This is a genomic window from Rhodospirillaceae bacterium, from assembly GCA_018660465.1.
Lineage (GTDB): Bacteria > Pseudomonadota > Alphaproteobacteria > Rhodospirillales > JABJKH01 > JABJKH01.
On record JABJKH010000069.1, the window covers coordinates 1 to 57,671 of the forward strand.

Here is a 57,671-nt window from a genome sequence, read left to right on the forward strand (position 1 = left end):
GCGGGAAAGGATCAAACTGAAAACAATGGAACACCGGCGCTTGCAATACCGCAAATACGCCGCTTAATATCTTGAACCAGATGAGCCAGATCCTCCTTTAGATCAGGCCGGTGATTGTTCCAATTTATATGACGACGGACATGACACAGAATGGCAGGACCGTTTGGAAGATCAGGGTTCAGACCAGGAAGAACTTTTAGGCGCAGAAGAAGAGATGGAACAGCGCCGGGACCTCTTGAAGCATGCGATGACCTCTCTGGACCAGCGCGAGCAAGCAATTCTGACTGAACGCCGACTAAAGGATAAAAGGTCGAAGTTAGAGGAATTGGCTAAAATTCACGGCATTTCTCGCGAACGGGTTCGCCAAATAGAAATGCGCGCCTTCGCTAAAATTCAAAAGTTTGTAAAAAATCAGGTTATCGAACAACGAATAGCAGCCTGATATACCCAAAATTACAATTCGAGTTAAGAAGGACGGGGGGTGCATTTATGCAGCCCCCGTTTTTTTGCGTTTTCAAATAGATAATAGTCGCATTATGATGTAATTGCGTTAGGTAAGTTATTATTAGGGGCTTCATTGTTTTTTGTGAATTAAGCTAAGAAGCGGGTTTAAATGACGGATTATAATCTTGAGCGATTAAATATTCTTATTATTGACGATAACAAGCATATGCGCGCGCTGATCAAGAGTATTTTGAACGCGTTGGGGGTGCGTAATGTTTTGGAGGCCTCCGACGGGGCTGATGCCTTTAAGGAACTCAGGCACTTTCCAGCCGATATAATCATCTGTGATTGGGCTATGGACCCCCTGGACGGGATCGACTTTACCCGCATGGTGCGCACGGCCAGCGACAGTTCTAATCCCTTCATCCCAATCATAATGTTGACCGGTTATACGGAGATGATGCGCGTTGTCGATGCGCGGGATTCAGGAGTGACAGAATTTTTAGCCAAACCGGTATCTGCAACTAAGCTGTATGGACGTGTGAAATCAATTATTGAACACCCACGGCCATTCGTGAAAACCACGGGTATGAATGCATATTTCGGTCCGACGCGGCGGCGTGATAGAAGGACCTCCTATAAGGGTTCGGAAAGGCGATCCAAGGCGGCGACCGTTGTTCCAGGTGATCCTTTTGGTCATTTGCTTAGCAGCGATGATTCGATGTCACCGGATGCCGTCGAAGAGATGTTGCGGTCTTAGCCATCTTTTTCCCTAACCCGAATTCCAGCCCACTCTTCCATTACCTTAATCATCGTTGTAGAAGGCTCGTCGCCCAGTCCCTTAAGCACGCCAATGGTAAAATAGTTTTTAACGACACTGCCCGCTAGCGCAGGCATGCCAAGCGCTTCGGCTTGGTCCATGTAAAGTGATACATCCTTCAGCAGCAACTTGGTCGCCATATTGGCCGACGATCCTTCCTTAATGAGTTTGGGAAACTTAATTTCCGAGGCCCAAGAGCGGGCCGCACCCGCATTCATCACATCAAGCATTTGTGCAGGGTCGAGACCTGTTAGCTTGCCGACGGTCAGTACCTCCGCCAATGCCATGGCGATCGTCGCTGACACGTAGTTATTTGAACATTTCATGGTTTGCCCAAGCCCCTGCGCTTCGCCTAGGAAAAAGTACGACCCTAATACGTCCAGAATTGGCTGCAGCCTATCAGCGGTTTCTTTTTGACCAGAGACCATCAGCGACAACGATCCCTCGTTCGCACCCTTCATGCCGCCGCTGACGGGGCAATCGATGCAGGTTATGTTGTGCGTCTCTAGACCTTCAGCAACTTCGATTGCGACGACCGGGCCGGTGGTCGAAAGATCTACGTAGGTTTTTATTATTTTGCCTTGGTGAAGGCCTTTATCACCAAGCGCGACATCCTTAACGATGGCGGGCATGGGCAGGCTGACCAGTACCGTCTCTACAAGATCAGCAACGTGGGCGGGATTGTCGGCAACCGTTGCACCTCGGTCTTGGAATGGTTTCGTCCGACTAGGGTCAATGTCATAAACCACCAACCCATAGCCCGCATCCATCAACCGCCCCGCCATCGGCGTGCCAATCATCCCAACGCCAATAAAACCGAGAGTTTCTTTCGTCATGAGATTTTTAAACTTTCCCCAAAGCCCGCAACACCATCTCCGGCGTAATCGGTTGATCCGTGACCCTCGCATTTAGAGGGGAGAGGGCATCGTTTACAGCGTTTAGGATTGCCGCCGGGGCACCGCCGGTACCGGCTTCACCGACGCCCTTGGCCCCCAGTTCGGATGTGCCGGTCGGAGATTCCACATGGCCGACGACGATGTCCGGCATTTCAACCGCCATGGGGACCAGATAGTCGGCCATTGTTGCGTTTAACAACTGTCCATCTTCTGAGTACTGACAGTGCTCAAAAAGCACACCACCGATGCCCTGAACCACGCCGCCGCGGACTTGTTCGTCAACCAGTTGTGGGTTGATAACCCGGCCACAATCTTCGACCACGAAATGTTTCAGTAGCTTGATAAATCCAGTGTCGGTATCGACTTCCACATAGGCACCTTGAATGCCATTGGTCAGCACGAACGGAAATTCAGTTACTCGGAAATGGCGGGTGACGACGAATTCGGGATTAACATCATTGGGAATTTCATGGGTGCGAAATTGGACCATGGTGGCCAGTTCTTCAAGCCCCATGCGTTCGGTTTCACTTTCTTTATCAACGACAATACCGTTGATCATATCGAGCGCATCAGCGTCAGATTGCAGGACAGAGGCTGCAACTGTGAGGACATTCTCCTTTAGCGCCTTACCCGCTTGTAGGGCCGCCTCGCCGCCGATGCCAGCCCCGCGAGAAGCCCAGGTGCCGCCCCCATAGGCGGACGTATCGGTATCACCTGTCAGCACGCGCACGTCTTCCATCGGCACACCGACAGCCGTCGCCACCACTTGGGCAATGATTGTTTCGGTGCCTTGGCCTTGTTCTGTGACACCGATGGTGCAGGTGACTTTGCCAGTCGGTTCAATCCGAAGGGTGCAGCCATCCATGGCCGAAACTTTGGCACCGCCGATGCCGTAGAACATAGGACTGGGGTTGGTGACTTCAATAAAGCTGGCGAGGCCGATGCCCCGGTAGACGCCTTCACTCCGAAGCTTTTCTTGCTCGTCGCGCTTGGTGTCGTAGTCCATCATCTTCAGCAGCTTCTCAAGGCACTCCTGATGAGACAATTTTTCCAGCGGCAGCCCTGACGGAATTTTGGTCGGATAGCCGTCATCAGGGAGCAGGTTCAAGCGACGGAACTCAACCGGGGTCAGCCCCGCCTTCTCTGCCGCCAAATCTGCCATTGCTTCGCCAACAGCTGTCGCAATTGGATGGCCGACGGCGCGGTACTGGCACATCATGTTTTTGTTCTGAAAGACCACGTCGCCGACGGCCTTGTAGTTAGGGATTAGATACTGCCCGCCGGTGAGGTTCAGAACTTGGTTGAGTTCGATGGCGCTGGAACGGGGATACATGGAATAAGGCCCGATACCGGTCAGGTCGTCGATTTCAAAGGCAACGATCCGGCCATCGGCATCCAGCCCTACTTTCGCCTTAACCCGATGGTCGCGGGCGTGGATATCGGCTGAAAAACTCTCTAATCGATCGGCGATAAATTTCACGGGTCGGCCGAGAAATTTGCTCAACATCAGGGTCGCGACCTCGTCTCCATAGGTATGGATTTTGATGCCGAATGAACCGCCAACGTCTGGGCTGATGACACGGATAGAAGTTTCCGGAATATCCAGAATATTCGCCCACACGGCCTGGAAGAAATGCGGCCCCTGGCCAGAATGGTGGACCGTCATGCGTTCGTCGATCGGGTCATAATCAGCAAGGATAGCCCTCGGTTCCACCGTTACGCCTGTATGGCGGCCAAATTGAAAGGTTTCTTCCACCACGTGGACGGCATCAGCAAATGCCTTGTCCACGTCGCCCGATATGACTTCCCGGTGCCAAGCGTGGTTATCGCCCAGGTCCGCATGAATGACAGGGGTATCGGCATCTAATGCTGTCTCCATATCGGTGACGGCGGGGAGTTCCTTCCAATCGATCACGACCAAGGCGGCAGCGTCTTCGGCAATGGCCCGGCTGGTGGCAGCGATGGCGACAACCGGCTCGCCCTGCCACCTGGCGCGGCCATGAGCCAACGGCATTTGCGGGGGCGATCTCAGACCTTCAAGATGAACAAGCACGCCAACAACGGGTTTGCAGACACCCTCCAAATCATCGCCGGTAATGATCGAAACGACACCGGGCAAGGCCTTGGCTTCAGAAACATCGATGCTCAGAATTTCGGCATGAGCATAAGGGCTACGAACCATCGCCGCGTGTAGCATCCGGGGCAGCTTGATATCGTCCACAAAGTTCCCGCGACCTGCTAGATGGCGTTTTGCATTAGGCCGGGTGGGGGAGCGTCCAACATAGCTATTGGGTCGGTCAAAGAAGGAGACGGGGGAAGGATCAGCCATTATTTGGATCCCCCGCAATTATCGGCGCGCGCGCGAGCAATTTTTTCGACTGCATCGACAATCGCTTCGTAGCCGGTGCAGCGGCAATAATTTCCAGACAGGAATTCGCGAATTCCTTCGCGGTCAGGGGTACCATCGGTCTTTAAGTATTCAGCAGATGCCAGCAGCATTCCCGGCGTACAAAATCCGCATTGCAGGGCATTCCTCTGCAAAAAGGCGTCTTGCAAGTCGCTGATTTCACCAGAGTCATGGAGGCCCTCGATGGTTACCACATCAGCACCTTCGGCCTGGACCGCCAGCATTAGACAGCCCCGTACGATAACGCCGTCAACGCGGATGGTGCAGGCGCCGCAGACACCATGTTCACAGCCGACGTGACTGCCGGTTAGGTCAAGTTCACCCCGCAGAAAGTCGACCAGATTGGTTCGCGCCGACACACGCGCTGAAACCTGCTCGCCGTTGACCGTTAGAGAGATATCAATCAGTTGATCCATAAGACTATTCCGTTAATTGGTTAAGAGCGCGGCCTAAAATAACCCGCGCTAAATGGCTTTTGAATTCGGCGCTTCCATGCAAGTCCGACGAGGGATCAAGATCGCCATTCAAGGCTTCTTGTGCACGAGTGAGCGTCTCATCTGTGAGACTTTGGCCCTCCAGCGCTTGGGCTGCGTTGGTCGCTAAAATCGCCTTGTCGCCGACACCGAAATAAACGATGCGGAGGGCACCAAGGGTTCCGCCAGTGACAGGGCCATGGATTGCCACGCCAACCAAAGCGTAATCCCCATGTCGGCGGGCTAATTCATTAAATGCAGAACGGGACTCAGATGCGGGGAGCGGAAAATGCACGGCTGTTAAAAGCTCATCCGCCTGACGTTCGGTTTCGAAGAGGCCATGAAAAAAATTGTCGGCAGCGATACGCCGGATGCCGCCGGGGCCTTGAACTTCAAATTCAGCATCTAGTGCAACCGCGCAGGCAGGCATTTCAGCCGCAGGGTCCGCCAAGGAGATGCTGCCGCCCAGGGTTCCCCGATTGCGAATGGCGGCATGACCGACATGGCCAATTGCCATCTTGAGCAAGGGCAGATGCTGGGCGACGATTTCCGAATTTTCTACTTCCGCATGTCGGGTTAACGCACCGATTCGAATGCTGCCGTCTTCTTGGCTAATGCCAGAGAGTTCCTCAATCGAATTGATATCGATCAGGGCTTCGGGGGCCAGAAGACGCAAGTTCATCATTGCCATCAGGCTTTGACCGCCAGCAAGAATCTGGGCGTCGTCGCCGTGTTCTTCCAGTAACGCAAGGGCGTTGCTGACAGAATCCGCGCGGTAGTAATTAAAGGGGGACGGTTTCACTTTTCAATCCTTCTTTCAGCGCGCCTTTCGAGGGCGTTTTTTACGACGGGTCGTTGAATACTTCATGCGCATTAGCATGATATCAGCAGTCGAGACATAACGAAATATCATCTGATCACCGGATGAATAGAGCCGAATTACCCCGGCACCGTCGGCAGGCAGGATCGACCGCAGATCATCTGTTTTACGGACTTCCAGAATAACGTCCCTGCCCATGGCAGGATTGGCAACACGCCATCGAACGGTCGGATTATTTTCCGCAGGGGCACCAATCCGATGCATCAAAATTTTAGGATATTCGGTCGGCGGGCCGTATTTTTTTTCAAAGTAATTAATAAGTTTATCAAATGTATCTGTGGGAAAATTTATATGAATTTGGCTCGCTTTTCCACCGTCATAACGGATCATGGCCATGTCGTCGCCCATAAGGGAGAGGGGACTTTTGAGAGTTTTTCTAATAGGGTCCGGCCATACGACACGTTCCAGGCAAAACAATATATTTTGTTCGGTTTTTTCAACGCATTTATTATCCTCGACTAATTCAATGTTTAATTCTTGGCCTAAATTATTTGCCGTACCTACGACAAGATTAACGTTTTGGGAAATCGAAATGGCTTGAATAGGCGGGGGCGGTTCTGGAAGGGGCAAGTTCGCATAGGAAGCACTATTTTCTGGAGATCCATTCTCCGGAAATTCGTTCACCGAAGTTTGGTTCTCCGAAGGATTTTCTTCAGGAGGTTTTTTCTCGGGAGGTTGAACCTCTGGAGTTTCAACTTTCACCGTTGGATTAACCTTAGCCGTTTCCGTTTTAGGTCGGTCTTTAAGATTCTTATTCCATCTGCGTTTGAAGTAGTGACCAATTTTTGCGAAGACGCTTTGCTTGGTTTCGGACTGCTCAGAGGGGGGCGTTATCGACTCGGCCTCTTCAGATGTTTCTTTCTTAAAATTTTTCTTAGGCTCTTTTGGGGAAGAACCCTCAGGTATTTGTTTTGGCTCGGGAGTGGGCTCTGAAGTCGATTTAGAATCTAGGGGTATCCGGTTTTTTTGCCGAGCAGCAACTTGCCTGCGTTGTTCGACCTTTTGTTTGAATTCAGCCGCCGCTTGTTCTTGCTCAGCTACGGGATCAATTTTTGGTTCCGGCGTTGGTTTGGATTCTGTTTTAGCGGGGGGCGCTAATTCTGCTTCGGCGCGTTGTTTTGCTGCTGCTGCCGCTTTCTCTTGTCGTACCTTTTGTTCTGCATCTTTTTGCTTGCGGGCTTTGGCAAAGGCACGGGCGCGGATTTCTACTTCATCATTTATGTTGTGATCGTTTGTTTTATGCTGGGGTTCATCGGAAGTCGTGCTCCGATTTGTTGCGACTTCTTCCTCAGCAGGAGCTTCCGAAGATCGATCTGATGATAAGGGTAAGCGTGGGTCCTTCGGCAAACCTTTTTTTGTGCCGTCCTTTTTGTCATCTGTGAAGGGGACCCACCCAGTCATGGAATCCCACGCGCTTGAGAAAAATCCTTTTTCTGGCTTTGCAGACGGTTCCTTTACGGCTTTAGGTGTAGTTTCCTTCGCTGTTTTAGCAGGCGCTTCCTTCACCGCCTTAGATACCGGTTCGGGGACCTTTTTTGGCAACGGCGCAGGCGTTACTTGGGTCGGACGGCTCGGTTGTGCTTGTTTCGTTTGGGGATCTTCTGGGGAGGCTTTTGGTGCGTCTTTATCTCCTGTAAACGGCACCCATCCGGTCATAGAATCCCACACATTGGAGATAAAACCACCGCTAGGTTTTGGAACGGCGGGAGCCGTCACAATGCCTTTTGCGGCTTTGGTTGTGGTGGTGACAGGCGAAGTCGGACTGGGAGCCGGCAACGGATCAGGTGTTCGGACAAGTGTGCCGTCATCAGTTGTAAGTGGCGGTGGTTCGGGCGGTGCTTTTATAGCGGTGCTTTCGACGGGAGCCGGTGCGGGCACTTGTGGAATTTTTGGTGGTGCTGGTATGGCCTGGGTCGATGGTGGGCTCAGAGCCGGTGCTGATGGTTTTGGTGCTATGGGTAAGGTAGGGGCCTTGATTGCGGGCGGAGAAAACCTAGGTGCGGCAATGCGAGGCTGGGTTGGTAATTGCGGTGCACTGATGACAGGTGGCCTAATAGCTGGCGCACTGATAACAGGTGGAGCGATCGCTGGCTGCGGCACAGGTTTGAAAACCGGAGCAGAAAATTGTGGGCCCGAAACAATTGGCGGCGCAATTTGGTTTGGCGGAGTTAGAGCCGGCAACGGTGCCACAGGGGGTGTCACGGGGGGCGGCAGGGGTATTTCCTCCTGCTTTGGCGCAGGGGTCTGATGGATGGCCAAAAGAAAATGCGCTACGTCAAAATGTCCCAAATCAACGGCCAGATCGACGGGCCGTACGCCCAGGGAATTTTCAGCACCGACATTGGCACCCTGACTGACCGCAGTACGAGCCGCTTCCAGGTCGTTTTCATTAATAGCTTTAAATAATTGACGCGTTGAACTGGACAGGCCTTCAGTCGTCGGGTCGTTTGCCTGCACATCCTGAGCAGCAACGACGACCAGCAAGGCCAGAACCAATGTGGCAAAACATCGAAAGAAAATTGCCGCCATAAATTCCTCTTACAAATACAAAGATAGTTGAAATGATTTTAACACGCTAAGCAGGATCTAATCCATAACCCTGAAGGGAAGCTCGATTATTTAGCCGTCCAACCCCCATCTACGACAAGGCTGGTGCCCGTCACCATAGCGGACGCAGGGCTCGCTAAATAGACGCACGCGCCCATGATGTCTTCGATATCTGCGATCCGATCAAGCAGGATTTGATCCATGACCGATTGTTTGAAGGCCTCGTTTTTAAAGAATTGTAGGGCCATAGGTGTATTAACAAACGTCGGCGCAATCGTGTTGACGCGAATGTTATAGTCTGCCAAATCACAGGCCATCGCCTTTGTCAGGCCCTCGACGCCGTGTTTGGTCATGCAATAGACCGTACGTATGGGGCCGCCGACATGGCCCATTTGTGACGACATATTGATAATCGAGCCGCCTTCGCCCTGATCCACCATCTTTTGGGCGACGACTTGGGCCGCCATGAACACGGCCTTGGTATTAACAGCGATCACCTTATCGACGTTTTCCTCAGGGATTTCCAGGAACGGCTGCGGAATGTTGGTGCCGGCGTTGTTGACCAGAACATCAATCCGCTCCAGACCGCCAATTTTTTCTCGAATTTGTTCGGTTGAGGTGACATCGCAGATCAGGGTTTCAGCCGATCCGCCAAGTTCTTCAATCTCTGCCTTGGTTTCGTCCAGGTCGCTTTGGGTGCGGCTGACACAGACCGTGTGTGCACCCGCTTGGGCCAGACCCATGGCGCAGCCCTTGCCGATCCCGCGCCCAGAGCCGGTGACAACAGCGACTTTTCCATCCAATCTAAAGGAGGGGGTTCTTAGAAGGTATTTTTTATCGTCGCTCATAATTTGTTTCATCCCGAAAAAAGGTGTGCCTTGAAAAATGTTGTGAACACCCTACTTTTATCCACCCGTCGCTTCAATATCAGGAAACCTTGAATTATGATGCGGCTCTGAATTTTTATGTAATACCGGGGAGGAAACTCACATGCCACAAAAACACGATGAAAATATGTTCGATATGGCCCATCTGCGGGCAACAGCAGAAAAGTGTAAGAACTGGGGGCGCTGGGGCCCTGATGATGAAATGGGAACGTTGAATTTCATCGGACCAGATCAAGTCAAGGCAGCGGCAGGTTTGGTCAAGAAGGGTAAGACGATCTCTCTTGGGCTCAATTTCGATAGGTTTGGTCCTCAGGCGGGGCTTTGGGGCAACCGATTTAACCCAATTCACACCATGCTGGCGACCGGCACGGATGCTGTGGCGGGTAATCAAGACGCAAACGGTATCCGCTATGCCGACGATATGGTGTCATTGCCGTTACAATGTGGCACCCAGTGGGATGCGTTGGGTCACATCTTTTATGACGACTACATGTGGAATGGTTACGATGCACGTTTGGTAGATTCAGACGGCGCGCAGAAGAACGGCATTGAAAAGGTTAAGCATAAAATGTTCGGCCGCGGCGTGTTGCTTGATGTTGCCCGGCATTGTGGCGTGGACTCCTTTGAAGATGGCACCGCGATCATGAATGCGGACCTCGACGCCACGGCTGAAGCACAAGGTGTTGAAATTAAGCAAGGTGATTTCGTTATTGTGCGTACGGGCCAGATGGAGCAACGGCTTCGTGATGAAGACTGGGGTGCCTATGCGGGCGGCAATGCACCGGGACTGGCGTTTGAGACCGCGGAATGGATTTTTGAAAAAGAGATCGCCGCGATCTGCACCGATACCTGGGGCTGTGAGGTTCGTCCAAATCAGACAAATGACGCACAGCAGCCGTGGCATTGGGTGGTGATCCCGATGATTGGCATTACCATGGGTGAGATATTTAATCTCAAGGAACTGGCCGACGATTGTGATGAAGACAAGGTTTACGAATTCTTGTTCACAGCACCACCGTTGCCGGTAACTAAAGCTGTGGGATCGCCAATTAATCCCATGGCCGTAAAGTAGGGTAAGTCCAATGAAATCGAAGGTGGGCTCGCTTGCGCTGCTCGCCTTCTGCGAAGTGGCGGTGATGGCGTTGTGGTTTTCCACAACCGCCGTCGTCCCGTCGCTGGTCGCTGAATTTTCCCTAAGTGATACTCAGGTCTCATTGTTCACCAGTGCCGTACAGGCGGGTTTTGTTGCTGGAACATTGACCAGTGCCATATTCGGCATGGCGGACCGTTTCGAACCGCGACACTTTTTCATGACGTGTGCGTTAGTCGCCGCGGCAGCCAATGCCTTGATCCTGATAACACCTCCCACTTCTTTTAGTGTTGTGCTGCTTCGGTTTGTCACCGGAGCCTGCATGGCAGGCGTTTATCCTGTGGGTATGAAAATGGCGGCAAGCTGGGCCAAAGGAGACCTTGGTTTGCTAACAGCGATTTTGGTGGGGGCAGTTACATTAGGCTCTGCATCACCACACTTGTTTAATGCCTTCGGTGGCGTTGATTGGCGATTTGCTATTCTGGTTTCGTCTGTTGTAGCGCTGAGTGCCGCTTTGTTGATCAATTTTGTTGGGCTCGGGAAACCTCTGGGTAAATCACCTAAATTTGAATCTCACTTTTTATTGAAGGCCTATCGAACGCCATCGCTCAGGCTCGCCAACTTTGGATACTTGGGTCATATGTGGGAACTCTATGCCATGTGGGCGTGGCTGGGGGTGTTTTTGGATGCCAGTTTCAGGATCAATTCAGCAGGATTTGATCCGGCGTTTGGTGCCCGGGCTGCGACATTTTTGACCATGGGTGTTGGTGGCGTGATTGGCTGTATTTTGGGTGGCGTTCTTGCCGACAAATACGGTCGTACGATTGTCACCATGGGGATGATGATGGCGAGCGGCACCTGTGCCCTGGTCGTCGGTTTTCTATTTGGCGCCTCTCCTTACCTACTGGTCGCCTTATGTTTCGTCTGGGGGATCACCATCATTGGGGATTCGGCGCAGTTCTCCGCCAGCATTGCAGAATTGTCCGAGCCGACCCTGGTCGGCACCATGTTGACAATTCAGGCGAGTGCGGGGTTCCTACTGACTCTGATTACGATCCATTTGATGCCAATATTGGTGGAGAATTTGGGATGGACCTATGCCTTTGCCGGGCTTGCCATTGGTCCAATTTTTGGGGTTTTGGCGATGGCACGGCTGCGTCGGCACCCAGATTCGATAAAATTGGCCGAAGGCCGCCGTTGACTGGCCGACAATGCGGCTTATAAAGCTTTGTTCCAAATAAATAAGGATTTTTAGACATGGCAAGATTTTTGAAACAAGGTCAGGGCACCCGTCCGACAGACGAAGCCGAACGCCAAGTGCGCCAGATCGTCGAAGGAATTATTGATGATGTGAAGGCGCGCGGTGATGACGCGGTTCGTGATTTGTCGGAAAAGTTCGACAAGTGGAGCCCGGAAAGTTTCAAGATGTCGGCAGAAGAGATTGACCGTGCGATTGCCGAACTGCCAAGTCAAACAATCGACGACATCAAATTTGCTCAGACACAAATTAGAAATTTTGCTCAAATTCAGCGCGACTCAATGCAAGACGTTGAAGTTGAAACAATGCCGGGCGTCATCCTCGGCCATAAGCACATTCCGGTTAACCGAGTCGGTTGTTACGTGCCGGGCGGGCGCTATCCGATGGTTGCCTCTGCCCACATGAGTGTCCTGACGGCTAAGGTCGCCGGGGTCAAAGAAGTGATCGCTTGTACACCGCCGACTGATGGCGGGGCGCATCCCGCCACCATCGCCGCGATGCACTTTGCCGGGGCCGATGAAATTTACCTTTTAGGAGGCGTTCAAGCTGTCGCAATGATGGCGCTTGGAACGGCCACGGTTGATTCTGTTGATATGGTGGTTGGACCTGGCAATTCTTATGTCGCGGAGGCTAAACGCCAATTGTATGGTGAAGTGGGCATTGATCTTCTTGCGGGACCGACAGAAGTTCTTGTGGTTGCCGATGAAACGGCGGACGCTGAAATGGTCGTCGTTGATATCTTGGGGCAGTCCGAACACGGGCCGACGTCGCCAGGAATTCTGATCACCACATCGGAAAAACTGGCCAACCAAATTCCGGACGAGATTGAGCGTCAGCTTAAGATCTTGCCAACAGCGGAGGTGGCGGGTGCCGCATGGCGCGACTACGGGCAAATTATTCTTGTTGATAGTATCGATGAAGCGGTCGTAGAAGCTGACAAAGTTGCCGCCGAACATATTGAAATTTTAACGGCAAACCCCCGCTATTTCCTTGATAACATGACCAACTATGGGGGCATGTTTATCGGGCCGGAGACCAATGTTGCCTATGGTGACAAGGTCATCGGGACAAATCACACCCTGCCCACGAAGGGAGCCGCCAACTACACTGGCGGGCTTTGGGTTGGTAAATTTTTGAAAACCGTGACTTATCAACAATGCACACCTGAGGGCAGTGCCGTGATCGGCGACTATTGTTCCAGGCTATGCGAGATTGAACGTTTCGATGGCCACAAGGAACAAGCCGATCTACGGCTTCGGCGGTATGCCGGGAAAAATGTGGGTATTGGGGCGAAGTAACGAGCGGCGGTTATAGCCCAGTAGTGGGTTTCTATTAAGCCCCTGTAATTTTACACGCCAAGGCGAGCAGCGTTTCATCGCTACCCGGACCACCCATGATGGAAATTCCGACAGGGCAATTGTCTACCGTGCAAAGCGGCAGGCTTATTTGCGGCAGGCCAGCCAGGCCAGCTGGTGCCGTGAGTGCTAGGGCTCTGCTGCGGAAGCTGTCGACGGTTTCCGGTGTGCTGTTCAGCAAGGGCGCGATGCCTGGGGCCGCCGGCAATACGACCACGTTATCGCCGATGAGATCGATAAGACCACTTGCGAATTCTTTGCGGAAGGCGCGGGCTTCCTCTGCTTGTTCCTCTGTAACATCGCGTGAGAATTCAAAGCGTTCTTTGACACCCGGGCCTAAATTCGGTTTGGTTTCCAAAATCCATTCACCATGGTTGATCCACGCTTCCCGAGATTGAATATAGCGGAACGGCATAACGATTGACGGGAGTCCATCTTTTGTTAGGCGCACGTTCTCAGAGGCCCCGACAATTCCCGCAATTTTTTCAGCTTGCTCCAAAAGCGCTCCCCGCGCGGCATCATCCGCCATTTCAAAGGCGTCGTCGGCAATCAGAACTTTGGACACAGATTTTTCTGCACCATAAGGATCCAATAGAATTTGGCCGACCCGGCGCAACAGGTCTGCATCTCGTGTAAACCAACCAATCGTGTCGTAGGACTGGGCCAGCGGCATGACATTGCCGATTTCAACTCGTCCGTGGCTCGGGCGAATGCCGAAAATGCCGCAATGGCTGGCGGGCACGCGGATTGATCCACCGGTGTCAGAACCTAAGGCAAAGTCCACAGCTTCACCGGCAACAGCAGATGCTGAGCCCGCCGACGAGCCGCCCGGAATGCGCCCGGGCGCATTGACGTTGACCGGCGTGCCGTAATGAATGTTTTCCCCGGCCATGCTGAAGGCCAGCTCGTCGGTAATGGTTTTGCCTTTAAGATAGGCGCCAGCCTCAATCAGTGCATCGAGGATTGGTGCCATTTTCACCGCAGGCTCGTGGGTCCGCGCCCAGTCCGGATTGCCGCAGCCGGTGATCTCGTTTTCTATATCAATGATATCCTTGGCGGCAAACGTCACTTCGTCCAGCGGTCCGTCTGCGGCACCGGGCAGAAACATTTCCATATCCGACATAAAGGCATTTAGGGGCTTGTTCACGGTCTTCGTACTCCAGTCATGTGATTTGGTTCGTACTATTGCGGTAACTTGCCTCAACTTCAATGTTGCAGGGTGTATAAAATTTTTATTAAATTGCTGCAGCGGTAATTCGGAGCGTTTTATGTCAAGCTTGAGCGAAGAACAAATTAACAGCTATCGATCGAACGGATATTCATATCCCTGTGACGCCTTGAGTCCTGAGGAAGTTGCTGCATATCGCCAAGGATTGGCGGAGATGGAAGATCACCTTGGTGGTCCGCTTATGAGCTTGGAGGGAAAATACCGCCACAACATGCACCTATTGTGCGGATGGATGGATGAACTCGTGCGGCATCCGGCAATCTTGGATACGGTTGAAAGCTTGTTGGGCCCGGATCTTGCTCTCTATACCAGTCGGTTCTTCATTAAAGAGGCAAATTCAGAAGGGTTTGCGGCATGGCATCAAGACTCAGCCTATTTCGGACTTCGGCCCCATGATCATGTTACCGCATGGGTCGCACTATCCGATGTGAGCATGGAAAGTGGGCCAATGGAATTCGCTAAGGGCAGTCATATTCGCGGCCAGTTGAATCAGAAAAGCAAAATGGTCGAAGGCAGCGTCAACACCGCAGGCCAAGTTATCGTTGAATGGTTCGATCAGACCCAAACCGAACTTGGTGTTCTAAAGCCCGGACAGTTTTCTTTGCATCATACCTGCTGCGTTCATCAATCGGGTGCGAACCGATCTGATGAACCGCGCATTGGCATTGCCTTGAGCTATATTCCGACCCGAACCCGGAATATTGGTTCGGTTCGCATGCCCGTGTCCTTGGTACGTGGGGAAGACACGTATGGGAATTTTGACCTCCAAACGCGGCCTAAAACAGATTTTGGTGCGGCTGAAACCCAGTGCCACGATTCATCATCTGAGCTTTATCTAAAGAATTTCTATGAACAGCTGGAATTACACGAGTCACAATTGCCAGTTGCTTAAATCTTAATATTAGAACGTTTTCACATTGACCCGTCTGGGGCTGACGTTTAGTTTTTGAACCTCAGTTTCAAACCGTGCAACGACAATAATTATTTGGGAATTTATCCATGGCAAGACCGACGAATAAAGTAACAGCGATCAAGGGCGGACGGCTGATTGACGGAAACGGCGGACGTGTGGTTAAGGACCCTGTCATCGTTATCAAAGGTGACCGTATTCAGGCCATAGGCACGGCCAAGGACGTCAAAATCCCGAAGAACGCTGAAATCGTCGATGCTCGTAAGCATACCCTGATGCCGGGGATGATGGACAATCACCTGCACCTTTGCATGTTCAACTGCCTGACATTTAAGAATTACCGTGTCGCGCAGTGGGAAGTAACACCTGAACTTCAGCAGCTTTATGCATTGTTTCATGGTCAACTCTGCCTCGATATGGGTTTCACAACGTTGCGCGACATGGGTTTCCTGACCTCGCGCGGGTTGGTGACAAACGAAATGTGCGCTGTTCGGGATGCGATTGATGTCGGGATTTTCCGTGGGCCTAGGCTGGTCATCGGCGCGTTTACAGTTGGTACAGGCTCGCACTTGGATTTGATTAACCCCCGTGCCGCACAGCGTATGGGTTTCGTTACCGCTGACGGGCCAGATGAACTTCGCAAATTGGCCCGTACTAACCTGTTGCAAGGCGCAGACGTCATCAAGACCTGTGCGTCTGGTGGTGGCGGAACGGACAAAGAAGAGCCAGGTGTGCGTAATCACACGCCGGAAGAACTGTTTGCGATTGCTGACGAAGCGCACATGAACCACAAAAAATGCGCCGTTCATGCCTTTACGCCAGAAGCTCAGCGTGCCGCCATTGATGCGGGTGCGGACACTCTGGAACACATCGTGTTTCACACAGATGAAATGATTGCTGAAATTGCTGAGAAAAAAATTCCCATCACGCCGACCCTGGCGCACCGCACAGACCACGCCATCGACATCCGGCGCGACATGGGCACGCCTCGGTTCATCTTGAATAAGATGAAGGAAATTCAGCCATTCTGTTATGAATCCTTCCAGAAATATTACGAAGCCGGCGCGTTGATCGCGATGGGCACCGACATGGGGTATGAGCCGGAAATGGGCCAGATGGCGTTTGAATTGGAAGTCTATGTCGATCTCGGTATGAAACCCATGCACGCCATTCAGACAGCGACCAAGAACGCCGCGATTGGTCTCGGCCTTGAAGACGATCTTGGGACTCTTGAAAAAGGGAAGATCGCCGACATCGTCGTTGTCGATGGTGACCCGAGCCGGAACATCAAAGTTCTTCAGGACAAAAAGAAAATCGCCATGGTGTTTAAGGATGGTGAGAAAATGGTCGACCGCCGCCCCGGCCAAAATCTGAACGTTGTTCAGATGGAAATGGGCTCCTGGGTTAAACTGGATGATCAGTAGACCTTGAAAAAAGTCCTCGTCCTCGGAAAAATTGTCGATGCCGGCCTGGAAATTCTCCGGGCCGCATCTGATGTTGAATATATCGAATTGCCGCAGCACGCGCCGGATTTGATGGAGCATGTGCCAGACGCAGACGCGATCATTGTTCGCATGACGGCGATCACAGAGGACGTGGTAGCCGCCGCCCCCAACCTGAAAATCGTCGCCCGCCATGGCGTCGGCTATGAAAGAATAGATGTGCCAGCTCTAACCGCGAAGGGCATTCCTTTAGCCCTAGTCGGCAACGTAAATGCCCTCGCCGTGGCAGAGCATACCTTGGCGATGATGCTGACCGTGGCAAAGAAATTTCTGCCCTATGATAAAGCGACCCGGACGGGAAACTTTGGCATTAGCGATTCATTCTCTGCCACTGAACTCAGCGGAAAGACGATCTTGCTCGCTGGCTTCGGGCGCATTGGACAGGAAGTGGCGCAGCGCTGTAAGGCGTTCGGCATGGATGTGTTGATCGCCGATCCGTTCGTGCAGGCGGCTGACGTGGAAGCCGCAGGGTACCGCTTCACTGGCGATTTCAAGGCGGCGTTGCCGGAAGTCGATTGGGTTTCCATCCACATCCCTAAAACGCCTGAGACGGAAAATTTCATAGCTGCGCCGGAAATGGCCGCAATGAAAGAAGGAGCCTATTTGGTCAACGTATCGAGGGGCGGTATGGTTGATGAGGCGGCTTTATATGAAGCCCTTAAAAGCGGGCATCTTCGGGGGGCTGCCCTGGATGTGTTTGAGCCTGAACCCCCAGGGGTGGACAATCCGCTTTTCGAGTTAGATAATTTTCTAGCATCACCTCATTGTGGCGCGTTTACCGAAGAATGCGCCCAACGAATGTCGAGCGCATGTGCGCACAATGTCTTGGCTGCGTTTGCGGGGAATCTTGACCCCGCGGTCGTGGTTAACAAAGAAGTCTTGGAAAACTGAGAGGAATTTACCATGGGTTACACAATTGATGAACTTTCCGCCGACTGTCATGACGCCATTGCGGCTGCAAACAATCCTGATGGTCGTGAGCGGGTACGCCAGCACCTGGAAAAGGCGCTCGCCGACCCGAACTTTATTGAAACCCATTTAGGTTCGCACGCGGATTCAGAACGCAATATTCTGTTCGAAGACCCAGACTTTGGCTTCTGCATCATCGCCCACGTCTATAATGGCGCGAAGGCGAGCGGCCCGCATGATCATGGCCCGTCTTGGGCGATCTACGGCCAAGCCAAAGGCACCACCGAAATGACCGAATGGAACGTTACCAAAAAGCCTGCGGACGGTGAGCCCGGAATTGTCGAGCCGGTGAAGACGTACGAAATGACGCCGGGGGATGCAATCCTCTACAACATCGGTGATGTGCATTCGCCCAGGCGGGAAGACTCAACCCGTCTGATCCGCATCGAAGGCTCGGATATGACGAAGGTCACGCGGGATAAATTCGAAGCCGCATAAGTCGGTTTTCTGTTATCCGTGTGACTTAAAAAATTTTAACGGACGCAATCACTCGTTGCGTCCGTTAATTTATTAGGCGTAGAATTTCGTATGATGCGAAATATACCCATCCTGATGCGGTTTTTCGAATACGGCCTCTGGCTGCTTGTCGTGGTTTTGGCGCTAATCCTACAGGTATCGCCGTTCATGTTGGCGCTGACGCTGATGGTCTATTCCTTAGGTGCAACCGCTTCGGCGTCATTGGCTTTTACCGCTTGTGTATTTGCCCTGATTTTCTATGCCTGCTGGACGGCAACCCAGCGAGAAAAGACTCGCACGGATCGCTGGCGTTGGGGAAACTAACTCCATGCTGATCAAGGCACAAAATTCCTGCCTGATCGTCATCGACATCCAAGAACGCCTCGTCCCCGCCATGCAGGCTCCGGCTCGGGTGATCAAAAACGCGGGTATCTTGATGAAGGCAGCCGCTCGCCTGGACGTGCCGGTCCTTATGACCGAACAATACCCCAAGGGCCTGGGCTCTATCGTGCCCGAACTCCAAGACATTGTGCCTGGTGCCCCTGTTCTCGAGAAAACACATTTCTCCTGCATGAACGAACCCACCTTCGCGGCCAAGTTCAAAGACCTGGACCGCAAGCAAGCCATCATCGTCGGCATGGAAGCCCATATCTGCGTCATGCAAACCGGCGTCGACCTGATGGAACAAGGCTACGAAATCTTCGTCGTCACCGACGCCACGTCGTCGCGCTCCCCCGAAAGCGAGAAGGCTTGTCTAGATCGCTTGAGTGCCCACGGGGCCGGAATTGTGACGACGGAAATGGTTGTGTTTGAGTGGCTGGAAAAAGCCGGGACAGACGCGTTTAAGGAGTTGTTGGGGATGGTGAAGTAGGGACGTGAAAACTATGAAAATTTAGAATCAAATTACGATTTCTTGGCTATCAAAACCAATTGGCTATAGCAAAAGCGAAAATTATTACTACGTAGGAAAGAAGTCCGACGAGAATAGATACATGAAATTTATTGATATTTTTTGTGGCTCCAAAGAACCATAGGGGATGCTTTATTTTTCCAAACGAAATTACTCTAAGAACTATTGCGCCCGTGTTGTACATGATGAAATACCATAGAAATTCCACTAATACCCAAAGTGATAGTTCGATTATTATTTCCATGAGAACTCACGTTTCGTGAAAATTTTTATTCTAACTTTTGCTGAGGGGCTCTCTGTCTGATCTAATCAGTTTAGCACAATTTTGTTATTGTTAATAAAATTGTGAAATTATAAATAATAATTTTTATAGATCAGTTGCACTCATATACTTCTAGTTCGGGCCTAACCATGCAACGCCCGAACCGCAGTTTCCGGGTCCGCATCAATAATTTTTAAAAGCGCCACAGCCGGGCCTTCTGGGTGCCGACGGCCCTGTTCCCAGTTTCTGAGGGTGCCGACAGGGATGTGGAAGATGTCAGCGAATTTTGGTTGGGATAGTCCTGTTTTCCGGCGGATTTCTTTAACGTCGGGAACGAAAATTTTATGTTCGACCGCTTTGGATTTGTCGCCTTCGGCATAGGCAAGGGCATCTTCCAGACCGGTCATGATGTTTTTGAATGCTTTGCTCATTTTCGTGCTCCATACGTTTTGCAGATGGCTTTGGCGACCTTTGCCAGATTGTTGCGTTCGCTTTTCGTTAGGTTGCTCTTCTCATTTTTCGCAAACAAGGCCACCAAAAATATTGGTTTACCGTCACCGCAATACAGATAGACAAACCGCACACTGCCGCTTTTTCCGCGTCCTTCCAAAGCAAACCGACCCTTGCGACATCCACCTGTACCGACCATGAGATCACCGTAAGTCGGGTCTTCTGCAACAAGGACCGCAATTTCTTCGCGCAGGGCTGGGGACAGCAACCCCTTGGCGCGGGATGAAAAGTTCGGTATTTCAACAACAGTTACCAGCTTCTCCATAAATCCACACTACGCCAATGGCGTAGTTAAGTAAAGGAAGGCCTTATGTCAACATCCCCCATGACAAAACGCGTCGGCATCGTTGGTATGGGCCTGATGGGACAGGCGTTTATTGCTAATTTGCAGAGGGCGCAATTTAGCGTGCAGGGGTATGACCCTGATTCTGACCGCATGGACCAATTGCGTGACCAGGGAGGCGAGGCGGTTGCGACGCCTGCTGATGTGGCCAAGGGCGTTGACTGTGTGATCGCCTCGCTGCCGACGGCCGACATTGCCCGTGAGGCGTTGCTTGGGGCTGGCGGCATTGCCGAAGGGGCAGCGGAGGGGCTTTATGTTTGTGACACGACGACGGCCCGTCCTGAAATATCCGAACAGACATTCAAAGACCTCGCCGACAAAGGCATCCGATATCTTGATTCAGCGATCAGCGGCACCAGTGCCATGGCACATGAGCGGGATACCATTGTTATTGCTGGCGGGCGGGAGGAAGATTTTGAAGCCTGCAAGCCGGTGTTCGAGGCGATTGCCCGCGCCGCCTATTATATGGGGCCTGCGGGGTCGGGGTCCCGCACCAAGCTGGTGATCAATCTTGTGCTGTCGGGAAATAGGTTGGCGCTTGCCGAAGGGTTGGTGATGGGGGAGAAGGCCGGGCTCGAAACCACCAACCTGCTGGAAGTCCTCAAAGACGGCGCGAGTTATTCCAAGACCATGAACGACAAGGGGCCGAAGGTGTTGTCGGGAAATTATACGGCAGATTCGTTTGTTCGCAGCTCGCTCAAGGATGCTCGCCTGATGCTGGAAATGGGGCAAAAGGTGGGAGCACCCACATTGATGATCGGCACCTGGGCGCAGCTGTTACAGGCAGCTTGCGAAAAAGGATTATCGGAAAAAGACACGATGGTCTTCTTCGAGGTCCTGCGCTCCATGGCGGGGCTTGAGGACCGCGATATTTAACGCCCTTACCTTGCATTCATCGTCCTACTCGGTAAACTGCGGCTTGCTAAAAAACAGCTCGTATACGGCCCTACGAGCCCTGCCGAACTAAATACTGAAAAGGAAATTGAAATGACGAAGATGACCACGGAAGAAGCGTTTGTGAAGGTTTTGCAGATGCATGGGATCGAACATGCGTTTGGTATTATTGGATCTGCGATGATGCCGGTTTCAGACCTTTTCCCCAAGGCAGGGATTAATTTCTGGGACTGTGCCCACGAATGCAATGCCGGCATGATGGCGGATGGCTATACCCGCTCTACTGGCGAGATGTCCATGATGATTGCCCAGAACGGCCCCGGCATTACCAACTTCGTGACGCCCGTGAAGACCGCCTATTGGAACCATACGCCTTTGTTGTTGGTAACACCCCAGGCGGCCAATAAAACCATGGGCCAAGGTGGCTTCCAAGAAGTCCCGCAAATGGAAATCTTCCAGGAGATGGTGTGTTACCAAGAAGAAGTCCGCGATCCGTCTCGCATGGCAGAGGTCCTTAACCGGGTGATCGAACAGGCGTGGCGTGGCTCTGCCCCGGCGCAGATCAACGTACCGCGTGATTTCTGGACCCAGGTTATTGATATTGAACTGCCGCCCATCGTGCGTCTCGAACGGCCTTCTGGGGGGGCGCAGGCTATTGCGGATGCGGCCAAGCTTCTCTCTGAAGCTAAGTTCCCGGTTATTCTAAATGGCTCAGGTGTTGTGCTTTCGGGCGGCATTGAGGCTTCAAAGGTGTTGGCCGAACGGCTGACGGCCCCTGTGTGCTGTGGCTATCAACACCCTGACGCTTTTCCGGGTTCGCACCCGTTGTTCATGGGCCCGCTCGGGTATAACGGATCAAAGGCGGCGATGGAGATGATTTCTAAGGCCGATGTCGTGCTGGCGTTGGGCACGCGGCTTAATCCTTTCTCTACCCTGCCGGGGTATGGCATCGACTATTGGCCCAAGGATGCGACGATCATTCAAGTGGACATGAATTCAGACCGGATCGGCCTGACAAAAAAAGTCACGGTACCGATTCAAGGCGACGCTAAGTTAGTTGCTGAGCAAATTACCGCACTGCTTTCTGATGGTGCGGGCGATGCCGGGCGCTCCGAACGCCAGGACCTGGTCGCCACGACGAAATCTAGATGGTTGCAGACTTTGGCCTCCATGGATCACGAAGACGACGATCCGGGCACGACCTGGAACGAACGCGCACGCAACAAGCATGCTGACCGGATGAGCCCGCGTATGGCATGGCGCGCCGTCCAAGCGGGCCTGCCGCGCGATGCAATCATCTCGTCTGACATTGGTAACAACTGTGCGCTTGGGAATGCCTATCCGACATTTGATGAGGGACGGAAATATTTGTCTCCCGGGTTGTTTGGCCCGTGCGGTTATGGCTTCCCGGCGATCATTGGCGCAAAAATCGGCTGCCCTGATATACCTGTCGTTGGCTTTGCCGGTGACGGGGCGTTCGGTATTTCCATGAATGAAATGACGGCGTGCGGTCGTGACCCATGGCCGCCGATTACCATGGTCATCTTCCGCAACTATCAATGGGGTGCTGAAAAGCGGAATACGACCCTGTGGTACGCGGATAACTTTGTCGGAACGGAATTAGACCTAGATGTCGAATACGCAAAAATCGCCGAAGCCTGTGGCTCAAAAGGTGTTCAGGTCACGACCATGCAGGACCTGACCGATGCGCTCCAGACCGCGTGTAAGGAACAAATGACGGGAACGACAACCTTCATTGAAGTCATCTTGAACCAAGAACTGGGCGAGCCCTTCCGCCGCGATGCGATGACGACCCCTGTGGAAGTCGCCGGGATCAGTCGTGACGACATGAAGCCGCAACGACCGGTTTGATTCGACTGCGGCGGCTCGATCAAATCTTAAAGTGCGACATTGCGTTCATGAACTGGGCGTAATTTTCGGGGTGGATGGCTTCACCTGGTTGTTTGTCGACGACGGGGTCGTAGCGAAAGGCGTTGAGGGATCCGCGAATTTCAGTTTCATCCAAACCTAGGGTGATGAAGACAATTTTGGATCGGTGATCGCCGTCGGGCCAAGCGGTTAGGGCTTGGGGTTCGTGGAAAACCTGTTGGACGGCGTGGACGACGATGGGTTCGCTCTTAACGTTGAGGATGCCTTTTACGCGCAGCAATCCGGGCCCAAGAAATGTCGAAATCGCATCCACCCAAAGTTTTAGACCCATCGGGTGGATCGGTTTGTCGATATAGACGGCAAAGGTGTGGACGCTGTCTTCGCTGCCATGATTATGATTATGATGGTGATGGTCTTTAAAGGCATCTAGGCGCAGCCAGTCTTCAACATCATCGCCGCGTGCGCCCCTGGATTCTAATCCGATGCCGAATAGGTCATTGGGGTTGAGAACGCCGTTATTCGCGGTGAGTTGATCTGCACCCGGATTTATCTCCGTCAATCGAGATTTAAGGTCGGCCAGTTTCGCTGGCTCCGCCAAGTCTTCCTTCGCCAATACAATGCGATCAGCGGTTGCTGCTTGCTTGACCGATTCCAAGTGGGTGTCCAATTGATCGCCCCCATTGACGGCATCAACTACCGTCACCACCCCATCCAAGACAAAGTGGTTCGAGATAATATGGTGGGTCAAAAGGGTTTTGAGAATCGGTACCGGATCGGCGAGCCCTGTGGTTTCAATCACGACTTTGCGGAACGGCGGCATGCCGTTTTTGCCGCGCTTGTTCAGAAGGTCTTGAAGGGTGCCCGCCAAGTCGCCCTGAATGGTGCAGCAGATACAGCCGCTGGCCAGCAGCGCCATATTCTCATCGGCTGTTTCAACCAACAGATGATCCAGACCGACGTCGCCAAATTCATTGATGATGACGGCAGTGTCAGAAAGTTCGGGTTGTTTGAGCAGGAAATTTAGCAGCGTTGTTTTTCCGCTGCCAAGAAAGCCTGTCACCAACGTGACGGGCAAACGTTCCTGGTTCTCAGGTTTGTTGGACACCTTATCCGGCTGCAGCGGTTTTGCTTTGGCCGTAGCCCAGTTCTTCGCTAATCCTTTGCGCCGTTTGAACAACCGCCGGGGCCAGTTCTGCACCGCGTTGATTGGTTATGCGGGTTTCAGGTCCACGTAGTGAAATGGCTGCGATAATTTCACCAGCGCTATTAAAGACAGGGGCGGCAATTGCACAGGAATGAATGGTCACTTCGCCTGTTGTTTGGGCATAACCTGCCTGGCGAACTTGTTCCAGTTCCTTCATGTAAACCGCAGGATTCGATACCGCTGTCGATGTTAGGGGGTGCAGATTGGTTTGCTTGATAATTCGTGCGCATTCCACTTCTTGCAGATGAGCCATGAAGACTCGGCCCGTTGCACCTGTATATATGGGAACTGCGCTGCCAATGGTCGGCACGACGGCCAGTTCATGGCCAGATGGCAGCACCTCAATCGTGACTCGTTCCAAGCCACGGGGGCAAACCAAGCACACGGTTTCCTCTGTCTTGCGCATAAGGATTTCCATGTAGGGCTTTGCCAAATTGCGGATGTCACTCCGCCACGTGCTGTAAAGCCGGGAGATATTGGAGCCCGGGATATACCGCCGTGTGATCGGGTCCTGCTGCACCAGCTTGGCATTGCCGAGTGTGGAAAGCAGTCTGAGAGATGTTGCCTTGTCCAAACCAATCGACCGGCTAATTTCGGAAAGACCTAACGGTGCGTCGCTTTGTGCCACTAAAAATAAAATGGAAATTGCGCGCTCGACAGAACGGACGGGCTTCATATTTTGTATTATTCCTCTGTATAGTCCAACCTTAGGTGGGGTTTCCCAGCCTTGCTAACCCTAGTATACAACACATTGGTGCACAGGATGCACCCCCTATTTAAGGTATAGCCTACGGAAAGGTCACGTGATGACGGAAAATAAGAAAATAAAAAAGCCGGAAGAGTTGCGCAGCCACCGCTGGTTTGGCGTTACTGATTTACGCTCATTTGCCCATCGGGCGCGAATGAAGCAAATCGGGTATTCTCGGGAAGACTTCGCTGGTCGCCCGGTAATTGCCGTCGTAAACACATGGAGTGACTTTAATCCCTGCCATACGCATCTGCGCGACCGGGCCGAAGATGTGAAACGGGGCGTGTTGCAGGCAGGCGGATTTCCGTTGGAATTGCCGGCGATGAGCTTGGCCGAGCCCTTCGTCAAACCGACCACCATGCTGTATCGGAATTTCTTGGCAATGGAGACGGAAGAATTGTTGCGCTCTCATCCAGTTGATGGCGCGGTATTGCTGGGCGGGTGTGATAAGACGACACCAGGGCTTTTGATGGGGGCATTCAGTATGGACATCCCGGCAATCTACGTGCCTGCGGGACCAATGCTGAGCGGAAATTGGGCGGGAAAGCCCCTCGGCATGGGCACGGACACCTGGAAATATTGGGACGAACTCCGCGCCGGTAATATTACCGAACAAGACTGGGACGAAATTGAAAGCGGCATTGCCCGGTCTCATGGCCACTGTCAGGTCATGGGCACAGCCTCAACCATGACCGCTATTGCCGAGGCCATGGGCATGACCTTGCCGGGGGCCAGTTCCATTCCGGCACCAGATTCAAACCACCCCCGTATGTGTGGCGACTCGGGTCGGCGCATTGTCGATATGGTGTGGGAAGATCAAAAGCCAAGTGACATTGTGACCCGGGCATCAGTCGATAATGCGGTGACTGTGCACATGGCGATGGGGGGGTCGACCAATGCCATCATTCATTTGATTGCCATGGCTAAGCGCGCAGGAGTTGATTTGGACCTCAACAGGTTCGATGAAATTTCGCGAAAGACCCCGGTGATCGCTAACGTCAAACCGTCCGGCACATATTTGATGGAAGACTTCTTTTATGCGGGTGGTTTGGCCGCCTTCATGACCGAATTAAAAGGACTTTTGGACGCAGACGCGATAACGGTCACGGGTAAAACCATTGGCGAAAATATCGCTCGAGCCAAGGTCCATAAGCCAGACGTCATTCAAACCGTAGACAATCCGGTTTATGCGGAAGGCGCGACGGCGGTTCTGTACGGCAATATCGCACCCGGCGGATGCGTCATGAAACCCGCCGCCGCCGACCCGAGGTTCTTAAAGCACCGCGGACCGGCGTTGGTATTTAAGGACTATAACCACATGGCGGCCGAGATCGATAATGAGGACTTGGACGTCACCGTGGATACGGTTCTAGTATTGCAGAACGCAGGGCCTCTCGGCGGACCTGGTATGCCCGAATGGGGCATGTTGCCAATCCCAAAGAAGCTTCTAAAGGAAGGCGTGCGCGACATGCTGCGGCTTTCAGACGCTAGAATGAGCGGCACCAGCTACGGCGCGTGCGTGCTTCACGTCGCACCCGAATCATTTATTGGCGGGCCGTTTGCGTTTGTTCAAACTGGTGACTTTATCGAAACAGATGCGGAAATCCGGCGCATCCACTTGGACATCAGCGACGAAGAACTCGAACGCCGCCGGGCCGCTTGGGTGAAACCTGAACCACGCTACGAACGGGGCTTTGGAAAAATGTACTCAGCGCACGTTCTGCAGGCTGACCAAGGTTGTGACTTTGATTATTTGGAAGCGGGAGTGGCGGTTCCGGAACCGGAGATTCATTAAGTAATTTATTCAGTTCACCCGAGCAAAAACCACGTCGCCTTTGCATACGCTATCAAGCTACCTGTCCCCGTATGGATCGCCGTCCCTGCATAATGTTTCCGTCCGTCGATGCCGAGGGACCAGCCGGTGACGACGTAGGGTTCTCCTGGTGTGACGTCGCTAATAATGTGTGTTGCCATACGGCCCAAGACAATGGGCTCTAATTCAGCTTTCATGACGCCGTAGGAGCCGGGGCAGTCGAGTGCTGACCAGATGAATTCAGGGCTAATTTTACCGTCCTTACTTAATGACGAGTTGGGGACCCAGATTGCAGCAACGCGTTCATCACCTGGAAGGCGACCGGGAAACAACCGCAGGCCATTGCCTTCGTCTCGTTTCGGTCCACAGACGAAACAGGTCGGGAAGGGGTGTTCGTTAAAGCCGGTATAGTGTTTTGAGGCAGCGGTCGCGTCTTCGATGGAGGGAGCGGGTTCAATGTCCAGATCGACTTGAGCTGGCTTGGCCTCGGCAATGAGTTGATCATCATGCATTAGGGTGATGCGTTCGGTCGGGTCACCGTGGACTTCCATCGTAACATTCAAAGGGGGCGGCAGGCGCAGAGTAACTTCCGCCGCACCTTCGATATATTGCGCGAGCCGTCCACAGGTGTAGCCGCCGTTGCCTGACTCTGGCGGGCCGCAGAATTGTTTGTCGATGATGATTTTACCCAGCATCAGGCTTAAACACCGGCTTTTCGCCCAAAACCTGGGTGCGGTACATCATGCGGTCGTATTTGCTGTCGTCGAATGGCGTTGCTTTGTGAAGCGTGGCGCGATTGTCCCAGACGACCAAGTCGCCTTGTTGCCACTTGTGCCGATAGACATATTTTTCCTGGGTGGCGAAGGCTTCGACTTCGGCAACAAGCGCCTGAGCCACGTCATCTTCCATGCCGTCAATGTGAGGAACCATCATTTCGGTAACGAAAAGAGCCCGTCGTCCTGACTGAGGGTGGGTGATAACGGCCGGGTGTTGGACCGGCGGGACCTTGGTGATTTGTTCTTCGGTCAAAGCGGGGCGCCACGGATAAAGGTCTGAATAACGCCAGTTGCGATCGTTTGTCGCCATACGGCCTTCTAATTTTTCCTTCAAGTCTTGGCGCAGGTCCTCGTAGGCTGAATGCATATCGGCAAACAGGGTATCAGCGCCTTCAGGCGGGCATTCCGCGCCGTATAGGAGCGTCGCCTTTCCGGGAATTTCTTTAAAGCAAAGGTCTGAATGCCAGTGATGGCCCCCTTTGTATGCGCCAATCAATGTGCCATCGGCGTTTTTCTTGTTGGAAAGAACGCGGACTTCAGGGTGATCCGGGAACGTGCTTTCGGCCAGATGATGGATGTCCTGCTTGCCAAATGTTTCGGTAAAGGCGCTGAGTTGCCCTGGGGTCAGGGTTTGGTTCCGAAATAACAGAACGGATGCGCTGTTGAACAGGGTAATAATCTGCGATTTTTCTTCTTCGTTCAGAGATTCCGTAAGGTCCAAGCCTACTATTTCGGTTCCGAAACGAAAATTCAGAGGGATGGCGTCGAAGTGTTCCATAGTTTTTTTCAATCCTGATTGTTCCTGCAGACCTCAAAATCCTAAGTTCTACAAAAATGTAGCGCGTAACGTTGGATTTGAAAGGCCTAATTTTGTATGCTATTGGAGCGGAGTGATTTCATAATGCATCGTCGGTGTGCGATGTAAACCGACTTAATCAGATGAAAGTAAGGACGATAAAATGGCGGCAGAAACGAAAAGCGAAGGTGCGGTAAAAGCAGGCAAAGACAACGCCGGATATACATTCAACTTTAAAGAAGTTGAAATCGTTCCAGCGGGCACCGGTTATTCCACGTCTCATGGTGGTGTTATCGAAGGCGAACGGATGCTGGTTGGCTGTATCCGCAAACCCAAGGGCACGGGATCGCGGATGCATTCCCATCCCAACGAACAATTCAATCTTGTTCTTGAAGGCACGCTTCATGGTAGCATCAATGGTGTTGAATTCGTCGCCCCCACGGGAACGATGATTTACATTCCTGCTGAAGCGCCCCATACGATTAGGGCAACCCAGGACGAAGATGTTATTTTCTGTGCGATCAAGGACCTGTCTCACGGCGTCATCGGCATGGCGGTAGACGGCACCATGAGTGGCCCGCACTACGACCCAGGGTTCGAGCCCGACGCTTAAATCGAAACTGAGCAAATTTGAACAGGCGGTTTTGTATGCGCCATCTAGCCCCAGTTCTCGCAGTTTTTGCGGTACTGGGGCTTTGTTTTGCTGCAAGCGCAGAGTCTGGAAAAACCGGTGTCGTGCTTTTGCACGGAAAAAACGGTGACCCAGACTCGCGCATATTCGAGCCTTTGGCAGATGCCTTTCAAGACAACGGTATCCTTTTCAGTCTTCCCGAAATGCCTTGGTCAGAGAGTCGATTTCTAGACAATGACGTAGACGGGGCGGTTGCCGAAATCGACAAGGCGTTGCAAGGGTTGCGAAACAAGGGGGCAAGTCGGGTCATCCTTGCTGGCCACAGTATTGGTGCCAATGTGGCGCTTTATTATGCGACAAAGCGTGAAGGTCTAGCAGGCGTCATGGCCATTGCCCCCGGCCATCCGGTCGAACTTCGTGGTTTTCAACGCCGCATGAAATTCGATTATCGTCGCGCCCGGGAATTGGTTGCTGCTGGCAAAGGGGACGAGAAGGACGACTTCAACGATATCAATCAGGGCCGCACCGAGTCGTTTTTGGTAAAAGCAAAATTTTACTTGAGTTACTACGATGCCGACGGGGCTTTGGTGATGCCCCGAAATGTTGAGGGCCTGAAGCCCAGCACGCCGCTGCTATGGATCATTGGCGAAGGCGACCGGATGTACCGGCGCGGCGAAAGCTACGCCTACACCAACGCGCCGCCTCACCCCAAAAACAATTACGCTGTTGTTGATGGCGGACACATTGATGTGCTGGAAACCGGCGTTGATGTGATCGTTGGTTGGGTTAAGGGCCTGGGAAATTAATTCTTAGAGAAATTAATTCTTAGAGAAATTAATTCTTAGAAACAATTACGCACTTATTTCGAACACCAACCGCCGGTGCGCTTCTCTAAGGGCGGCTTCCACGCTTTCCGGCGTTTCAGCCTTGGCGAATATAAATCCCAGATATTTATTACCCTCTGGCAGAGGGATCAGTTGCTTGCCAATGGGAATAGAGATTGTCACGTCTTCTATGCCAGGCACGGTGCGCGCCTCTTCCTCGCCGCTTACGGATTTCAGCACGCCAGCTTCCGGGATTGGGATCATCATAACGCCAGAGGCCGTAACTTCGCGTTCGGTCGAAGGAAGCGTCAGACCTAGGGTGTGACGCAGGACAATTTCTTCCAAGCTCATGCCGGTGCCAAATTGTAGGGTGCGGGCGCAAAGGCCGCCGATGGTCCTGGCCCCCACTTCTATGACATACACACCCAGGCTATTCACCCGCAGTTCGGCATGGATCGGGCCGTCCGTAAGACCCAGGACAGAAAGTGCTTTGGCTGTTGTTTCTGTGATGAGGTCCTGGGTTTTTTCGGGCAGGCGCGACGGTGTGATGTAAAGTGTTTCCTCAAAGAACGGTCCATTCAAAGGATCAGGCTTATCGAACAGGGCAAGACGCGTTAGCTTGCTGTCTTGCAGCAACCCTTCCAGTGCAACTTCCATGCCCGGCACAAAAGTCTCCACCAGGATTTGATCCTTGCCTTCTCCAGTAAAGACCAAGTCCGCTTGATGCAGAATTTTTACGATCCTCTCAAACGCAGCGATAAATTCAGCCTCGTAATCGGCACGAATAACGCCGCGGCTGGCCGAAAGAGCGGCGGGCTTTAGCACCACCGGATAGTCGGCCTTCCGGGCTGGAGCAATCGGGTCATCATAAATTGTCAGCCGCGTGACCTCAGGGGAGGGTAACCCAGCCCCAATGATGGCTTGTCGAAACTTGTATTTATCGACCGTTGCCCGAATGGCGTCAGGCGGATTGTGGGGGAGGCCCAGGGCCTTGCTGGCCTCGGTGGCGAGTATTGTTGTCTCTTCATCGACCGAGAGGATGGCTCTCAAAGGGTACTTTTTGTCATAGGCGATGATCTCGTCGACGCCACGCTCGACGGTCTTAAAGTTGAATTTGACGGTTTTACCTTGGGAAAGATTTTCCAGGGTCGAGCGGTGGTTAGAGCCCACGGCAACGTCAGCCCCAAGCTGTTCAGCAGCAGCTAAAAAATCTTGCGCACGATAAGAGGTTTTGGGAATAAGAAGCAGCAGTCGACCATTGTCGTGTTTAGTCGGCATTAAAGTCCGGCCAATTGCGCGGACGTTGGCTCAGCGCAGCAATACCAGGGCTCACTCATTTGCGGCACATGAATTGTTTCTGCAGTGCCTATGTTTAACGGTGGCGCAATTCGACCGGCGGCTTTATTCGCCAACTGCCAGAGACCTTCAAATGTCTCTGACCGAGGCGCGTCCCGGGTTTGATGATCTTCGACCAGGGCCGTAACATCTTTATGCAGTTGATCCATGCGCGGGTCGGGATGACGCCATTGATAACTCAGTTCACCGCTGTCATGGCCGGTAATGAATTCCTCCATGCCATCGACTTTTAACATATGCGAGCCTTGTGGGATCAACAGTCGAATACTGAGCTGGACTGGTGCCACGTAACCGATCAAATCAAGCTCCGCCAACAGAGCGAGCAAATCCACATACCCATCTACCGTCGTCCATGGCAGAAACGGAACGAAGGTAGGCGATAGGACAAGCCCAGCGTCGCGCGCCAATTTAGTCACCCGAACGAACTCATCTCGAGTATGCCCTTTATTCAACAGGTCAAGAATTTGATCATCCACAGACTCAACGGCCGTGGTCACGAACAAGCACCCCGTCCGAACCAGGGTCTCCATGTGCGATGCATATTTCAAAAGATGCTCGACCTTAATCGTCGCATCGTAGGTAATATTGGGAAATTGAGTATGGAATTGCTCGATCAGGGGAAGCGCGTGTCCCGGGCCATTGAAGAAATCCGGATCGCCGAGGGTGATGTGCTGGGCACCGGCCTCGACCTGAGCCCGAACGTCCGCCATGACGACGTCTTTCGCGACAATGCGAAACTTACCTTCGTAGACCGGCACCACCGGACAGTGACGGCAAAAATGTTTGCAGCCACGACTGGCTTCCGTGTAGCCGGCGGTGCGGGTTTCACCATTGCCCATATTCAGGTGTGCGTACTGATTAAGCTTTGGAAGGGTCTTTCGACGTGGTATCCGAAATGCCTGCTTGGCAGTGGAAATCAAAGGTTCCGTTTGTATGGATCCGCCACTCTCAAGAAGCCGTTTGTAAGCAGTTGTTAAACCATCTTCGTATTCACCGCCCAAAATTAAATCCGCCCCAAGCTCGCGCAACACGGCTTCATTTAGAGGCGCATAGAGACCGTAAAAGCAGAGAGTTGCTGTCGGATTGATTGTTCTGATTTTCGGCACCATTTCCATCGCTAAACGGGTCGCCGTGTGCATTGGAATATGGAACGCAATTAACCCCGCAGCCTTTACGGCAGCTTCGTCAATGCGCTCTACGGCCAAGTCCAGGCAAGCAACTTCAGCACCGGCATCTTCAAGCCAGGCTGCCGGTGAGGCGAGACCGAAGGGCTGGTGGCCCAGGTCATAGGTCGAAATCAGCAGGACGTTCATTGAGTAATTACTTACCGGGCGCGAAATATGGATTTGTTCCGTCGGCGTGGTCGGTGGTGTCGGTGACCGTCGAAATCTCCGGCACATTCTTTTTGATCTCCACCTCAATGCCTTGCTTCAATGTGACATCCGCCATGCCGCAGCCTTGGCAGCCGCCTTCAAGTCGGATGTAGACGGTGTCTTCTTGAACATCGACCAAGGCAATATGGCCACCATGCGAGGAGACTGAAGGATTAATCCGTTCGTCGATGACTTGTTTGACAGCTAAACCGACCGGCGTTTCCAGACCCGGTTTGGGGATGGCATCGCGGTAGTCGCGGACTTCTTGAACTTCGGGAATATAATGGCGCAGCATGTTTTCGATGCCGGTTTTTAGCGCAACCGCCGGACCCATCATCTCCAGGTAAACGATCCCGTCTTTATACGAGTCAAATGCCACATCGCCACCGTTCTGTTCAGCAGCGGGTTTGATTCGGGTATCAATCAGGTCTTTGATTTCATCAACTACTTTGCCGCCTGAATCCTCATCGGGCGAATCATCCCCAACAACTGTCGGCGCGCCGGAACTGAAGTGATCCATAATGGCGCCGAGCACCGGGGCTTTCAGATGATCCCATTCCAACGTCTCGGTCTTGCCGACCGTAATTGAATCCTTGTCCAGAGAAACGCGAACGACACCATCCACTTCAAACAAGCGTTGCGCCAAAGGGGAACTCCCGGCTTCCGCTTGGTTGCCAAACGCGGCCTTGCCTGAGTTCAGGACGCTCGTTCCCGGGATAAACTTCATGGAGTCCGCTTCGGATAATTTTTCTGTCTGAATAAACATTTTGTCGCTCCGCTGGGGCACCAGCCATTAATTTCATAACTTCACGTAACATGGGGTGTGTTATCGCCTTCGCCAAGGTTATAAGGTGAGGTTTCGCTAAGAACAAAGATTATTCCGACCAAGGGAGAGATGTGAATGTCCGAAACGTTTAAGGCTCTGATGTTGCAAGAGGCCGATAAAAAGGTCACGTCAGCGCTTGAAGAGGTAAAAGTTTCTGATCTGCCAGCAGGCGATGTCACCGTTGATGTTGACTATTCGACCTTGAATTATAAGGACGGCATGATCCTGAAAGGCATTGGACGTTTGGTGCGGAACTATCCGCATATCCCTGGAATTGATTTTGTTGGCACGGTGGCAAATTCAGACTCGGGTGATTATGCACCTGGCGACAAGGTGATCCTGACCGGTTGGCGGGTCGGTGAGATTCATTGGGGCGGCTTTGCCACGAAGGCCCGGGTTAAATCGGATTGGCTGGTTCCCTTACCAGACGGGTTGAACACCAAGCAGGCCATGGCCGTCGGTACGGCGGGATTGACATCGATGCTCGCGGTTTTGGCGCTAGAGGAACATGGACTGTCGCCGGATCAAGATGGTGAAGTCTTAGTCACCGGGGCCGCTGGCGGACTTGGTAGCGTTGCTGTGGCTATTCTCGCGAAGCTCGGATACCGGGTTGCCGCGTCCACAGGACGGGCGGAAACCCACGATTATCTCAAAGATTTAGGCGCAACGACAATTATTGAGCGGACTGAACTCTCGGAACTTCCAGACCGGCCCTTGCTGTCAGAGCGTTGGGCCGGGTGTGTGGATGCGGTTGGTAGTGCGACATTGACTCATGTATTGGCTGAAATGGCGCAAGGCGGGTCGGTGGCTTCTTGTGGATTGGCTGGCGGGGCGGAACTTGGCGGCACGGTACTGCCGTTTTTGCTGCGGGGCGTTAACCTGTTGGGGATTGATTCCAACCTGTGCCCGTTCACGCGCCGTAAACAAGCCTGGGACCGACTGGTCTCTGATCTGGACTTAGACCGGTTGGACGCGATGACGAAGGTTGTTTCTCTGGCTGATTTACCAGAACTGGCCGACAAGATATTGGCCGGGCGAATCCAGGGGCGCGTGGTCGTAGATGTTGCCTTATAACGCCACGAATCGTAATATTTATAGCACAGTATTAAAAATAATATGAGTGAAATAAAACCCCGAAACTTAGGCGATATATGATATTATGGGTTCGTAACGCTTGAGAACGTTGATTAACGGACATTTTAACGGGTTGAGTTATTATTAATTTATAGATTCATGTAGGTAAGATTTTGAAGGCCGCAAAATTTCGAGTTTTCATTTGAACTTTTCGTGCTATACGATGCTAGACGTGAATAAAGGGACTAAGTCCTTGTCTGGATTTGATATTACGTGTTCGTGGAGGCGTCTATTTATCGCTACCGCGGTTTTGCTTGTCGTTGGCGTGTCCGCTGGAAATGCTAACGCGGAGTCGCTCGGCGATTTATTGCCGGGTGTCGTCAAGAACGATGATGTTGTAAAGGCAGCACAGGCGGAGTTCGCAGCCAAGAAACAAGAAGAAAAAGTCGTCTTTGGTCAGTGGTATCCGACCTTGGCTGTTACTGCCAATTATGGTCACGAAAAACAGAAGCCGGAAACCGCTGACGATACCACCCTCGTCACCCGTGACGTGAATTTGTCCGTAACCCAGTTGATTTGGGATTTTGGCAACGTCAACAGCCAAGTCCGGGAAAAGCGGATGGAGGCTGCAGAGGTCGCGGCGCGGCTTAAAGATGCCCGCCAAACGATTATGCGCGATGTGATCTTGGCCTACATCAATGTCCTGAGATTTGATCAAACAATTCAGATTGCCGAACGCGCGATTGAAATCATCGTTGAGCAGGGCCGGCTTGAGGAAAGTCGGCTAAAAATTGGTGCCGGCACATCAACGGATGTATTGAAGGCAAAATCAAAGCTGGCATCGCAAGAAGACCTTCGGGTTTCGTTGCTGAAACAATTACGGACCGCGAAGAACGCCTACCGCGAAACCACGAAAAGTAAGCCGCCAGCGGTCAAGAACATGGTGCGTCCGAGATTACCGTTGGACCTCATGCCGGGTTCAGTTGAAGAAGCCATTAAGCTCGCGATGCGGGATAACCCGTTGCTTCTATCGGGGCGGATCACAAGCTTTATTAACCGACAAAAAGTCAGCACGGCGCGGGCGGCTGGGTTCTTCCCCAAGGTCGAAGGTGTGGTGGAGGACAAGTATAAAGAAGATTTTGGCGGCGCAATTGGCAAGGAGCGTGAGCTTCTGACCAAGTTGCAGATGTCCTACAGCTTTAATCTGGGCGGAACGGCGATTAATACTCTGCGCCAAAACAAGGAAACAGCTAAGCAGTGGCTGTCTACGTATACAGAAGCCCGCAATCGGACCGAAGAATTGGTTCGCAATGCCTGGGATAAGCTCCGTACGTCGCAAGAGCGGGTTAAGATTTTGACCGACGGCTTGGCCATTCACAGCAAATCCTTGGAATTGGTTCGCAAAGACCGGAAAAAAGGAAAATCGACGGTTTTGGAAGTCCTGGACGCAATTGCGCAGCTGACTGTGGCGGAAGGTAGTTTGGCGTTTGAAGAAGCCGAAGTTTTGGGTGCTGCTTATGAATTGCTGTACGCTATGGGTCGGCTAAATTTAGCGGTTGTTGGCGGCGTTCCCCTGAAATAACGCGGGGAGTATGCGTCGGGGCATTGAGAGGTTTTTTACCGATAGTTGCCGTGCTTAACAGTTTGGTATAGAATTGTATTTATAAGGATGGATAAAGGCGCTGACTTAAATAAGCGCATAAAAATAATGACCATCTTGAAATATCGAAATATGGGTGTGTATCGAGTTTGGAGGGAGCCTGAAGCGGCGTGCCAAGTGCGTTGTGGCGCGCGCAATTTGATTGAGTATTGTTATGGAATTTGATGATCTAAATGCCAAGAATGGCATCTCTTCCGAGGCCCAAAGCGGCAATTCTTCGGAAGGAAGTGAAGATTTAGGTCCGACTCAACTGGCCCCTGCACAGTTGGCCCAAGCCGCTGAACCTATCGGCAAGGTCGAAGAGCTTTCGGGCGCCGTCACGGCGACTCGTGCAGATGGCAGCCAAGACACCCTGTCCAAGGGTGATTCCATTTACCAAGGCGATAAGATCGAAACCGGCGACGGTGCTGCCGTCGGCTTGGTGTTTGTTGACGATACGACTTTTGCCTTGGGCGAAGGCGGTTCCATGGTTATGGACGAAATGGTCTATGACCCGGCGACCAAGGAAGGCAAGTTCTCCGCCAGTGTTGCCGAAGGCGTGTTCTCTTTCGTCAGTGGCCAGATTTCCAAATCCGCCGTCGATGCGATGAGCATCGAAACGCCGGTGGTTGCCATCGGTATTCGCGGTACGACCGGTGCCGGTCGGGCGGGGCCCGAAGGCTCGCCTAACACTGTCAGTCTGTTGCCGGATGCCAGTGGCAACACCGGTGAAATGACCATCGGCAACCAGGGCGGTGGGCCTCCTGTCGTTCTATCCACCCCAGGTGCGACATCGTCGACAACAAGTGCGTTCGCCGCCATGCCGCCGCCAACTGTTCTAAGTCCGGCTCAAATTAACCAACAATACGGCGCGGCCCTGAATTCCATGCCGCCCCCACCCGTTCCCGCCGCGACCCAACAGAACCAAGGCCCTGCGGCAGGTGAAGGTGAAGGCGAAGCTGCTGCCGAAGGTGAGGGTGAAGGTGAAGGCGAGGGTGAAGCCGCCGCCGAAGGTGCCGCCGGAGAGGGTGAAGGCGAAGGTGAAGCTGAAGCAGAGGCTGAGGCCGAAGGAGAGGGTGAAGGCGAGGCAGGTGGCGAAGGGGGCGAAGCTGGCGCGGAAGGTGAAGGCGAGGCCGCTGCCGAAGGTGCCGCCGCCGATGAAGGCGAAGCTGCTGCCGAAGGCGCTGCGGGTGAAGGTGAGGCCGCTGCCGAGGGCGAGGGCGAAGGCGAAGCTGCTGCTGAAGGTGCGGAAGGCGAAGGTGAAGCCGGTGTTGAGGCGGGTGCTGAAGGAGCAGAAGCCGCCGTCGAGGGCGGTGATGGCACTGCTGAAGGTGGTGAAACCGGTGACGGTGGTGAAACCGGAGCCGAGGGTGGTGAAACTGGTGACGGTGGTGAAACTGGTGACGGTGGCGAAACTGGTGGCGGCGATGGCGGCGATGGTGGCGACGGTGATGCTGGTGGCGATGGCGGCGATGGCGGCGATGGCGGCGATGGCGGTACCGGGACTGCTGGTACGGGTGGCGATGAGCCCCCTCCTCCCGGCGGGCCTCCTCCGCAAGGCCCAATTGATTTTGGTGGTGGTGGTGATTTAGGCGGTGGCGGCGGTCTGAGTGGTAGCGTTGATGGTTCCGGCGACTCCTTCGATGAACCGCCATCGGATGCCCCGGAAGCACCCCCACCCAGTGACGACCCGCCCCCTCAGGAGGCGCCGCCGCCAGACGAAATTATTGATTTTATACCGCCGGATGAAGAACCGGCTCCGGTTTCTGTTGCGGTTAGCGCTGCGTCCAGTAAGGAAGGACTCGCTAGCCAAATTACTTCTGGTTTTGGGGCTGACATCGCAGTTTCGTCAATTGAAAATTTTGTAGGCGACTTATCGGGGACATCAGCGGGTCTGTTTGATAGCATTAATTTTGGCTTTTCCGGCGGTGAGAATTATAGCCTCAGTTCTGGGATTGTATTGACGTCCGGCTCGCTGCCGACCACGACAACGCCGAATACGTTGCAATCAGGTACGGCCAGTGGCGCGGGTGCAGGAAATTCAATTTCCAGTGGCACGCCGTCCATTGATAGTATCCTCGGTGTAACGACGACGGATGCATCAGTATTGGCCTTTACTTTTACGGCAGGTGCCGGGGTTAACGGCCTATTATTTGACTGGATGTTTGCGACTGATGAATTTCCGACCGAATCCGTATCCGATATTGCAGGAATTATTATCGACGGTGTAAACGTTCTGAAATTCAATGATGGGTCGAATGTAAAATTTGAGAACGGTCTGTTCAGCGCTGTAGAAAATTCTGAGTTCTTTACCAACACTGCTGGAACAGGCTTGGCGACCCCCTTTAACGGTATTGTAGCGCCAGAGTTGGCGGCCGCATTGTTTACCGAAGGAACACCAGACGTCACCACTCACACCATTGAATTTGTGGTTTCTGATACCAGCGATACTGTCTTAGATAGCGCGCTCTATTTTGCCTCGCGCGCGGTTACATTTGCTGATGGCAATGAAACCGAATTTGACGACAACTTGGCAGGTGGATCGGGTGCCGACACGCTTACTGGTTTGGGCGGAAGCGATTTACTTATTGGTGGTGCTGGTACAGATAACCTTTCTGGCGGTGACGATGATGACACACTGCTTGGTGGTGCGGATAACGACGTGCTGAGTGGCGGCGCTGGTGCTGACGAATTAAATGGCGGTGCGGGTGATGACCAGTTAACCGGAGACGGCGGTTTTGACAAGTTCATCGTATCGCAGGGCAACGACACCATATTCACAGACGGGCTTGACACCTTGGTCATCGATAAGGGCTTTGAACTCAGAAACGCGGTGCTGAGTGGTAATGACTTGATCATTACGGTCGAGGACCAGACAGACACAGTGTCCCAGATCACGGTTGATGACCACGTTAATATATCAGGCAATAAAGTTGCCTTTGACTTTGACGGACAGCGTCCTGGTTTGGAATCCTTGGACCTCTCCAACACCTTGGGCGATGGCTCAACATCGGCGAACACTCTCTTTATCGGCTCCAATAGCGGTGAGACGTTAACCGGTGGCGCAGGCGATGATATTCTGATCGCCAATGGTGGTAATGATGAGCTTATTGGTGGTGCTGGCGACGATATCTTATTCGGTGGCCTTGGGGATGACGTTATTGATGGCGGTGCCGGGACAGATGATACGGTCGTATTTTTCAACGCCACTGCGGGTCTGACTGTTAATCTAAATCTCACAACGAACACGACGTTTGGGGCGACCGGTGCAGATGACATTTCCAACGTTGAGAATGTATTTGGTTCCGACTTCAACGATACATTATTCGGTGACGCGAACGACAACTTGATCCAGGGTGAAGAAGGTGCCGATGTCATTGCTGGCGGTGCGGGTGCCGATGAATTATTTGGCGGCAGTGGTAACGACACGATAACCGGTGGCTTGGGCATCGACCTCGTTGTTGGCGGTGCAGGTGACGATACGTTCTTGATTACCAGCGGAAATGATCTTTTGACTGGCGGGACGTTCATCGGTGAGGCTGGCGACGATACGCTTTCAACGAACCAAACGTCCCTGGATTTGACAGCGCCCAACCTTGAGATCAATACCATTGAAACAATAAAAAGTACGAACGCTGGCGCAGCTACGTTCGTACTTGATCAGGGAGTATTCACCGATCTCCAGTTCGCCAATGCGGCGATTACGCTGCAAAGTACGGGAACAGGTGGTTCGATCCAGTTGAATGGCGCAGGCACCTTTGATTTTGCCGCGTTGACGGGGGTCACTTTAACCAACTTACCCAATATCGTTGCAGGCGATGTCAATGGTGCGGGGGTCGCTGATTCAAACGTCTTGTTGCAGCAAACACTGACGGGAAGTGACACGGTTGATTTGGGCGGCGGCACGGATAGCTTGACCCTGGGCACAGGCGCGAACGTCGCAAATGTAATCAACGTCGAAAACATCGCCGGTAATTCGGGCACCGATACGGTTAACCTGGGCGACAACAACAACACGACTTCTATTGCCAACGTTGAAACGCTGAACGCTGGGGCCGGTGACGATGTCGTGACCTCGACAACGACGATTGTGGGCGGCGCGGTAGAGTTGAAGGCCGGTAACGATACGCTGAACCTGGCCGACGGCGGCAATATTGCGTCTGTGAACAATGGGGAGACCATTGTCGGGGGCTCAGGCAATGACGTGATTTCCTCGACGACCAGTCTGTTCACGGCGGGTGAAAGCGTTGACCTCGGGGGCGGGACTGGTGATTCGCTAACTTTGGCAGTGGGAACGAACACCCTAGAACTGAGCAACACGGAAACCCTGAACGGCAGCGCGTCAGGTGATTCGATTACGCTGACAAATACGCAGTCGGGCACCACAATTGATAGTAAAGCCGGATTCGATGTCCTGAACTTGGCCGACGGCGGCAACACCGTGACCGCGCTCAACGTGGAATCAGTCGTTGGTGGCGACGGTAACGACACCCTGACCTTCGGCGCGGCGATCACGTCGGCTTCGGTTGAAGGTGGCGCAGGCACGGATAGCTTGGCGCTATTTAACGGCGTGAATAGTGTCGCCGTAACGAACGTGGAAAGTGTTGTTGGCAATCTTGGTGCTGATACGATTTCGATAAACGATTCGAAGGATACGAGCGTAAACGGCAGTGCAGGTGCTGATATAATATCTGGTGGCAGTGGAAATGATTTTATTATTGGTGGCGGTGAAGCCGATAACGTAAATGGCGGAGCCGGAGACGATACATTTGCATTTGAATTTAACGTTGGTCTGGTTTCCGGCGATATAATCACGGGTGGTATTGGTACGGATACACTAAAGGCCGTGACGACAGGGACCCTAATAACGGCCTTAGATTTTTCGGCAGCTACCCTGTCAGGTGTTGAAATTGTAGACTTGAGCCTAGCTTCATCTGCGGGCGTGACATTGACCGTGGATGCAGCTGATGCGGCGAATGTGGAAACGGTAATCGGCGGGTCAGGTAACGATACCCTCGTTATCAACGACAGCCTGGATGCGACCGGGAAGAATGTTCTCGGAATTGAGAACGTCACCCTGAATACGGACGTTAATTTGACGATCAACGAGGCAGGTGTTGAAGATTCCATTAACGTTTATAATGGGCAGACCGGCGGCAATGAGATTATTACCTTCAACTCGGGTAATTTCGACATCACGGGCCAAGCGTTTAACAACATTGAAAACATCAACCTGACGGAAGCAAGCGCTGTTCAAACGGTGCTGCTGGATAGCAACACGAGTTTTATCACCAGCATCGGCATAAACGGGACCGATGGTAATGACTTGTTGGTTAGTAACGACGGCATGGATCTTGGTGGTGTAAATGTATCGGGGTTCTCTTCGGTTAGTTTCAATGCTGACAATACGGGGCCCGCGACACTGTCAATTGAAGCAACTACGCTTTTTAATGGCGCGATTATTAACGGTGGCACCGGTGGCAACGACACGATTGATCTTGGCGCGGGTGGCGCGTTCGATTTTACGAGCGATACAATTACCAACGTCGAATTGGTTAGAGGAAGCGCAGCTGACGACACTTTGACTGTGGGAACAGTAGATTCCGGCACCTCTTTTGATTTATTGGGCCAAGCGGGTAACGACTCCCTGACCCTGACCAACACCGGCGGTAATACGCTGACGGTAAGCAATGCAGAATCCATCACCGGCGCCAATGGTAACGATACGATCACATTGGGCGACGGCGGTCAGACGACAGACATTAAAGATATTGAGACCGTCGTTGGCGGATCCGGCGATGATCTCATTGTGACGCTGGTGTCGAGCACAGGTGGCGGCATTGACGCGCTTGATTCGGTTGATGGCAAAGGTGGCAACGATACCCTGACCCTGGAGGGCGGGACGAACACCCTTTCCGTAACGAATGTTGAAAACGTGAACGGCCGTGCGGTAGCCGATACGATCAACCTGACAAATGCGCAATCGGGAACAACGATTGATGGTCAGGCGGCGACTGATATTCTCAACCTGCAATTTAGTGGCAATACAGTCTCAACTGCCAACATTGAAACCGTAAATGGTAGTGCGGGCGATGACATCATCACCACGATTATCGCAGGCACAGGTGGCGGCATTGAATCCCTTGATGGCGGTGACGGTAACGATACCCTGACCCTAGCCGATGGCGTGAACACGGTCACTGTGACAAATACAGAAACTATTAATGGTGGCACAGGCGGCGATGTTGTTACCTCAACAACAAATTTCACGTCTACTGATACAGTTGATTTAGGGGCCGGGACGGACGTTCTTAATCTCGCGACCGGCAACGATACGTTATTTGTCAAAGATGCTGAAACAATCGCAGATATTGGCGGCACTGATACCATTACTTTGGCCGACGGTGGACAAATAACAACCGTTTCAGGGATTGAAACCATTATCGGTGGTACGGGCAATGATGCGGTGACAGCGGGAACCGTATTTACGACGGGAGATAGTGTTGATCTTAAAGCCGGTGACGGTGATACCTTAAACCTTCTGTCAGGCACCAATACGTTATCTGTGACGAATGTCGAGACCGTAAATGGCGACGCGTCTGTAGGTACTCAAATTGTTTTGGAGAACACGCAGTCAGGAACGACTTTCGATTTTGGCACTGACACTACGGATGAAATTGCGCTGGCAAACGGCGGGAACACGGTCACAATTATTGATGCCGAAAAAATTGAAGGTGCTACTGGCAACGATATTGTTACGGCGAGCGGTGTTGCCTCTGGTAGCACGATCGATTTGAAGGGCGGCACCGATACCTTGATCGTCAGCGGTACGGTTACCGCAACCCTGACCAATATTGAATCAATCACCGGGTCGGAAAATGACGACGCGCTGGGGCTTTTGGCAGGGGGGAATATTGGCTCGATTGACCTCTTGGGCGGTACCGGTAACGGTGGTAGTGGCAATGACACGATCAACTTGTTATCGGAAGTCGATAATACCATCACGGCGGTGAATACGGAGAATGTGCTTGGTGGTGCGGGTAATGACGTTGTTACCTTAGGGAATGCGGTTACGTCGGGTTCCTTCGACTTAGAAGAAAACACGGGCGACACCCTGAACTTGTTCAGTGGTGGGAATAATACTGTGACGGTCACCAACACGGAAACCATCAACGCTGGTGCAGGTGATGATTCAATCACGTTAGGAACCCAGGCCACCAGCGCAGCGTTTGATTTTGGGGCGGGCACGGACAGTTTGACCCTGGCCGACGTCGTGAACTCTGCCACTGTTACGAATATTGAAAGTGTGACCGGCGGCACCGCGGACGATACGATTACCCTGACATCTGGGAATGATACGGTCACTGTATCGGGTGTGGATACTCTTGATAGTTTGGCGGGGACCGACACTGTAACCCTAAGCGACGGTAATACGACGCAGATAACAGTGACCAATACCGAAACGCTTGTGGGGGGTACGGGGAACGACAATGTTACCTTTGCCGATGTTATCAGCTCCGCCAACTCAATCGATATGGGTGCCGGGACGGACACAGTTAATCTAGCAAGCAGTGGTAGCAACGTCGCGACGATTTCCAATGCGGAAACTATCGTGGTCGCGGTCAGTGGTGGAAGTGATGATGTTATTACTCTGGGCACGACAATAACGTCCGGGAGCGTTGATTTACAGCAAGGCAATGATACCTTGGTCTTGGCTGACGGCAGCAATACTCTGACTGTCGTCAATACAGAAAGCGTCACCGGTGGTACAGGGGACGATACGATCACGCTCGCCAGCAGTGGTACAAATATTGTTACTGTTACAGACGTTGAGACAGTCTCGGGGTCTGGTGGTTTGGATACGGTAACCGTGTTGGGGTCGACGGGCGCGAGGGTCGCCACCGGTAATTTGGTCGATACAATAACCGGTGGCAGCGGAAATGATTCGTTAAGTGGCGGCGGCGGTGCCGATGAGGTGGACGGTGGTGCCGGTGATGATATCTTTTTTTCAAACCTTAATGTTAGCATTGTCGCAGGTGATTCAATTGAAGGTGGGTTGGGTACCGATACCCTAATTGCCAGTACCACCTCGTTGACGGCCTTTGATTTTTCTAGTGCGGGTTTAACAAACGTTGAAATTGTTGATCTGAGTGGAGGCTCGACCGCAGGTGTGACGTTTACGGCGGGTGCTTCGGTCACGGGCGTGGACACTGTTATCGGTGGTGTAGGTAATGACGTCTTAACTTTAACTTCCGGCACGAACACGATTGAAATCACCAATGTGGAATCTGTGACTGGGGGGAGTGGCAATGATGCCATCACCTCGACGACGACGTTCTCAAGTGCTGACACCGTGAATTTGGGTGCAGGAACAGGCGATACCCTCCAACTTGCTGATGGTGGAAACACGCTTAATGTGATCGATTCTGACGGTGTTTCCATTACCGGTGGATCAGGGGTCGATACTCTTACCCTCACCACTGCGGGGAGTATTATCAATGCCAGCAACGTCGAAACTATTAACGGCAGCGGTGGGACTGATTCTATTACAGTTACTGGTTCAGTTGATGTGACCATCATCGGTGGTGCTATTGCGGATAATATTAGCGGTGGAGACGGCGACGATACCATTGCGGGCGGTACGGGCTCTGACAGCCTCAGCGGTAACAATGGCAACGACGTCTTCCTGGTCAACACCAGTACAGAAGTCAACACGGGCGAAACAATTGACGGCGGTGCGGATACGGATACGCTGAAGGCTAACAGTACAGCAGTTACGTCGATTGATTTTACGGGGGTGACGGCAACAAACGTCGAAGTGGTTGATCTGAGCGGCGGCGCGGTGGCGGGCGTGACGTTGACGATTGATGCGGCGGATGCGGCTGACGTGACGACGGTTATCGGTACGGTGGGGGCGGACAACGACTCGATAATCATCAACACGGGCGCGAACCTCGACGCGAGAGGTAAAACTCTCACCAACATCGATAATATTACCCTGGGCGACAATGTCGAATTGACCATCGATTCGACGACCGTCGACACCAACCTGACCATCCATACCATAACCGGTGGTGCCGGGACCGAGAAAGTTATCGTCACATCGGGCAATCAGGATTTTGAGGAGGTCGTGTTCTCCTTGGTCGAAAACATCGACCTGACCGAGGCGAGCACCGCGCAGGCGATTGTAGTCGATAGCGCCACCAATTTTGGCAGCGCCGCTATAACCGGCACGCAGACATCATCGGCAAATGATGACAACATCACCAGTACGAGCGACATGAACCTGAACGGTGTCGTGCTCACCAATATGGAGTCTGTTGTTCTCGATAGTGACAATTTTGGTGCTGGCACAGGCAGCGGCATCGTCACATCATTATTTGTCGATAATCTTACGCGCCTGAATGGCGCGTCGGTGGTGACCGGATCGACAACCCGCCATACCCATATTACGAGCAACGATGGTTTATTCCTGGAAGGTTCGTCGTTGTTCGTGAACAGTACGACATCGGAAAAAAACTCCATCATACTCGATAATGACACCTCCGGCGCAACGACGTTGACCATTAGCTCAACGACCAACGTCGCGGCGGGTGGTAGCACTGTGATTACGGAAATTCGATCCGTCGACGGCGTCGCCACCGGCGACGAAATCATCAGCAGTAATGACGGCATGAACCTGAGCAATGCCGAACTATCAGGTATCGCAAATGTGAATATCGACGCTGACGGCGGCGGCGCTGCGACGCTGACGATCAACGCTGCCACGAAACTAGCGCTCGGCGTCGCGACAGCGATTACCGGCAACGGCGGCGACGACATCGTGCTCCTCTCAGGCGGCGGTACGTTTGACTTCAGCGCCGATGCCGGTGCGACGTTGAATAATATCGGCTTCATCACCGGCGGCACGGGCAACGATATTGTTACAGTGAACAATGCTCTGACGGGGTCATCGACTCTCGTTGATCTAAAGGAAGGCACAGACAGCCTGACGCTGGCGAATGCCATTAACACGCTTTCGGTAACGAATATTGAGAGTATCACCGGCGGCACAGCGAATGACACGGTAACTTCGACAACGGCCTTCTCCTCTGGGGACACGGTTGATTTGAGTGATGGCACCGCTGACACTCTTAACCTGGCAGCTGGAGATAATACCTTAACGGTCGCTAACATCGAAAACATCAACGGTAACACGGGCGCTGATATTCTAACCGCGACGACGACCTTTGCGTCTGGTGATACGATTAATTTGTTGGGCGGCATAGACAAGCTGACGCTGGCCAATGGCGGCAATACTTTGTCAGTTGCCAATATTGACACCGTCATCGGCGGAACGGGCAATGATGTGGTGACGGAAACTGCAGGTTTCTTCGTAGGCGGCAGTACCATCGATTTGGGGGCTGGTACCGATAGTTTAGTCCTGAGTTCCCTTGCCAATAATATTCTCGAGGTCGCCAACGTAGACTCTCTTACGGGTGGCACCGGCAATGATACAATTACCTCATCGACATCATTTGAGACTGGCGATGTTGTAAACTTGGGCGCAGGGACTGCCGACACCCTGATCTTATCAGCTGGCGGCAATACGGTGACTGTAAATAATACAGAAACCGTCACTGGCGGCACCGGCAACGATGCAATTACCATTGCCAACGTAACGGCAACAACTACGGTCGATGGCGGCGCAGGCACCGATACCCTGAGCTTGTCCGGTCTTGACGACATCATCACCACGCTGAACGTTGAATTGGTGCTGGGTAACGCAGGTAACGACATCATCAACGATGGCGACAACAGTGGCGGCAGTACGGTCACTTTGGTTGGTGACTCGGGCGATGATTCGATCAGCGGCGGCGCTGGCTCCAACCACTATGTCGGTAATGATGGCAACGATACATTGATTGGCGACGGGTCTGAACGCTCTTTCCTGGACTTTGACCGGGCGCGGTATGATACGGATGGCGCGACCGAAGGGATATCGGTTAACTTCAGCACGACGGCGACCGTCACTGGCCAGTCCGGTGTCATTGATACCGATACATTGATCAACATCGAAGGCGTTCGTGGCACTGACAAGGATGATACCTTCACGGCTGATGGATCATTCCTGGGTAGCCTTAGCCGGGATAACTTCAACGAATTTGAAGGCAAGGACGGCAACGACACGATTTCCGGCAACGCAAGTACGCGGGTTACTTTCCGCACCGCATCCGACAGTGTGACCGCAGACCTGAAGGACGGTAATTCGTTCTCGACCAATTCTGGTGATACGGCAAATGTCGGGTTGGATGACATTGGCGATGTTGGCGGCGTAAGCAGCCTTACTGGTAGCTCCTTCGACGACTTCTTATTCGGCAGCGATGGTTTCCTGGATCAGTCGTTTGAAAGCTTCGATGGCCGGGCAGGTAATGATGTCATTGACGGTCGCGGTGGTGAAGACCGGGTTGTCTACGGCAGCGCCACAGTCGGGGTCACGGTTGATCTGGCAGGAGCCACCGTCACGGGCACTGGCGGCGGCACGGAAGTAGGCCGAGGGTTCGCTCTTGACGGTTTGGGTGGCACGGACACCTTGATTGGCATTGAACGCATTAACGGATCGAAATTGGGAGATGTGCTGATCGGTGATTCTGCTGGAAATCGGATACGCGGACTAACGGGTGCGGATACCATGACCGGTGGCTCTGGCAAGGATCGGTATGAATACGTCGCGACGACAGATTCGGGCATTGGTTCAGGCAACCGTGACGTTATTACTGATTTTTCGGCGAGCGGAAGCGATACAGACAAAATATTCCTTCTAGGCCTTGGCAGCGGGACGTTTAATTTTGTGGATGACCCGGACAATCTTGAAACCGGTGGTAATGATGCCGTGTTCACGGGTAACGGTAATATCGAAGCAATTGAAACGATCTCAGGTAATGATCTAATTATCGGCGTTGATGTTGACGGCAATGGTGCCGCCGATTTCGAAATTGAGCTAACCGGGGTCGCGTCAAGTGATTTTAATGTTAATGACTTCATCGTTCGCACAGCGACACAGAATGTTACGACCCTTGGGGTGCAAACGGACTTGTTGCAATCAGGTTCCAGGGTTAACGGCACAGGTGGGGCCGATACCATAACCCTGGCCAACGGCACCAATGATATTGATGCGATTAGTGTTGAGACCATCATTGGTGGTACGGGCAACGATACCATTGAAATCATCTCGTCAGGTGGCACAACGAGCGTTAATGGCGGTGGCGGCACCGATACAGTGACCTTGGGCCGGGCGTTGACCCACACATTGAATGTGACGGATGTTGATACAGTGATCGGGCTCGGCGGCGGCACGCAGACAATTACCGTTATCGATTCATCCAATACAACCATCACGACGGGTCTTGGCAACGACACCATCACCGGCGGCGGTGGCGCTGACGTGATCAACGCAGGCGGCGGTGATAATGTCGTCAATGGAAGTGCCGGTAACGACACCATCAGCGGTGAACAAAATCCGGATCGGATTGAACACAGCCCTGAATATTTCACGTCTCTTGACTATCAAAACCAAACATCCGGCATAACGGTTACCTTGAATGACACGAGCACCGCGGTTGGCTCGACAATCGGTACAGATACTCTCATCGCCATTGACGAAGTGATCGGCAGTCAAGCCGCGGACCTTTTGGTCGCGGGTATCGAGTATAGTGGGACAAACAACACGTTCGATGGTGACTTTGGAAGCGGCATCGAAATAACCGGTGCTCAAGGCAACGACATTATCATTGGCAACAGTCACACCATCATCGGATATGACGATGGCAATGCGACGGCTGCTGTTATTAATTTAGCGAACTACGATGTAACAACCGGTCAAACCGGCACGGCAACGCGGGGTGCTGAAGTTGACATCATCAAGGGTGGTGTGGTCGGCGTGGATGGTGGCACGGGCGGTGATACCATTACAGGTTCAACCCGGGATGAGCTGTTCCAAGGTAACGGCGGAACCGATACCATTGATGGTGGCGCGGGTCGCGATCTGGTCTCTTTTGATAACGAAACGACGGCTGTGACGCTTGATCTTACCAGTGGCGGTGGTACTGCAACCGGCGGTTCCACCGATATAGTGAGTAATATTGAAGACATCCTAGGGGGCTCCGGCGGCGACGTTCTTACAGGCGATGCTGCTGCCAACCGGATTTATGGCGGTCTCGGCGTGGATACGCTTAATGGCGACGCGGGCAATGACGTAATTCGCGGCGGTGGCGGAAACGACACCTTGGATGGTGGAGCGGATACGGATACCGTTGAATATATAGATGCATCGGCGGGCGTTACGGTTAGTCTTGCAACGAATACATCATCTGGTGGTGATGGCGTCGATACTCTGACGAATTTCGAGAATCTGACCGGTTCATCATTCGATGACACATTGACCGGTGATTCGAGCGCCAACACGCTTGATGGTCGCCAAGGCGACAATGAACTGATCGGGGGGGCCGGTAACGATACGTTTGTTAACACGGCATTCGAAGACGTGAGCCGCCAATCGGGTGACTTCAATACCGCCGATTATTCAGGCAACTCGGTCAGCCAGGGAATTACGGTTTCCACATCCGGCGCTCAGCTTTCGGTTGTTGATGGTTTGGGCGATACGGACACGATTATTAACATCGACCAAATTAAAGGTAGTGCGGGTGCTGATAGCTTTACCATCGGCAGCACGTGGACTGGGTCGTTGATCACTGGATTTGATTCCAGCACCAGCAATAACTTCATCGATATTCAAGGCAGAGGCGGTAACGATACCATCACTGGTAACGGCTTCGTCCGGGTGAACTATGGTGAGGCCCAAGATGGCGTATCTGTTAACCTGGCAAGCGGCACGGCGTTTGATACGGATGGAACCGACAATGCTGGTATTGGCAACGATACCATTAGCGGAGCCAACGGCGTCTTCGGGTCAAAGTTCGATGATACCATTACGGGTTCCAGCGGCGCCGACTTCTTGCTTGGCGGCGCCGGTAACGACGTAATTGATGGCGGCTCCAACCCCACACTCTCAGTCAGCCAGCAAGGTGACCGGGTAGATTATTTCAATTCAGACAGCGGCGTCATTGTCGATCTATCTACGGCGGCAAATGCTACAGTTGGTTCAGGCACGGCGCAGGACGGCTTCGGCGGCACGGATACGCTGATCAATATTGAAGACATCCGGGGTTCTAGAGAATTTGGCGATATTTTGACCGGTGATGCAGGTATCAATCGAATTCGCGGCGAAGGCGGAGACGATATCATTCGGGCTGGTGCAGGCGACGACCGGCTTCGTGGTGGGGCCGGTGCGGATATCCTGGACGGTGGAGACGGTAATGACCGGGTAGAATACTTCTCGAGCGCCGAAGGCGTAACAGTGAATCTCGCCAATAGTGAACTCGTTAGCGGCGGTAACGCGGAAGGCGACACCTTAATCAATATCGAAGAAATCGCAGGATCAGCACACAATGATAAGCTGACGGGCGATAGCGGTAACAACAAGTTTGATGCGCGGGACGGTGTTGATGTCATGATCGGTGGTGCCGGCAATGATACTTACTTTGACACGACCTTGGATACCACGGGTGCTGGTGGCAAATTTAGCAATAGCGGTGAAGATTTTAATATCGTCAGTTACAGCGGCAGCACTGCAGGTATCGTGGCTAATGTGACATCAAGTAGCGGATTGTCAGTTACTGACGGTCTTGGCGGAACTGATTTCATTCGAAATGCTGACCGAATTAACGGCACCTCGAGCGACGATACCTTTACTCTTACTGATACGACTACCAAAAACTGGAATGGAAGTGGCTTTGGTGGTTTTGATGCAGATTCGAAAGCTCTGCTCAGCAAAACCAATAGCTTTATCGATATAAGAGGTGGTGGCGGCAACGATACGATTACCGGCAATGGCGTAACAAGGATCAACTATCAAGATGCGACGGCAGGCGTGGATGTAACATTCTCAGCCGAGGGTACGGGTACAGCTAGCAGTGACACCACCACCGATGCCGGGATCGGCACAGATACCTTTACGGGCGTCAACGCCGTCGTCGGCTCAGACTTTGCCGATGACTTTAACGGCGGTGCAGGCAACCAGAGCTTCCGTGGCGAAGGGGGCAATGATGTGATTGACGGTGGCGCTGGAACTGACCGAGTTGATTATTCTAATTCAGAAAGCAGTGTTAATGTTGATTTGGGTGGGGGAACGGCATCGGACGGGTTTGGTGGCACCGATTCACTAACCAATATTGAAGATGTTCGCGGATCAAATGATTTTGGTGATTTAATTGAAGGCGAGGCTGGTGACAACAACATCAGTGGTCTTGGTGGCGATGATCTCCTTCGTGGCAAAGCAGGCAACGATACATTATCCGGCGGCCTTGGATCTGATTTCCTTGCAGGTGGAGCAGGTATTGATACGCTATCCGGCGGCAGTGATGGAGATATTTTCCAATATTCCGGTGTTGGTAATTCGGCTGTAGGAGCCCGTGATATTATCACGGACTTTGATGCGAGCAGCGTTAACGAAGTTATCTTCCTTGATGGATTGTTGACAGGCACCTTCCAGTTCGGCGGCAGTTTCACGAACGATGGTAACTCTCGGGCGACGGCAACGACAGAGGGTAGTGATACTCAAATTTTGATTGATACACTTGGTGATGGCACAGCCGACATGGAAATTCTGTTGCAAAATGTATCGTCAGGCGACGTTGACATCACCGACTTCCTTGTGACTTAGTCCATATCGTGTGCTGTAGCGTCTCGTGTGCTGTAGCGTCTAGTTTTCCTAATGCGCGTTCTTATTAATAAAAAAGAAACCACAGGCCTTGTAGTTTACACGTGCGCCTGAAACCGTGGGCCTGAATCTGTCAGCCTAAAACCGTGGGGATAAGCTTAAATGTTTATACAAATTCCGGAACTTCTGGATAAAGACCAAGTGAAAACCGTGACCAAAGCGCTGGACAAGGCGAAGTACTTGGATGGTAAGACAACCGTCGTCGGCCCGGCCGCTGCTGCAAAAAATAATTTGCAGTTGGACAGAGAGAAGTCTGGCGATATTTCTGAGATAGATCAGATTATAATTGGTCAACTGGGGCAAGCCCCGGCAATTCGGTCTGGGTGTCTGCCTAAGAAAATTCTCGCCCCCAGCTATTGCAAGTATGAAAAGGGGATGTCTTACACCCCGCACACGGACCACCCGGTTATGGGAAGCGCACCACCGGTGCGAACTGACATTGCGTGTGTGATTTTCTTGAGTGAGCCTGACGACTATGAAGGTGGCGAGCTTGCGGTTAAATCCGAAGTTGGGGATATCAGTTTCAAGCCGGAAGCGGGCCATGCGGTGGTTTATCCAGGCAGTGCTCTGCACTCAATTCAAGAAGTCACTAAGGGCGTTCGTTTGGTAGCGGCTACGTGGATTCAAAGTATCATTTTGGAGTCAGAAAAGCGCCAATTGTTGCTAGAATTGGATATGGCGGCCGGGTTGGTGAGTAAGAGTTCTCCCGATAGTGATGAAGCACGAATTTTAGCAAAAACCCACGGCAACCTGATGCGGATGTGGTCGGAATTCTAAGCTCACTTTCGTTTGCTGCCGCTTTCCCTTGAGAGAAACTTCGCACCTTGAATAAGGTGTGTTAAGGTTATTTCGGGTAAAATCCCGACAGGGGAAACAAAGGATAAAAGCCGCTTAATTGGCTCGGTTGATAGATGAAGGAACTGCTTGCACGTTTGTTGGCACGACCCGGCGTCGCCATTGAGTTGGGGCTGGCGTCTCTGTTCGTCAATTTATTGGCCTTGGCCAGTCCGCTGTTCGTTATCCAAGTCCTCAACCGATACGTCAACCAAGGCGTGGATGCGACCTTGATAACGTTGATGACAGGCGTGTTATTGGCGGTCGGGTTAGAGTTTGGTTTTCGCCAAGTCCGCATGCGCCTGGCCGATGGGATCAGCGCCGGTCCGGATGCCAAAGCTGCCGCCAGTGGATTTGCGATCCTCACCCAGGCGAAGACGGCTGCCATCGAACAAGTTCCCCCAGAAATTCGCAGTGAAATGGTCAATGGTGCGGCGTCATTGGAAGCTGCCTATAACGCGAATAACGTCACAGCGGTTCTAGATGTCCCGTTCGCAATGCTGTTCGTATTTGTGCTTTATCTCTTGAGTCCGGTAATTGCCGGTGTCGTGCTCCTGTTTCTCATTTTCGTCTTTATTTCGGGCGCTGTAGGGGCCTCGTCTGTTCGCAAGAAAACCAAAAAACTCATGGAAGCGGGTGCCCATGGGAATGCTGTGTTGGGGACGGCCCTCAAGGAAATTGATACGGTTCGAGCGTTTAATGCGGGCGCTTATCTCCGCAAGAACATGGCTGAAAAGAATTCGACCATTCAAACAGTGCGACAAAAAATAGCTTCAGGCATGGGGCTGAACCAGACAGTGACCCACACCGCGGCGTCTCTGCTCAGTGTTGTTGTTATCTCCGTCGGCGCACTTTTAGCAGTGAAGGGGTTGATGGATATCGGCGTGATGATCGGTGCCAATATTCTTGCCGCCCGCGCCTTACAGCCGATTTCCAAATTCTCCAGTTTGGGTGCGACGTTCGCAAAGGCGAAACAAGCGCTCGAACTTTATAAACAATTTTCAATGGTCCCCTTGGAACCACAAACAGGCACCGCAAAAGCGAACTACCATGGCGGTCTTTCATTGCGTGACGTAGCATTCGCGCATCATGGTTCCAGTACGCCACTCTTTGAGTCGCTGAATTTGGAAATTGAGCCCGGTCAGATCATCGTCGTCGTTGGATCCAACTCTACCGGCAAGACGACCTTGGCTCGGGTTGCCGTTGGATTATTGGAACCGACACGGGGGCAAATTCTGGCCGACGGGCTGGATTTGCGTCAGGTCGCCCCTGAGTGGTGGCGAAAACAGATCATTTACCTGCCGCAGGAACCGACGTTCCTGAATGCAACGTTTGAAGAGAACCTTAAAATCACAAATCCAGACATCGATATGGCGGGGTTGAATAAGGTCATCGAGGCGGTCGGACTGAGAAATTTCCTGGATGAAAGCACCCAAGGCTTCGATACGCCGATTATCGAAAATGGGCGCCGTTTATCAGTGGGAATTCGGCGGCGACTGGCCTTTGCGCGGGCTTTAGCGACGAATGGAAAATTAATAATTGTGGATGAGCCGACGGAAGGTCTGGATACGGATGGGTGTCAGGCGGTCTACCGTCTTCTAAACGAACTGTCGAAGGCCGGGCGGACCATTATTGCCGTGTCCCATGATCAAAATATTTTAAAAGCGGCGCATACGGTGATTGATTTGAACTTCAAGCCGACGCCTAAAGTCACTACTCTGCCCCGCGCGGTACCTGATAAAGCGCCTGATAAAGCGCCTGATAAAGCGCCTGATAAAGCGGAAGAAAACGCTACTGAAGTTGCAGCAAAGGGAGCTGCCGAATGAACAATCCACTGACAGATGATGCACCAAAGCCAGAACCCATCAGTACGGCGACGCATATGTTCTTGATCTTGTCTGTAACGGCTTGTCTCGCGTTTGGGTATTGGTCTTACAAAGGGACGCTCGATATCGTCAGCATGACCACGGGAGAGGTCATCCCGTCCAGCCAAGTTAAAACCATTCAGCATTTGGAAGGCGGGATCGTCCGGCAAATTCTTGTCCGGGAAGGTATGCTGGTGAAGAAAGGCCAGGCTCTTGTAGAACTAGAACCCACTGCCCGCGATGCTGAACTGGGCGAGTTACGAGTGCGGATGGCGTCCCTGCAAGTGACCATGGCGTGGTTAAAGGCAGAGTTGGCCGATCAGGCTAGACCGAGCTTTACCGGTGAAATGAAAAAGAAGTATCCGCAGATGGTGTCGCAGGCCCTGAAAAGGTTTTATGCGCGGAAGAAGAAAGACAAAGGCCTCATCACCAGTCAAAATGAGAAAATTATCCAGCGCAAACAGGATATCCGGGAAATCAAGGCTCGGATCAAAAACCGAAAAGTCAGATTGAAACTTCTAAACGAACAAGTTTCTATCAGCGAAGAATTGCTGAAAGAAGAACTGACGAACCGCTATCAGCACCTGAACCTGCTAAAGGACGCAGCAAAAATGAGGGGCCAGAATTCAGAGGATAAGGAATCCTTGACGGGCGCACGGTCGGCACTGGTTGAAGCGCAGTCAAAACTACAAAATATTAAAAATGAACGATCCGTTGAAACCAACAAAGAAATGGACGCCACCCGCCTGCAATTTGAAGAGCTAACCCAGCGTGTCCTGAAGTTTGAAGACAATTTACAAAGAACGATTCTCCGCTCGCCGGTGGATGGCGTGGTCAATGTTCTTCACCTGGCGACTGTAGGCGGGGTGCTGAAGCCTGGGGATTCTGTCGCCGATATTGTTCCCGCAGGGGATCGATTGGTAATTGAGGCCAAGTTGCCGACGCAGGATATCGGCTATGTTCAAGTCGGCCAACTGGCGATGATCAAGCTGGCGTCCATGGATGCCATGCGGTTTGGCGGTTTGGAAGGGAAGGTCACGACGGTCAGTCCCGATACGTTGGTATCCGAAGACGGCGAGCCATTTTATAAAGTGCGTATCGAAACCGATCAGGATCACTTCCAGAAGGGCAATTTGCGCTATCAATTATTTCCGGGTATGCAGGTGTCGGCCAGCATACATACCGGCAGCCGTACCGTGTTAGAATATATTATCAGCCCGTTCTTGAATTCCATGAATGCGGCCATGCAGGAACGTTAACTCCCACCGCTTACAGATGAGACGACTTCATGATTATCGAACAAATTTGGACTGGCAACGCCTATCGTAACTTTAACTACTTGGTTGCCTGTGAAGAAACCGGCGAGGCTCTCGCCATTGATCCCTTGGATCATCAAAAGTGTCTCGGCTTGGCCAAGGATCGAGGCTGGACGATTACCCATATTCTCAACACCCATGAACATGGTGACCACACCGGTGGAAATGGTGCGATGTTTGCGGCAACTGGTGCGAAGCTGCTGGCCCACAAAAATGCCAAGGACAAAATCCCCGGTATAGACATCGGCCTGGGCGCTGGCGATGTCGTCAAAATCGGCAAGTCGGTGGAATTGGAATCACTGGATACGCCGGGCCATACCATGAGCCACGTTTGCCTGCTTGCGCACGGTGACCGACCGGCATTGTTTTGTGGCGATACCTTGTTTAATGCGGGTGCAGGACACTGCAAAGGTGGTGGGCACCCGGAAGATCTCTACAATACCTTTGCCACGCAGTTGGCAAAACTGTCGGACGAGACGTTGATCTATCCAGGCCACGACTATATCTCCAATAATCTTGAATTTACGCTCGACCGGGAACCCGATAATGCGCGGGCGGCGGAACTCCTAAAAGACGTGGACGGACAAGACACAAATGAAGCCCTTGTTTCGACCCTGGGATTGGAGAAAGAAATCAATACTTTCTTCCGGCTGCACAGCCCCTCCATGCTCAAAAAACTGAGAGAGGCGTTTCCAGACCTTCCCGACCAAATTGACGAGAAGACAGCGTTCTTGAAACTTCGCGAACTTCGGAACGATTGGTAAATAAGCTAGAGTAATTCGCGTTGTTCGTTTTCCGATGACTGGGCATCGACAACTGCCAGTGCACTGATATTCACAATGCCCCGCGCTGATATTGCTGGTGTGACCACATGGGCTGGTTGCGCTGTACCGATCAGCAGCGGGCCGACGGATAGTCCTTCACCCAAAGACTTTACCAAATTGAATGAAATATTAGCCGCCCCTAGGGTCGGCATAATTAACAGGTTCGCCCGGCCTTCCAGCTGAGAATTCGGGAATACACGATCTCGAATTTCTTCATTTAAAGCAACATCCCCCTGCATTTCACCTTCGACTTCTAACTCAGGCGCAAGTTTGCGAATAATTTTGACCGCCTCGCTCATTTTTACAGCCCGTTCTGAATGATGGGACCCGAAGTTCGAATGGGACAATAGCCCAACCTTTGGTGTAATGCCGAAGCGGCGAATTTCGTCGCCGGCCAAGATCGTCATTTCCGCCAGTTGTTCAGCAGTGGGGTCCGGGGTGACATGGGTATCGCAGAAGAAATATGTTCCCTTGGAAAGCAACAGGACACTTAGTGCCGACACATTGGCAACCCCTTCTTGCTTATCGATGATGTCCATCACGTAACGCAAGTGCCAATCATACTGACCGTAGGTGCCGCAAATCATGGCATCGGCTTCGCCCCGTTTGAGCATGATTGAGGCAATTGCCGTCGTATTGGTGCGGATGATTGTTCGGGCCGCGTCAGGCGAAACGCCTTTGCGTTCCATAAGGCTGTGATATTGCCGCCAGTAATCGCCGTAACGGGGATCATCCTGCGGGTCGCAGATTTCGTAATCAACGCCTTGTTTCAGCCTGAGCCCTAAGCCGTCTACTCTCATTTGAACAACATCGGGTCGACCGATCAGAATCGGTTTGACCATTTTCTGATCGACCAAGGACTGGACCGCGCGCAGCACGCGCTTGCTTTCGCCTTCCGCGTAAACAATGCGCTTGGGGTCTTGTGAGGCGCGATAGAAGATCGGACGCATTAATTGGCCGGACTTAAAGACGAATTCGTGCAGCGTATCTCGGTATGCATCGAAATCCTCAATTTCCTTGGTCG

38 protein-coding genes and 2 pseudogenes (1 of these 40 running past the window's edge) are annotated in these 57,671 nt (G+C 52.5%); 23 read left to right on the forward strand and 17 right to left on the reverse strand.

Features of this window, described 5'->3' with window-relative positions:
* Positions 1–148: 148 nt before the first annotated feature.
* Both HOM51_10225 and HOM51_10230 read left to right on the forward strand, forming a co-directional pair.
* Positions 149–442, forward strand: a pseudogene (locus HOM51_10225) (RNA polymerase factor sigma-32).
* A 171-nt stretch (positions 443–613) separates the two neighbouring features.
* Positions 614–1,204 carry a response regulator gene (locus HOM51_10230; protein ID MBT5034883.1) on the forward strand — a complete coding sequence of 197 codons (591 nt, stop codon included), beginning with the start codon at positions 614–616 and terminating at the stop codon, positions 1,202–1,204.
* Here HOM51_10230 and HOM51_10235 read toward each other — a convergent pair.
* The 6 genes from HOM51_10235 to HOM51_10260 all read right to left on the reverse strand — a co-directional run bounded on the left by HOM51_10235 (position 1,201) and on the right by HOM51_10260 (position 9,315).
* Positions 1,201–2,100 (reverse strand): NAD(P)-dependent oxidoreductase, encoded by a 900-nt coding sequence (locus HOM51_10235; GenBank protein ID MBT5034884.1) that lies wholly within the window; start codon positions 2,098–2,100, stop codon positions 1,201–1,203. The genes HOM51_10230 and HOM51_10235 overlap by 4 nt on opposite strands.
* Before the next feature lie 7 nt (positions 2,101–2,107).
* Positions 2,108–4,489, reverse strand: a complete 2,382-nt coding sequence (locus HOM51_10240) for a xanthine dehydrogenase family protein molybdopterin-binding subunit (GenBank protein ID MBT5034885.1) — start codon at positions 4,487–4,489, stop codon at positions 2,108–2,110.
* Positions 4,489–4,974 (reverse strand): (2Fe-2S)-binding protein, encoded by a 486-nt coding sequence (locus HOM51_10245; GenBank protein ID MBT5034886.1) that lies wholly within the window; start codon positions 4,972–4,974, stop codon positions 4,489–4,491. The genes HOM51_10240 and HOM51_10245 overlap by 1 nt, the downstream gene beginning before the upstream one ends.
* A 13-nt stretch (positions 4,975–4,987) precedes the next feature.
* Positions 4,988–5,842, reverse strand: coding sequence for a xanthine dehydrogenase family protein subunit M (locus tag HOM51_10250; GenBank protein ID MBT5034887.1), 855 nt, complete (start codon positions 5,840–5,842; stop codon positions 4,988–4,990).
* 15 nt (positions 5,843–5,857) lie between these two features.
* Entirely contained in the window at positions 5,858–8,449 is a 2,592-nt protein-coding gene (locus tag HOM51_10255; GenBank protein MBT5034888.1) for a hypothetical protein, read from the reverse strand.
* Between the two features lie 86 nt (positions 8,450–8,535).
* On the reverse strand, positions 8,536–9,315 hold the full coding sequence (locus HOM51_10260) for an SDR family oxidoreductase (GenBank protein ID MBT5034889.1): 780 nt from the start codon (positions 9,313–9,315) through the stop codon (positions 8,536–8,538).
* 142 nt (positions 9,316–9,457) lie between these two features.
* On the opposite strand from HOM51_10260, the gene HOM51_10265 reads away from it, so the two are divergent.
* From HOM51_10265 to hisD, 3 genes are read left to right on the forward strand one after another with little or no spacing between them, the layout of a single operon-like run.
* Entirely contained in the window at positions 9,458–10,426 is a 969-nt protein-coding gene (locus tag HOM51_10265; GenBank protein ID MBT5034890.1) for a cyclase family protein, read from the forward strand.
* A gap of 10 nt (positions 10,427–10,436) precedes the next feature.
* Positions 10,437–11,645, forward strand: coding sequence for an MFS transporter (locus HOM51_10270; protein ID MBT5034891.1), 1,209 nt, complete (start codon positions 10,437–10,439; stop codon positions 11,643–11,645).
* A gap of 56 nt (positions 11,646–11,701) precedes the next feature.
* Entirely contained in the window at positions 11,702–13,000 is a 1,299-nt protein-coding gene (gene hisD / locus HOM51_10275; GenBank protein ID MBT5034892.1) for a histidinol dehydrogenase, read from the forward strand.
* A gap of 34 nt (positions 13,001–13,034) precedes the next feature.
* Here the strand turns inward: hisD and HOM51_10280 are convergent, their stop codons facing one another.
* Positions 13,035–14,180 (reverse strand): amidase, encoded by a 1,146-nt coding sequence (locus tag HOM51_10280; GenBank protein ID MBT5034893.1) that lies wholly within the window; start codon positions 14,178–14,180, stop codon positions 13,035–13,037.
* A gap of 145 nt (positions 14,181–14,325) precedes the next feature.
* On the opposite strand from HOM51_10280, the gene HOM51_10285 reads away from it, so the two are divergent.
* The 6 genes from HOM51_10285 to HOM51_10310 all read left to right on the forward strand — a co-directional run bounded on the left by HOM51_10285 (position 14,326) and on the right by HOM51_10310 (position 18,993).
* Positions 14,326–15,177 (forward strand): phytanoyl-CoA dioxygenase family protein, encoded by an 852-nt coding sequence (locus tag HOM51_10285; protein ID MBT5034894.1) that lies wholly within the window; start codon positions 14,326–14,328, stop codon positions 15,175–15,177.
* 107 nt (positions 15,178–15,284) lie between these two features.
* Positions 15,285–16,619 carry an amidohydrolase family protein gene (locus tag HOM51_10290; protein ID MBT5034895.1) on the forward strand — a complete coding sequence of 445 codons (1,335 nt, stop codon included), beginning with the start codon at positions 15,285–15,287 and terminating at the stop codon, positions 16,617–16,619.
* Positions 16,620–16,622: 3 nt separating this feature from the next.
* Positions 16,623–17,588 carry a hydroxyacid dehydrogenase gene (locus tag HOM51_10295; protein ID MBT5034896.1) on the forward strand — a complete coding sequence of 322 codons (966 nt, stop codon included), beginning with the start codon at positions 16,623–16,625 and terminating at the stop codon, positions 17,586–17,588.
* Positions 17,589–17,600: 12 nt separating this feature from the next.
* Positions 17,601–18,104, forward strand: a complete 504-nt coding sequence (locus tag HOM51_10300) for a hypothetical protein (protein MBT5034897.1) — start codon at positions 17,601–17,603, stop codon at positions 18,102–18,104.
* A 90-nt stretch (positions 18,105–18,194) separates the two neighbouring features.
* A complete protein-coding gene (locus HOM51_10305; GenBank protein ID MBT5034898.1) occupies positions 18,195–18,446 on the forward strand; it encodes a hypothetical protein in 252 nt (83 codons plus the stop codon).
* 4 nt (positions 18,447–18,450) lie between these two features.
* Positions 18,451–18,993, forward strand: a complete 543-nt coding sequence (locus HOM51_10310; protein ID MBT5034899.1) for a hydrolase — start codon at positions 18,451–18,453, stop codon at positions 18,991–18,993.
* 444 nt (positions 18,994–19,437) lie between these two features.
* Here the strand turns inward: HOM51_10310 and HOM51_10315 are convergent, their stop codons facing one another.
* The gene (locus tag HOM51_10315) at positions 19,438–19,725 is read right to left on the reverse strand and encodes a helix-turn-helix domain-containing protein (GenBank protein ID MBT5034900.1); all 288 of its coding nucleotides are present in this window, start codon (positions 19,723–19,725) and stop codon (positions 19,438–19,440) included.
* Positions 19,722–20,069: a type II toxin-antitoxin system RelE/ParE family toxin gene (locus HOM51_10320; protein ID MBT5034901.1), complete on the reverse strand. Its 348-nt coding sequence runs from the start codon at positions 20,067–20,069 to the stop codon at positions 19,722–19,724. The genes HOM51_10315 and HOM51_10320 overlap by 4 nt, the downstream gene beginning before the upstream one ends.
* A gap of 45 nt (positions 20,070–20,114) precedes the next feature.
* Here HOM51_10320 and HOM51_10325 point away from each other — a divergent pair, with 45 nt between their 5' ends.
* The gene (locus tag HOM51_10325) at positions 20,115–21,023 is read left to right on the forward strand and encodes an NAD(P)-dependent oxidoreductase (GenBank protein MBT5034902.1); all 909 of its coding nucleotides are present in this window, start codon (positions 20,115–20,117) and stop codon (positions 21,021–21,023) included.
* Between the two features lie 111 nt (positions 21,024–21,134).
* Positions 21,135–22,913: a sulfoacetaldehyde acetyltransferase gene (xsc, locus tag HOM51_10330; GenBank protein MBT5034903.1), complete on the forward strand. Its 1,779-nt coding sequence runs from the start codon at positions 21,135–21,137 to the stop codon at positions 22,911–22,913.
* A 19-nt stretch (positions 22,914–22,932) separates the two neighbouring features.
* Here the strand turns inward: xsc and HOM51_10335 are convergent, their stop codons facing one another.
* Both HOM51_10335 and HOM51_10340 read right to left on the reverse strand, forming a co-directional pair.
* Complete coding sequence (locus HOM51_10335; GenBank protein ID MBT5034904.1) at positions 22,933–24,036, reverse strand: GTP-binding protein; 1,104 nt, start codon at positions 24,034–24,036, stop codon at positions 22,933–22,935.
* A 1-nt stretch (position 24,037) separates the two neighbouring features.
* Positions 24,038–24,811: an IclR family transcriptional regulator gene (locus HOM51_10340; GenBank protein MBT5034905.1), complete on the reverse strand. Its 774-nt coding sequence runs from the start codon at positions 24,809–24,811 to the stop codon at positions 24,038–24,040.
* Positions 24,812–24,941: 130 nt separating this feature from the next.
* Between HOM51_10340 and HOM51_10345 the strand changes: the two genes are divergently transcribed.
* Entirely contained in the window at positions 24,942–26,678 is a 1,737-nt protein-coding gene (locus HOM51_10345) for a dihydroxy-acid dehydratase (GenBank protein MBT5034906.1), read from the forward strand.
* 14 nt (positions 26,679–26,692) lie between these two features.
* Here HOM51_10345 and HOM51_10350 read toward each other — a convergent pair whose 3' ends face one another.
* Positions 26,693–27,379, reverse strand: coding sequence for a hypothetical protein (locus HOM51_10350; protein ID MBT5034907.1), 687 nt, complete (start codon positions 27,377–27,379; stop codon positions 26,693–26,695).
* A 1-nt stretch (position 27,380) separates the two neighbouring features.
* Complete coding sequence (locus HOM51_10355; protein MBT5034908.1) at positions 27,381–28,262, reverse strand: TauD/TfdA family dioxygenase; 882 nt, start codon at positions 28,260–28,262, stop codon at positions 27,381–27,383.
* A gap of 169 nt (positions 28,263–28,431) precedes the next feature.
* Here HOM51_10355 and HOM51_10360 point away from each other — a divergent pair, with 169 nt between their 5' ends.
* Positions 28,432–28,881, forward strand: a complete 450-nt coding sequence (locus tag HOM51_10360) for a cupin domain-containing protein (GenBank protein MBT5034909.1) — start codon at positions 28,432–28,434, stop codon at positions 28,879–28,881.
* Positions 28,882–28,916: 35 nt separating this feature from the next.
* Positions 28,917–29,705: an alpha/beta fold hydrolase gene (locus HOM51_10365; protein MBT5034910.1), complete on the forward strand. Its 789-nt coding sequence runs from the start codon at positions 28,917–28,919 to the stop codon at positions 29,703–29,705.
* Between the two features lie 45 nt (positions 29,706–29,750).
* Here HOM51_10365 and HOM51_10370 read toward each other — a convergent pair whose 3' ends face one another.
* From HOM51_10370 to HOM51_10380, 3 genes and pseudogenes are all read right to left on the reverse strand, one after another.
* Entirely contained in the window at positions 29,751–31,001 is a 1,251-nt protein-coding gene (locus HOM51_10370) for an ATP-grasp domain-containing protein (GenBank protein ID MBT5034911.1), read from the reverse strand.
* A complete protein-coding gene (locus HOM51_10375) occupies positions 31,001–32,392 on the reverse strand; it encodes a radical SAM protein (protein ID MBT5034912.1) in 1,392 nt (463 codons plus the stop codon). Before HOM51_10375 ends, HOM51_10370 begins: the two co-directional genes overlap by 1 nt.
* Positions 32,393–32,708: 316 nt before the next feature.
* A pseudogene (locus tag HOM51_10380) lies at positions 32,709–33,218 on the reverse strand (NifU family protein).
* A 135-nt stretch (positions 33,219–33,353) separates the two neighbouring features.
* On the opposite strand from HOM51_10380, the gene HOM51_10385 reads away from it, so the two are divergent.
* The 7 genes from HOM51_10385 to HOM51_10415 all read left to right on the forward strand — a co-directional run bounded on the left by HOM51_10385 (position 33,354) and on the right by HOM51_10415 (position 56,587).
* Positions 33,354–34,352: an oxidoreductase gene (locus tag HOM51_10385; protein ID MBT5034913.1), complete on the forward strand. Its 999-nt coding sequence runs from the start codon at positions 33,354–33,356 to the stop codon at positions 34,350–34,352.
* 253 nt (positions 34,353–34,605) lie between these two features.
* A complete protein-coding gene (locus HOM51_10390) occupies positions 34,606–35,934 on the forward strand; it encodes a TolC family protein (protein MBT5034914.1) in 1,329 nt (442 codons plus the stop codon).
* Between the two features lie 232 nt (positions 35,935–36,166).
* Complete coding sequence (locus tag HOM51_10395) at positions 36,167–51,751, forward strand: hypothetical protein (protein MBT5034915.1); 15,585 nt, start codon at positions 36,167–36,169, stop codon at positions 51,749–51,751.
* Positions 51,752–51,910: 159 nt separating this feature from the next.
* A complete protein-coding gene (locus tag HOM51_10400) occupies positions 51,911–52,585 on the forward strand; it encodes a Fe2+-dependent dioxygenase (GenBank protein MBT5034916.1) in 675 nt (224 codons plus the stop codon).
* Positions 52,586–52,719: 134 nt separating this feature from the next.
* The gene (locus tag HOM51_10405; GenBank protein ID MBT5034917.1) at positions 52,720–54,468 is read left to right on the forward strand and encodes an ATP-binding cassette domain-containing protein; all 1,749 of its coding nucleotides are present in this window, start codon (positions 52,720–52,722) and stop codon (positions 54,466–54,468) included.
* Positions 54,465–55,766, forward strand: a complete 1,302-nt coding sequence (locus tag HOM51_10410; protein ID MBT5034918.1) for an HlyD family type I secretion periplasmic adaptor subunit — start codon at positions 54,465–54,467, stop codon at positions 55,764–55,766. Before HOM51_10405 ends, HOM51_10410 begins: the two co-directional genes overlap by 4 nt.
* Before the next feature lie 29 nt (positions 55,767–55,795).
* A complete protein-coding gene (locus HOM51_10415; GenBank protein ID MBT5034919.1) occupies positions 55,796–56,587 on the forward strand; it encodes a hydroxyacylglutathione hydrolase in 792 nt (263 codons plus the stop codon).
* A gap of 5 nt (positions 56,588–56,592) precedes the next feature.
* Here HOM51_10415 and HOM51_10420 read toward each other — a convergent pair whose 3' ends face one another.
* On the reverse strand, positions 56,593–57,671 hold the 3' end of the coding sequence (locus HOM51_10420; protein MBT5034920.1) for an NADP-dependent malic enzyme. The gene runs 1,213 nt beyond the window's last position; only the last 1,079 of its 2,292 coding nucleotides appear in the window; the start codon falls outside the window, past its right edge — the gene reads right to left on this strand; it ends in the stop codon at positions 56,593–56,595.

Coding starts and splice junctions, on each gene's coding strand:
- hisD (MBT5034892.1), top strand. CDS start 11,702: ATGGCAAGATTTTTGAAACAAGGTCAGGGCACCCGTCCGACAGACGAA.
- HOM51_10305 (MBT5034898.1), top strand. CDS start 18,195: ATGATGCGAAATATACCCATCCTGATGCGGTTTTTCGAATACGGCCTC.
- HOM51_10270 (MBT5034891.1), top strand. CDS start 10,437: ATGAAATCGAAGGTGGGCTCGCTTGCGCTGCTCGCCTTCTGCGAAGTG.
- HOM51_10405 (MBT5034917.1), top strand. CDS start 52,720: ATGAAGGAACTGCTTGCACGTTTGTTGGCACGACCCGGCGTCGCCATT.
- HOM51_10400 (MBT5034916.1), top strand. CDS start 51,911: ATGTTTATACAAATTCCGGAACTTCTGGATAAAGACCAAGTGAAAACC.
- HOM51_10310 (MBT5034899.1), top strand. CDS start 18,451: ATGCTGATCAAGGCACAAAATTCCTGCCTGATCGTCATCGACATCCAA.
- HOM51_10240 (MBT5034885.1), bottom strand. CDS start 4,489: ATGGCTGATCCTTCCCCCGTCTCCTTCTTTGACCGACCCAATAGCTAT.
- HOM51_10325 (MBT5034902.1), top strand. CDS start 20,115: ATGTCAACATCCCCCATGACAAAACGCGTCGGCATCGTTGGTATGGGC.
- HOM51_10280 (MBT5034893.1), bottom strand. CDS start 14,180: ATGTCGGATATGGAAATGTTTCTGCCCGGTGCCGCAGACGGACCGCTG.
- xsc (MBT5034903.1), top strand. CDS start 21,135: ATGACGAAGATGACCACGGAAGAAGCGTTTGTGAAGGTTTTGCAGATG.
- HOM51_10300 (MBT5034897.1), top strand. CDS start 17,601: ATGGGTTACACAATTGATGAACTTTCCGCCGACTGTCATGACGCCATT.
- HOM51_10320 (MBT5034901.1), bottom strand. CDS start 20,069: ATGGAGAAGCTGGTAACTGTTGTTGAAATACCGAACTTTTCATCCCGC.
- HOM51_10290 (MBT5034895.1), top strand. CDS start 15,285: ATGGCAAGACCGACGAATAAAGTAACAGCGATCAAGGGCGGACGGCTG.
- HOM51_10235 (MBT5034884.1), bottom strand. CDS start 2,100: ATGACGAAAGAAACTCTCGGTTTTATTGGCGTTGGGATGATTGGCACG.
- HOM51_10360 (MBT5034909.1), top strand. CDS start 28,432: ATGGCGGCAGAAACGAAAAGCGAAGGTGCGGTAAAAGCAGGCAAAGAC.
- HOM51_10365 (MBT5034910.1), top strand. CDS start 28,917: ATGCGCCATCTAGCCCCAGTTCTCGCAGTTTTTGCGGTACTGGGGCTT.
- HOM51_10415 (MBT5034919.1), top strand. CDS start 55,796: ATGATTATCGAACAAATTTGGACTGGCAACGCCTATCGTAACTTTAAC.
- HOM51_10315 (MBT5034900.1), bottom strand. CDS start 19,725: ATGAGCAAAGCATTCAAAAACATCATGACCGGTCTGGAAGATGCCCTT.
- HOM51_10410 (MBT5034918.1), top strand. CDS start 54,465: ATGAACAATCCACTGACAGATGATGCACCAAAGCCAGAACCCATCAGT.
- HOM51_10285 (MBT5034894.1), top strand. CDS start 14,326: ATGTCAAGCTTGAGCGAAGAACAAATTAACAGCTATCGATCGAACGGA.
- HOM51_10375 (MBT5034912.1), bottom strand. CDS start 32,392: ATGAACGTCCTGCTGATTTCGACCTATGACCTGGGCCACCAGCCCTTC.
- HOM51_10260 (MBT5034889.1), bottom strand. CDS start 9,315: ATGAGCGACGATAAAAAATACCTTCTAAGAACCCCCTCCTTTAGATTG.
- HOM51_10370 (MBT5034911.1), bottom strand. CDS start 31,001: ATGCCGACTAAACACGACAATGGTCGACTGCTGCTTCTTATTCCCAAA.
- HOM51_10255 (MBT5034888.1), bottom strand. CDS start 8,449: ATGGCGGCAATTTTCTTTCGATGTTTTGCCACATTGGTTCTGGCCTTG.
- HOM51_10345 (MBT5034906.1), top strand. CDS start 24,942: ATGACGGAAAATAAGAAAATAAAAAAGCCGGAAGAGTTGCGCAGCCAC.
- HOM51_10340 (MBT5034905.1), bottom strand. CDS start 24,811: ATGAAGCCCGTCCGTTCTGTCGAGCGCGCAATTTCCATTTTATTTTTA.
- HOM51_10265 (MBT5034890.1), top strand. CDS start 9,458: ATGCCACAAAAACACGATGAAAATATGTTCGATATGGCCCATCTGCGG.
- HOM51_10230 (MBT5034883.1), top strand. CDS start 614: ATGACGGATTATAATCTTGAGCGATTAAATATTCTTATTATTGACGAT.
- HOM51_10395 (MBT5034915.1), top strand. CDS start 36,167: ATGGAATTTGATGATCTAAATGCCAAGAATGGCATCTCTTCCGAGGCC.
- HOM51_10385 (MBT5034913.1), top strand. CDS start 33,354: ATGTCCGAAACGTTTAAGGCTCTGATGTTGCAAGAGGCCGATAAAAAG.